Genomic DNA, 46,598 nt, shown 5'->3' on the forward strand with positions numbered 1-46,598 from the left:
AGATATAAATACCCCTAAACGAGTAGAGATATTTTTTTTATAAAATGATAATTATTGAATGGTATACTTTCAAATCGCAACAAACTATTGCCGTTGTACTCACTAAAGTAATTGATAAGTCTGAGACCTTATTTACTTAAAAACATGTATCCATGATGAAGAATAAGTGTGGTTAATAAAGGCAGTGCACTATTAGGACGGTTATAATGCTTGAGGATATATTCCCTTGTCTTTTTTATAGCTATCGACATTTGAGCCTCAACTGTTTTCACAGAAAGGTCTTTTTCTTCGGCTATTTCCTTATATGTTTTATTGAGTTCGCGGCTCAACAGAAATATTTCCTGACATTTGGGTGGTAAATCTTTAATGGCTTGTTGATAGACCAAACTAAATTCTTCCATATTCACACAGTCTTCCGACTTTTGTTTCTCAATCTCTCTATTTGCCCATTCCTCTATCAATACCGATCTGTTTTGCTCATCCCTCAGATGATTCAACATTCTGTTTCTTGCAGCATTATAGAGGTATGTTTTGATGAAGAATATATTTACGTTTTCTCTGTCTTCCCATAGTTTTATGAAAATATCCTGAATAATGTCTTCTATCAAAAACTGATCATGAGTATAATAATTCAAAAATGTACAAACATCCTTGAAGTATAAATCGAAGAACTCTTTTAGTGTAGTTTCATCAATTACAATTTTATTATGCTCTAATGATTTTACCATTAATTCACATCTTGCGATTTTGTTTAGAAATATTTAAGATTTCCCAAATCTAGTAATTATATTAGAAAAAAGTCAATCTTTATGAGAATATTGGGATCAGGCAGCTCTAACCTTAGAGAAAAAGGTCATCCTGAAAAGAAGAAGATAAGAGTATATTATTTTATAATTTCACAACAAGTAGCCTGTCACAGACAAACTTACTCAACACATCTGCTTTCGTATCTTGATAACTGATAGTCATACTTCCATCAAAATTTTCCACAGAGTTAATATTTAACTGAGTGCCTAGTACTAAACTGCGTTTGCTTAAGTAGTTCAGAAAATCTTCGGATGAATCGATTACTGCCGAAAAAGTAACGACTTCGCCAATCTTGCAATCGCTCAATCTATGATAATCTATTTGGGGAATATTTCCTTTTTTATCAGGAATAGGAGAACCGTGAGGGTCTATGTGCGGATGATTTAATAATTCGTCCATTCGATCAAAGAATACAACTGAATTGATATGCTCTATCTGTTCGGCTATTGAATGAACTTCTTCCCAACCCAAACCCATCTTTTCGTATAGAAACATTTCGGTCAGACGGTGTTTACGAAGAATTAAAGCTGCCTCTTGCCTGCCCTTTTCGGTCAACTTTAAAGGCTTGTAGCTTTCGTAATGAACTAAACCTTTCTCCGCAAACTTTTTCATCATGCTGTTTACGGTAGACATCTTTATGTCTAATGACTTGCTTAATTCATTAACAGTAGCTTCACCCAGTTTATTTTCCAGATAAAACAGATTTTTAAGATAGTTTTCTTCGGTTGGAGACATTGTACTACAAATATATATAAAAACAAAAGAATAATGAAAATAAGAATCGAATAAATTTGTTTTATTAATCTAACTTTCTAATTTTACAATTCTAATTACAATAGAAAGAGAACAAGAAGAATATTTTTTTGTTTCATAATTACTAAAAGTAATAAAAGGTCTGCGACCTAAAAAACGGAAACGATGGAAAATGAAGCTCTACAAATAGAAACTAAATTATCGGAACTCACCTACGGGGAAGAAGCCGAAATACTCGGTATTTCTGATAATTGCAAAGGCGAAATAAGAAGACGCTTGCTTGATTTAGGATTTGTGAGAGGCACCCGAATTACGGTTCAGAACATAAGTCCATTGAGTAATCCTGTTGCTTATAGTTTACGCAATACACTGATTGCTTTACGAAACGAACAAGCAAAGCTTATATTAATAAAAAAACTTTCTGACAATGACAAACGCTTGTAGTACATGCAAATATAATACTGTCTCTGATCTGAAAAAGATGGGAGAGCAAACTACTTCTTTTGACTATACGATAGCTCTTGCCGGAAATCCTAATACCGGAAAGAGTACTGTCTTTAATACCCTTACGGGGCTTAGACAACATACAGGAAATTGGCCGGGTAAAACAGTTACCACAGCTCAAGGGAGTTTTTCCTTTTTAGATAAGAAGTTTAAATTGGTTGATCTACCGGGAACTTACTCTCTATTATCTACCTCAGAGGACGAAGAGGTTGCTCGTGACTTTATTCTTTTCGGAAAACCCGATGTTACTATCGTGGTAGTAGATGCCAGCAGATTGGAACGAAACTTGAATCTGGCATTACAGATTCTGGAAATTACCAACAAAGTTGTTTTGTGCGTCAACTTAATGGATGAAGCTAAAAGACATAATATAGAAATAGATGACAGAACTCTTGCCCGAGATTTAGGTATTCCGGTTGTAACAACAAGTGCAAGATCGAATGAAGGCATAACTGATCTCTTGCATGCCGTACACGATTTAGCAATAGGTGAAATAGTTACAAAACCGTATCACTTCGAAGATATACCGAGAACAACCAATAAAGCAATTGAGAAATTAAATGACGAATTGCTAAAGTTATACCCTCAATTAGCAAACAGCCGATGGATTGCCATGCGTTTGCTGGAGGGTGACGAGAGTATAATAAAGGCTCTTAAAGAAGGGAGGTTGCATTGATGACAGAGGATAGAAACGAACTTGATAAGTTACTCGAACTAGCAGAGGATTTACGGAAAGATGTGGGAGATAACTACCACGATAATCTAACCGAGAGTTTTTATGCCGATGCTTCTAAAATTGTAAAGAACTCAGTTAAATCTGACGATCAACACCGTACATTTCGGGTTGATAGAGCTATTGATAATATTGTTACCAGCAAAATATGGGGTTTTCCTATTATGCTGCTTTTATTAGGCGTAGTACTTTGGCTGACTATAATAGGTGCAAATTATCCGTCTCAGCTATTATCGTCACTGTTTCTGGAAACAATTTACCCATTCTTGAAAAGTGGTGCAGAAAGCCTTAGTATTCCCGCATGGATTAGTGGATTACTTATCGACGGGGTTTATCTTTCTACTGCTTGGGTTGTAGCTGTAATGCTTCCACCAATGGCAATATTCTTTCCGTTATTTACATTAATGGAAGATTTTGGATATTTACCACGTATAGCTTTCAACTTAGACAATATATTTCGCAAAGCAGGGGCACATGGTAAGCAAGCCTTAACTATGAGTATGGGCTTTGGCTGCAACGCAGCAGGAGTAGTTGCAACACGTATAATAGACAGCCCTAGGGAAAGGCTTATTGCTATAATCACCAATAACTTTTCGCTGTGTAATGGACGATGGCCTACTCAAATTCTGATAGCTACCATCTTTATCGGAGCAGTTGTGCCAACAGGTTTGTCTCAATTGGTATCTACGGGATCGGTTATAGCTATTGCCGTATTAGGTATTGGTTTTACATTTCTGGTGTCTTGGTTTTTATCCAAAACCATGCTAAAAGGCGAAGCTTCATTCTTCATCTTGGAGTTACCTCCCTATCGCCCGCCAAGAATATGGCAAACAATATATACGTCTTTAATTGACAGAACATTGATAGTTCTAGGACGAGCTGTTGCATTTGCTGCACCTGCAGGAGCAATTATCTGGTTGATCAGCAATATTAATATTCAAGATCAAAGCATTGCCTTATGGTTAATAGAGGGGTTATCTCCTTTTGGGATCATACTTGGCTTAAATGGAGTTATCTTATTAGCATACATTCTGGCTATTCCTGCTAATGAAATTGTTATACCTACTATACTAATGCTTACCACGCTTACTTTCAGCAGCATGGGGGTTGGCAATGGTGCAGGTGTACTTTTCGACGGTTCAGAAAATGAGGTAGCTAATATTCTGCATGCCGGGGGATGGACATTACTCACCGGAATCAATTTAATGCTATTTAGCTTACTGCACAATCCATGTAGTACTACCATATACACTATCTACAAAGAAACACGCAGTATTAAATGGACTGCTGTTGCTTCGCTATTGCCTCTTTTATTAGGTATTTTTGTCTGCTTTATGGTAGCTCAAATCTGGCGATTATTTTAACATCTACACTTTTCTTACTCCTATAAATAAAATGCTTGCAGTTGGTCTAAAAAACAACTGCTTTTTTTGCAATAGTGTCCAAACAACACGATAATATACTTTTTTTATAAAAAAAAAGATTAATGCCATCAGATGCGCCTATCAAAATGATTAAATAATCATATCTTATTTTGACGAATGCACTACTTTTTAGATATTTATACATAACAACACGCCTTAGGAGCTTACTTATAGATAAGATTTAAGGTTATCAAAAACAAAGTAAAATGAAAAATAAAGCTTTCAAATTAACATTTCAGTATTGGTTTATTGGAATTCTTTTGAGTCCGATATTTTACTCTTGCGATGATAATTCGTCTGACATAGAAACTGAAGTAAACAACAAAATAGCTATAAACGCTAAAATCCGATCTATTCAACAAGATACAAGATCGACTTCTATGCAAGAATTTATCGAGAAAGATAAAATAGGCATCTATCTTGTAGATTACAAAGGATTGCAACCCGGTAATATCGGTGATATTAACGAGTATATGAATGTACTTCACACCTACGATGGTAATTTGTGGAATGCTGATATAGCGGGAGGGCTTTATTTCCGTAACGCTCAAACTGTATCCGATATATATGCCTATTATCCATACGATAATGAGATGGGAAGTATTGCAGGTAAAAAAGACCTCAACAAGTATTTATTTACAGTATCGCTAGATCAAACAGTATCTAATGGCACGAGTAGTGACTTCTTGTGGGGGAAAGTATCGGGTTTATCACCAGATAATAATACTGCCAATATAACATTCGAGCATATTTTGAGTAAATGTATTATCAATCTGAAATACAGTGATTCTTCTATAAATGAGAATAATGCTTCGTTTGAGATACATAACATCAAAGCTTCGGCACTTATTGATATGAGTATAGGAAAAGCAACCTCAGCAGGGAGTAATCAGATTATAGTACCCAATAACAGAACTGATATACCAACAGGTTACAAGCTAGCATACGAAGCGATTGTAGTACCTCAGATTATAAAAGCGGGTACACCTCTGTTTGCTATAAGGTATAACTATACAGATCTTATGTTTGTCACACAACAAGATATAGAATTTTCACCTCAAAAGGTATATACTTTCAATATGACGATAAATACATTGGGACGTTCATCAGCAACTGTTTCTCTAGAAAATATAAGTATTGCAACATTCTAAATAAACATGTATGATTATAAAAAATAAAATTAAACAGCATATATCTTTTTCATTATCAATGCTACTCACTCTAATGGGAGTTTTCTTCTTAGGAGCATGCAGCCATGATAACGAAGATTTTATCGAGCAGGATAATTTCATTAGAATAGCTCCGTCTATTTTGGAAACTAGAACCAAAATAGTTGGAAGCAACTTTGAAACAAATGATCAGATAGGCTTATACATTGTACCATTTACAAATAGCAATAATACTGCCGGTAGTATCGGTACAAACAATTATGCATCAAATCTTAAGCATGTGTTCAATGGTAAGGCATGGAGTTTAGATAATGGGTCTAAAATTTCATGGCCTAATCCGACTTCTAAAATTGATATATATGCCTATTCCCCATACGATTCGAACCTCTCGGGAAGTAATCCGACAGCATATTCGTTTACTGTAAAAACCGATCAGCAAACCAAATTGGGATACAATGCAAGTGATTTTTTATGGGCTAAATCGGTTTCAACAGCACCAACAACAAGTGCCATAGACTTATCGTTTTCGCATCGATTGAGCAAAGTGAAGGTAAATATCAAATCTGAAATAGACTTATCTGCCGACGAGATAAAGAATGCTATCGTAAAAATCAGAAATACGAAGGGAACGGGTATCGTAAACCTCCAAAACGGGCAAGTAACACCTCAAGAAGGAAGTTTAGTAGACATACTTCCTCTTAGATATGCTACTCCCGTAACAGGATATGACATTAGTGTAGAAGGTATTATTATACCCCAAACTCTGTCAATAGGTTCTAGATTGGTAGATATAAATTTTGACACCAACAGAATAGGCTATGTGTACGATATGGATGCAGCATTAACTTTTGAAAGCGGCAAAGAGCGTACTATTAATCTAACGATTACACAAACCGGTATGACGGTTACAGTAGGCGAGATTAAAGATTGGCAGCCTGCACCAGTAGTTGAAGGGAATATAGATCAGTCGATAGGAAAAGCTATGGATCTTAGTAAAATAGATTGGAATAAATCGCTGGTACATAACGTATATGATGCCAGTGGATACAAAGTAGCGATAGTCGTCAAAGAGTATTTGTCGTTAAAAACAGCAACCCCTCAAACAATAGATAATCAGGCAATAGTAATATATCCCGTAGATGCCAATGAAAATCCTCTTTTAAACAGAGGCTTTGTAGCTCAGGTTATGAGTAATACAATAAATAATACTACTTACGAATATGACCCGCTTCAAACAAATGTGCATGGCGGAGCCGTAAGCTGGAATACCAGTACCAATGCAGTTGCAAGTTATACAGCAGGGAATTTACCCTTGATCAATAAGGTCGAACTTACTTCGGGTAGCATATTAAGAGCTACTGCTGATAATTATATCTGCCGATTGACAATCTCTCCCGATCTCGTTACTGACATTGACAACAATACGTACAGAGTAGTAAAAACGGGAACACAGTATTGGACATTAGACAACCTAAAAGTTGAAAGATATAGAAACGGGGTAAATATACCTCATTACTACTACAGCAATAACCCTATTTATAAAGATGTATATGGGACAATGTATAATTGGAATGCAGTTGCAGATGCAAATGAAATTGCACCTGAGGGCTGGCATCTGCCAACAAAAGCCGAACTCGAAACTTTAAATAAGTTTGGAGGGAGCGCTGCAACCAATTTAAAACATGTGGGCAGTTGGTCTATCATGTCTACAAACAATACAGGGTATGGTATGCTACCCGGAGGCTTAATGCAGATAGTAAACACATTTGAATCTTTTTCGGGGATTGCACTTGTTGCCTATGTATGGACATCAACGCCCGTCTCAACAACAAGTACCAGTGCTTATGCAATGAGAATATATAATTCGGGAACGGTTGATTTCCCTAGTTTTCCTAAAGTTTCGGCATTTTACGTACGTCTTATAAAAAACAACTAAACAAATATATTTCATGATTCGACATGTAAGAAAAATTAGTTTTACAAGCAATATATATACCTCTTTTTTCATAATTGTTACTACAATGATGGGGCTTCTTTTCGCAGGCTGCTCGCATGAGGACGATTTCGAGAATGAAAGCAGTGGTGAGTATCTGCAACTAGCTTCGCACATAGGTCTTAGACAAACACGTATAACTGATAATAATTTTGAAAAAGACGATCATATAGGTGTTTATGTTGTAGAATATAATGAAGACAATATAACTCCGGGACAAATTGGTGTATCAAACTTTGCATCCAATAAAAGACATACATTCAACGGAACTGAGTGGTTGATGGATGCCGGCAATAAGATGTCTTGGCCAAACAGACCTAAAGTAGATATCTATGCATATGCCCCTTACAGCGAAGCATTGCCTAATCCAAAGAACTATACGTTTATGGTACAAGGCAATCAAAAAATAGAGGAAAGATATCGGGCTAGCGATTTTCTATGGGCTAAAACCTCAGACTTATCACCAACAAAAGAGGATGTTCACCTTACTTTTACTCATAGAATGAGTAAAATAAAACTAAATATAAAATCTGAAAATGGATTTCTGGCAGACCGATTGCCAAATTCCTTTGTAAGAATTACAAATACAAAAGTGGAAGGCTCTATCGATTTATCAAATGGAAATGTAATTCCTTCTGAAACATCACTAATAGCAAATATTTCTCCCGGACAATCTACTGTTACAGAATCGGGATATGAAATTAGTCTGACAGGCATTATAGTACCTCAAACTCTTAGTGCTAAAACGGGCATTTTTGCTATAGTATTCGTAGAGGATGGGGCACGATATAATTATAAGTTAGAGGAATCTATTACTTTCGAATCGGGAAAAGAATATACATTTGATATTACACTTAGCCCGATGAAAATAACGGTAACAACAGGTGCCATTGCAGACTGGATTTTAGATGATCCGATAAAGGATGACATGGAAGAATTAAGTACGAAGGTTCTAAACTTAAATGACATCGATTGGACAACATCTCTTGTACAGAAAGTATTCGACAACAATGTACAAGTAGCCCAAGTTTGCAAAGAATACCTTTTTAAATCGGGGTCGATAGATGCTCAGGCAATTGTTGTATATCCTATGGCGAAAGGTAAACCTGATCTGACAAATGGCTTTGTGGCTCAAGTTATGATTCGGAAGATGAATGCTGCAACCAACAGCTTTGATCCTCTCCAAACATCGGTACATGGTGGCAAGGTCTCTTGGAGTGACAAGGCAATAGCTACATATACTGAGGGGAAACAAGCTCTTTTCTCAAAAGTTGAGATAAGCAACAAAGGGATAATAGGGGTTACTGACAATATTGTATATGGTTTAAAAGCTGAACCCGAATTACAAAAAGATATTGATGGTAACAATTATAAACTTGTAAAAATAGGAACTCAATATTGGATGACCGAAAATTTACGAGTTGAGCATTACAGAAACGGAAATCCAATCAATTATGCTTACTATAACGATGATAGAGCTTATAAAATTCAATATGGAGCAATGTATGATTGGAATGCCATAATGGATTCGCAGGGAATAGCTCCCGAGGGTTGGCATGTACCTTCAACTGAAGAAATAAATACTCTAGTTACTTATTTGGGTACAACTTCTGTTGCAAATAAATTATCAATGCAAGGCGACAGCTCCACGGATAATATTACGGGGTTTTCGGGGCAGTTAGGCGGAGTAAGAACGCAAGATTTTAAATTCTCTCAAAAAGATATATATGGTTATTATTGGACAACAACACTTTATTCGGATGTATTGTATGCCAACCGATATTTTATATACAAAAATAATGTGAATCTAAATTTCCAATTAAATTCTCTTAGAACCATAAGTAATTCGGTAAGACTTATCAGAAACTAAGCAAAGAGTTTTATCTATTATGATGAACTATTTCTCAAGAATACGGTTCATTAGATAGTATCTTATCTAATGAACCTAATGAAGAGAACGTTTATAACGATTCAACTGACAATAGTATTTATCTTGGCTGCATTCACGATAAAGGCTCAAGAGAAAAAAGTAAATATCATCCCATTTCCCGTTCTTGCAACCAATCCAACCGTAGGTTTCGCATTCGGCGTATCTCCCGGATTTACATGGTACATGGGCGATCAGCAAAACACCAGCATGTCGTCTGTTGTGGCATCATTGGTCTATACTACAAATCAGCAATTTTTATTCAGTACCAGAGGAAATACTTTTTTGGAAGGTGACAAATGGAATATCATGGCAGACCTCAGGTATCAGATAACTTCGCAACCTACCTATGGACTAGGTACAGGAAGCGGCTCTATACATCCTTTGGTAAATAACGATTACGGATATTCGGAAAGACATTATCTAAAAAAACATCAGATGATGGAATATGATCTCATAAGAGCTTATATGACAACTCTGAGGAAGCATGAAGACACTCGTTTCTTTTATGGTTTAGGATACCATCTGGATGTAATATATAATATAGACGACAATTTACTCGATCTGGATACTGTACCTCAACAAGTAACCCAGCATTACCGCTACAACAAACTCAAAGGTTTCAGCACAAAAGGCAATACGGTATCGGGTGTATCTCTCAATTTGATGTACGACAGCAGAGACAATGTGGCGAACCCTTATTCGGGACGCTATGCCTTTGCTAGTTGGAGGTTGAACCCTAAATTGATTGGAAGTACACAAAATTCGAGTACACTTTGGCTGGAATATCGCGACTACTTTAATTTATCTAAAGAACGCCCCCGTCACCTCATTGGTATATGGACATACGGATGGTTTGTTACAAGTGGTAACTTACCCTATATGAATCTGCCCGCCATTGGCTGGGATATGTTCAGCAGATCGGGAAGAGCTTACACTTCGGGACGTTTCAGAGGTGAAGATTTGATATATACCGAGGTTGAATACCGTTTTCCCTTACAAGCAAATAGCGACCTCTTGGGTGGTGTAATTTTTGCCAATACCACCACAGCGAGTAGCCGTACAGAGAATATAGATCTTTTTCAGAATGTAAACCTAGCTTACGGTTTAGGCTTGCGCGTTATGATTAACAAGAAGAGCCGTTCTAATGTCAATCTCGATTACGGATGGGCAACCAACGGCTCACAAGGGTTCTTTATATCACTAAATGAGGTATTCTAAAAAAGCTTTCTGTTGCCATCAAGAAACCATCATTCGGGATATGCACTTAGATATTCGAAGCAATAATTGTTATCTTTTAATTTAGTAATCAATTCTCTAAGATCGTTTTTCTCACCTACCTTTGCAAACATTTGGTCGTGCATTAACAGTACAACATGGTTCGCTGTAAACGTTCTGGAAGAGTTATAAGAGGCTTCAATCTCTTCAACCAATTCGTCAATGGTTTGTTTAGGCATATAATCTTTTGCATCGTAATTCCACTCTACATCCCAACCAAATACTTTATAACCATTCTTTACCAATAAATCGGCAGAGGTAGCTCCTGTTTGATTATAGTTCTTTTTTCTTTCCCCTATCTGCCACAAATTACGTCCGGGTAGGCGTGTAATCTTATGAGTGATATCAAAGTCTGACTGATTTTTATCAAAGTCTTCTAAAACCAATTCGGGGTTCTTATAAAAATCAACATATCTATTATTAGCATGCGAATAACTGTGGTTATAAATCTCAATATTGGGATTCTGTTGAAGCATCTTATAATATCTCGAAAATCTACTGCTTCCATCTATGGCATTGCCTACAACAAACAGACTAGTCTTTATCTTTTCACTTGATATAATACTATCAATATACATACTTCCGTTGAGAGGAGCATCGTCAATTGTGAGGTAAATATATTTTCGGGTACTCAACGAGTCGCTCTTTTCAATAGTTGCAGTAGTTTCAATTATTGAATCCGAAACTAGATCAGGATAAGAAATAGAATCAGCAACCGAAACAGCATCAATTCCTATATCTTGACTATTATCAAACTCGGAACAACTTATATTCATAAGTAATAAGAGCGTAAAGAAGAGGAGTGTTTTTTTCTTTTTCATGACCTTTTAGAGTTAATGTTAGTTAGTATGTTATTATATAAGTGTCAGTTAGAGTGTTTCTATTAGGTATAAAATCTCCAGTAGGCAAGACTTACGCTTGTCAAAAAAGACATATGATTCTCTAGTCGAAGAAACTACTTCAACCTTAATCAGCTAATATTTAATGGATTATTTTATTTACTATGCCAAGTTATGTATGAGATATTTTCGGGAACATCCGATAACTCTTCCCCAAACTCTTGTAAAACTCCTTCTTTGTTGTGATACCATCCAAAGGCATTCCCTCCCACCAGATATATGGCATCGGATACACCTATATCAATCAATGCCTGCGAAAAGTCGTGAAACGATTCGTTATTTCGGCTCTCTATCATCATTACCTGCTCGTTACGAACAGCAAGGGCACGACGTATCGATTTGTTTTTAGGCTTATTCTCAACCAATTCTCCATTCTGCACCAGAGGGTACTGTCTGAAAAAAGAGCCTTTATTTGCAATCACTTGCTCCAATAAAGGGGTATACTCTCCCACCCCAATAGAAACCGTTTTATCTTGAATGGCACAAAATCCTTTTTTAGCAACTCCTTTTGATAGTTGCTCTCCTGAAAGAACAAAGTCTCCTACAATTTTCTGATTATCCTTACGTATATCGGCAGCCATTGCAGCATATAGAATAGAGGAATCCGATCTGTCGGGCATCCCTAACGATAGAGACATTGTAGCTCCATTAGGTATATATATTAATAGAGGTACATCATTTATAGTATCCGATAGAACTTCAATGTATCCTTCTTTACTCGGACTGCTAATAGTATCAATTGTTATAGATATACTTTCTGACGTTGTTTCTTCAGGTTCAAAGTAATATTCGGGAGCTTGTTCCTTTGTTAGGAAGAAAAACAAAAGGCTTGCTAAGATTATTAAAGAACAGATAGTCAGAATAAGCCACTTCACTCTGGTTGTAAGCCCTTTTCTTTTTTCCTTAATTTCAGAGCCAAGAATATATACTTCGTTATCTTGTTTATTCTTCTTTGTCATCATATTCCAATCCTCCTACTTTTTATACTATCCTCCAACACTGTCTTAAGAGCCTTCAATGCTTCTTTCGAAGCCGAAAGCGTAAATTTATTAGAGAAACTACCATCCGAAAGTACAATCTGTTGCTTTGAGACATTTACGTAGTAGATATACTTACCATTAATAATGAGGCTTTTTCCTAAACGAATAAATGTTTGCGCATCAGTACCCAATTGCTGCTCTATTATTTTTTCGAACGAAGCCAGATTGAAAGAAAACACATGCTCGTCTTTATCTACAAGTGTCATCGTAGAATAATTCCCCTCCGACAGTATGTACACAATCCGTTCGGGGGTAACCCTCACGACTTCATTGCTATTGGTTAATACTAAATACTTTGACATCCTTCATTTTTTAATAAGAACAAAGATATGTCTTTCCAAACATATAATAATACCTATTTATCCCCATTTCATAAAATAGCATACTGGTTGTATGAAATGATCGGAATTGATGATGAAATGATATTTGAGAATAAACTAATTCTGATACAATACAAGATTTACGTTACTTCTTAGTATAATCTTTAGGTAAAATTTCGAACTGCTTATAAAAACATTTTGTGAAATAGGATGGAGAATTAAACCCAACCATATAACATACTTCATTCACGTGTGCTACATCTTCTTTGAGTAATCGGGCAGCTTTTTTCAAACGTTCGAGACGCAAAAATTCATTGGGGCTAACTCCCACAATTCCTTTAATTTTTCGATAAAAACTCGATCGGCTCATAAAGAAAGTATCTGCCATATCATCAATACTAAAATTGGGATTACTTAAATTCGATTGGATTATTTCGTTCAATTTGGCTAGGAATTCCTCATCAGGTTTTGTGATTGCCATTGTATCGGCAGCCACAAAGGGCGATTTTGTAAATGCTTCGCGTACCTTTTCTCTGTTCTGCAATAAGTTTGCAACACTAGCCAAAAGATATTCATTCGAAAATGGCTTTTCGATATAAGCATCTGCTCCCGTATCCATTGCTTCTATTTTCGATTGCAAGTTGGTTTTGGCAGTAAGTAGTATAATGGGCACATGACTATAATTTAAATCCGATTTTATGGCTTTACATAATTCAAAGCCATCCATCTGTGGCATCATAATATCACTGATGATTAAATTGACAGAGGTGTTATCGAGAATTTCTAATGCCTGAACTCCATTTTCGGCAGTAAGAACGTCATAATCATCGGACAATACTCTACTGACAAATAGTAGCATCTCTTGATTATCCTCAACAAGTAAGATAGATGGTTGATTGCTCTTTTCTTTATCCATCTTATGAAGACTACTAATTGGCGAATGATGTGTAATAGTTGAGTTACCTACTATTTGAATAGTATTCTCTTGAAAAACAGGAAGCGTAAGATAAAAGCTGTTTACGGTTAACTCTTCATCCATATACAAATTACCATGATGCAACTCGGCAAGCGAGCGAGACAAGGCTAAACCGATTCCCGTACCCACAGTTGCTTTTTGCGATTCGTCTATATTATACCTTACAAATGGTTTGAAAATTTCATTCCTCATCTCTTTAGGTATAACAGGACCATCGTTTACTATACTGATATGAAAAACATTATCTTCACTATTACCAATTACTAACGAAACATGAACATAAGTTTCTGAATACTTGATGGCATTGTTAAACAGATTGCTGAGTATTTTGGTAAATGCCTCTTTATCTACATGAGCAAAAAAATCATGCTGAGACATATTCAGCTTAAAATCAAGCTCTTTTTGTTTTTCTAGGGGAATAAAACGTATTGATGTCTCTCGTAGGATTTCAGAGACATTACACTCTATAAAATTCATGGTAATGCCTTGTATTTCTGTCTTTCTAAAATCGAGAAGCTGGTTTGTCAGATTAAGCAAGCGCGATGTATTTTTACTCATTATATCCAGATCGAGACTTGTTTCATCATCTACGTTTCCTTTCTTTATTATATTGTCAAGAGGTCCTTTTATAAGAGTCAAAGGTGTGCGTATCTCGTGGGCAACATTCGTGAAGAACTCTATCTTAGTATTATATAATTCCCGCTCCTTCTTTTGATTAAATAAGCTTAGCAAACGACGCTGCTTCCGCTCATTGCGTATTTTGATGTATCTGAAGAATAAGAATACAGACCCAACAATAATCAAAAAATAAAGTATATATGCCCAAACTGACAAATAAAACGGTGGCAGTATCTTTATATACAATTGAGTTTCTTTCTCATTCCATACACCATCGCTATTTGATCCCCGTACTTTAAATACATACTCTCCATGCCCTATATTAGAATATGTAATCAATGAACTTTCTGTTACAGGAAGCCAATCTTTATCGAAACCTTCGAGTTTATACATCAGCTTATTCATTTCGGGAGCTTGATAACTCATGGCTGCAATACGCAGAGAAAAAGAATTTTGCTTCGAGCTAAGTTCTATTGAATCCAAAAATGTTATACTTTTTGTCAGTGGAGAATTAGAGCCTCCCACTTCTACCTTTTGATTGAACAGTAAAAAATCGGTAATCACAACCGGTGGAATATATTTATTCTCGGAGAAAGAGTTCGGATTAAAAGATATAAGCCCATCAATACTTCCGAATAAAATTGTACCATCGTCTGACTTAAAGCCCGATTTGTAATTAAACTGATTACTTAACAGCCCATTTGCTACCGTAAAAACTCGTATTGATTTATCTTCGGGATTAAATTTCACAAGCCCATTATTTGTAGTTATCCAAAAGAAGCCATTATCATCTTCTACTATCTGAAAAACGACATCGTTAGGCATTCCATTAGACGAATTGTATTGTACAAATGTTTCTTTCTCTGCATCAAATCGGCAAAAACCTCGCCCTTGTGTTGTCAGCCATATTCGCTTTTTACTATCTTCGAAAATACTTAGCACCTTATTATAAGGCAGACTATTTTCTACTTTCTCATTATGTGTGTAGTGTGTCCACTTATCTTTATTTATGTCGTATCTGAAAGCTCCATTTACATAAGTAGCCAACCATAGATTACCTTTCGAATCTTCTTTTATATCATAAACGAAGATATTTTTCAATTCAGGAATCTCTGTAAAGTCATTCGTAGCTTTGTTATAACGCAAAAGACCAAATAGTGTACCTAAATATATATCACCCGTACGTGTTTTGCATATTGTAAATACACTGTTATCATTCAACGAATTACTATGATCTCCTTTTATATATGATTTTATAATCTGCTTCTTCGAATCAATCACTTTTACTCCTTTCGAAAAAGTACCAACCCATAGATTATCTCCGTCCATACATAAACCATGTACATTGGTAAAATCTTTACTGGGAGCAAAAAAATCAAAAGTATTTGTTTTTGTATTGAAATTATACAATCCGTTATCTTCTGTTCCAATCCATAAAGAGCCATCGGTACTCTCACATATTTCTCTAACTCTGCGTCCTTGCAGATCGGTGTTTCTACCAGTAGGATAGTATTTCTTGAAATAGGTGTACTGTTTAGGTAGATAGTTAATACCATCAAAATAGGTTCCTATCCACAACCCATCTTCTCTATCTACAAAAAGGCTGTACACCGCATTGTCTGATAAGGAATAAGGATCGTAAGCCGAACTACGAAGATGAGTACTCTTATCTGTCTTAAAATTGTAAATATAGATTCCCGATTCAGTTCCTATCCACAGTTCATTATCCTGATAGGGAATAAAATCCCTAACAAATACAAACTCTCCCAACTTATCGGAAAGAGATAAGTTTCTTATTTTATGAGTCGATAGATCGACCTCTTTCATCCCACTTTTTTCAGAACCAACATATAAGCAATTATAAGGTCCAAGATAGGTTTTAGATATAACTTCATCTTTAAAAAGCTCCTTGCCATCCTCAGCTTTCAAAGGATTCAATGTCTTCAAATTATCCTTAGAGAAGAACAAACCGCCTTCATAGAAAGATACCCATACTGTTCCCGTTTTATCAATATTAAAGCTTCTTATATTACTCTTCTTCAATTGATAATTAGTGAAGCTTTGTGTCTGCGAGTTATAGCAATACAAGCCTTGCATTTCTGCAACAATCCAAATATTACCTTCTTTGTCTCCTGTGATTATTGTTACTGTTTTTTCGACAACACTTCCATCGGTTGCTTTCAAGGTAAAAGGTCTGAAAATTTCTTCTTCCGGATAGTAAATATAGATTCCGGCATCTGTACCTACCCATATATTACCCTCATTATCTTCGAACAAAGTTGTGACAAAACTATTCCCCAAACTATGTTCTTTTTGTGGCGTATACTTAAATATCTGGAAAGATTGCCCGTCGAACCGGTTGAGACCATCTTTAGTTCCAAACCACATAAAGCCATTACGATCCTGTATAATCGTATTAACCGTATTTTGAGATAAGCCATGTGTAATATTTAGCCTTTTAAAATAGTAGTTATCCTTATTTTGGAACGGATAAGTTTTGGAATAAAAACTTCCCAACAAAATAAGGATAAGGATAGCAACTGTTTTTTTCATATTATCTATTCGAAAAATTCTGAGATTAGTTTAAAGATTTTAGGATCAAACCTTTTCCTTACTTACTTTAGCGTTGGTACACTATACTGAGAATTGATTCTCATTCTATCAATACCATTCTCATTCTGAAAATACACATCACTTATATACATTGCCCTTGGGTGAATATGGGTTGTATCGTGATGTGCGTGAAATACAATACGCAAATTACCTTCTTTATCGGTAAATGTTGCACTATGCCCCACTCCAACTAAATTGCCGGGCTTTTGAAGGATTGGATTCTCCGAATATTTAGTCCATTCGCCCATAATGTTATCGGTAGTAGCATAACCAATGCCATAGAAAGGACTTTCGTAGCTATTAGCCGAATAAGTCATGTAATACAATCCATTTCTTTTGATTACAAACGGTCCCTCGTTTACTCTTGGCCAAACTTCTTCCCATGCTTGAGAAACATGAATACAAGGGTGCATTGTTTCTGCTTTAATGGACAATAGATCGTCATTTAACTCTACAACCCAGATATTCAGACCATCATTAAAACGATCGAAAAACAGATAGGCTTTGCCATCATCATCAATAAATAAAGAGTTATCTATTGCTTTCTCACTATCCAACATCGGTTTCTTATCCTCTTGCTTAAAAGGACCTAGAGGAGAGTCGGAGACGGCGGCACCAATATGCTCATCGCCCGAAAAGTACATATAGAACTTCCCGTTTACATGATATACTTCGGGAGCCCAAAACCAACGGCTTGCCCAAGTGCCGTTTTTATGTAGAGCTAATTTAGCTTCTTTTTTCCATTTATTCAGATCATTTGAAGTATAAACTTCAATACCATCCTCAGCATTAGTTCCATATGCGTAGTACGTATTATCATACAGCATTATAAAAGGATCACCCAGAGGAACCAGTGATATTTTAGGCTCTTCGGTTATAGTGGGCTGATTATTTTGGCAGCCAGATACAACGAGAGAGATAATACAAAGCAATAAAAGATTATATCTTTTCATTTGAGTACATTTTTAGGATGAAATAGAAGAGAGGCTGTATTTTTATAGGCAACCTCTCTTAATTATAGTTTTATTATTCAGGGATATGATATCTCATAATTCCATTATATATGGGAAGACCTCCTTCCGAAAACAAACCTACCTGAGCAGGAGTTGCAGAAGTTTTTAACCGACAGATTTCTTTTCCATCCACATAAATGAGTAATGAGTCTTTTAACTTTACACACCTCAGATTGTATGAATCTTTAAGCAATTCCTTTACCCGTATCTTATACAAATAAGGGTTTTCATCTGTTGCCTCCTTATTGATAAAACGCAAAGCCTCAGCTTTTACCTTATCGAAAGTCATCTCATTATATGCTGGATGCTCGGCTACTCCATTTTTTGCATTTGCGAATGAATGCCACTCTCCGTTTACTGAATATTCGGCTGAAACTTTATCAAACATATTATCTACAAAAAGATCGTCATTATTAAAAGCTTGCCTGCTTAACCTAATTGCATCTATCCAGGTAGGTGTAGCAAATGAATATCCTTTCTCTATGAAATCAGTATATTTTATGTCGGCATAATGGGTTTGCCATTTATAAAGAGGGTAATCGTTTTCTGCTATTAGTTTACCTTTTGTCATAATAACTTCAACTAACTTTTTACGCTCATAATCGAACACTACTTTCACGTAATTATCCTTATCAATAAAGATGGCATATACACCCACAGTTCCAGAACCTGAAGAATTTGTTATTTGTGTAGAAAACTCATATTGAGAAAGGAAGTCTCCTTTAAAAACTTGAAAATTATCGTTCAACACTTCCAATCCTTTTTCTGCAACATTGTATTTACCTATTGTCTGCTCTCCTGATTGTGAATTTCCCCAACCATAGATATTTGCATCAGATTCGTCCCAACCAATTGTATAGATTAACCCCTCGAAAGACGATTTTCCTTTTTCCGAAAACAAACCAGGAACTCCTTTTTCTGATACAGTAGTTCTAAGAATAGATAACTCAGGTGCAGGAATTTCATCAATGCTTATTGAGAACACTCCACTATTTCGTTGTACTGTTATTGTATGATATACACCAAACTTAAAATCGGCTGATAATGAATACGATTTTGTATCTATCGATCCTCCTGTATTCGTTTGGTAATACCAACTCTTGTTAGACGAATCGAGTCCTATTTTCAGCCAATTATTCTGATCTTTATACCATGCAATTACGCCCGCTTTATCAGTTGTATTTATACCTGCTTCGAAATAATAATCCGTGGACTCGAAACTCTTTTCTAATATTGCTGTTTGGGATGCTTGGCTATTAGATATGAATTCTCCATTTGCTACAACCCATTCTTTAGCAGAAAACACCCATTTATTTTTAGATAGTTTGCTATCATCAAAAGTATCGCCATAAGTAGGTTTAGTCGGTTCAGGGAAATAGCCTTTGGTATTTGCACTGGTTATACCATCAGAATGCATAGTCTTATCAAAAAAATGTATTCGATTGACGTATTGACTACGAAGCTCTTTATTCTTATTTGCCATATAAATCAACCACCATTCAAAACCATTGGGTCCCCGTAGTATATTAGGTTGTCCGGGTGAGAAAAGAATATCGTCTGCTTTATCGTTCTGCATATTAAAGAGCGAAACATTTATATAACTATGTTTTCCAGCTTTACTTTCAATCGCTAAACAGTTCTCTCCGTTTAGTAAGGCTGCTTTTTCTTTCTCTGTCAGATTAATTATACGATAATCGGAGCCCGACTTATCATATATAAGATTACCATTCAGATATACTTTTGTATCTCCATCGTGAGTTACACGCAATGCTAGATTTCCTATATCCCATTTGTTGACTGTAAATATTTTTCTCAGATAAATTTCTTTATCATTCCATTTTGTTCCTTGTTTACGGACTGTTGATCCTTTTATATTCTCAGAAGCAAAACCACCTTTTCCTCTTTGCCATGAAGAATCATCAAAAGAAACAGTTTTCCAATCTTGTTGAGGTGCGTTGATTGTATACGTAAAAAGAGGGTTATAAGTTTTACCAAATTGCAACAAGTCTACATACTCTTCCTCCACATTTGTCTGATTAGACAGTAGTAAAGGATACGAATATTTTGTTCCGTGATTAAATGTAGTCGGCGAATCGGCTTCTGCCACCCCCAATTGATAATTGCCCCATTCGGTAGCTGTATGATTGGCATTATACATCATATAATAGCGATTCCTGTATTTCATCACCCAAGGACCTTCGGCGACACGATTATCCATCGTTTCCCATGTCTGAGGCAAGGATGCAAACTGGTAAAGCGGATGACCACTAAATGTGTATGGATCTTTCATCGGGCGAACCCAAATTGTATTGCCATCCGTAAACCGAACCATATACATATAGAGTTTACCATCATCGTCTTTAAATACTTTCGGGTCTATTCTATTGTCCATCCAAGTACTTTTTACGGGTTCGGTATAAGGTCCGAGAATATTATCAGCATCGGCATGTGCAATGTGTACTATATGCTTATCTTTTCCCCAATAATTGACCGACCAATACAGATGAAATTTTCCGTTTAAATAAATCATATCATTGGCGTGAATCTGATCGTTTCCTGCTCCCGTTCCTGCTGTCCATTCATTATTCATATCCAACACATGAACAGGTCCTGTCCACGTCGCCAAATCGTTGGATACATAGTAACTACCATCGGTAAACACACCGCCTATATAATATTTGCCATTGTACTTTATAACACCTGCATCGGCAACATGTGGTAAAACCGGATTTTGAATATTCTGTGAGAAAAGCGAACTTATTTCAACAAAAAACAAGAGAGCAATTAATAGTATGTATCGTATATATATTTCATATTTATTCATAACTCTGCTTTTTTAAAGGTCAATAAACCTGATAACAGATAGCTATCAGGTTTATTGAATCTATTTTGAAAAGGATTAAGGTCTTAGACCTTTTTGTATTACTTAATAATTGGGGTTCTGCGTCAATTGACCTTCACTATTATCTACTTCTATTTGTGGAATAGGTAGTCTATTGTGTTTACCTATTATAAAATTATTGAAATCTTCGTCTCGGCTCTTCAGTTCTGCTAATCCAACCTGATTATCCAATAGTCCCCAACGCTTAAGATCGGCCCATCTCCATCCTTCGAAACAAAGTTCAAGAGACCTTTCCATTTGCAGACGTTTCATAAAGCTTTCTTTCGAATTAAGCGAACTAGCATATATACTGTTGGCTAGTTTAGCTAATCCAACTCTGTTTCTTACTTTGTCTACATAAACAGCTGCCTGAGTTGTGCTTCCCCCTGTTTCAACAATACATTCGGCATAATTAAGAAGAATATCAGCATAACGCATGATCCGATAGTTATTTGGTGCAAAGTAATCTTCTATGGTACGGAAATAAGCAGTATTATATTTGCGGATATAGCACGAAGATCCCCATCCTTTTTCGTCCCACTGGGTAGTTGCATTTACCGAATAATACATTGGATTACCGTTCGGGAAATCTTTTATAAAATCACGATAGAGAACGCTATTATATAAACGAAGGTCATTGGCTCCATCTGTTCTTTTTTCTTTCAGGAACTCATCAACCAACCATCTTCTGGCTTTTCCATCAGCCCAGCCAATACCCTCAGGTGCATAAAATTGGGTACGTTGAAAGCCGGTTGCCATACTTGCATTATTGCCGGTTCCTCCTTTATTGGTATCATCAAACTGAATCTCGAAAATGCCTTCTTTATTATTTTCATCCAAGTGAGTAAAGTTATTTACCCAATTATCTATCAAACCATATAGAGAGCCTTCTTTATTTATCAACCATTCAAACTCGGTCTTTGCCTGATCATACTTTTTTTGTTGTAAATAAGCCTTGCCTAGTAAAGCCTTTGCCGCACCCATTGTAGCTCTACCAGCATCGGCATCACCCCATTTTTCGGGTAAAGTATTTTCAGTTATTGCAGCTTTTAAATCAGTTTCTATTTGAGCCCAAATTTGTTCGCCGCTCGATTCTACAGGTACATAATTTGCATCTGTAGGTTCAAGAATAAGAGGTCCTTTTTCCCACAGAAGATTTACCTGAAAATACCACAATGCTCTCAAGAAATGTGCCTGCCCTAATATCTGAGCTTTTTTATCAGCATCCATGTCAATATTAGGTACATATTTCAATACTTGGTTACAACGGAAAATAGCCATATAGAAATGTTCCCAATGCATATTATTCCCATCATAAAAATTATAGTTGGTATATGAGAATCGAGTCCAATCGGCAAGCTCTATCCAAGGAGAAGAGCTCAGCCCCTCATCCGAAGTAAGATCGTATCTGAATGAAAGCCAACGCATCCACGTACCCTCTTTATAGAAAGCACTGTAACAAGCATTTATTCCTGCTTCTGCATCGGAAGCAGTCTTCCAAAAGGTTACCGTAGTACCTTGGTTGGGGTTATCTATATCTAAAAGGCTTGAGTCGCATGCGGTAAATCCCAGCATGGCTCCGATTAGTAGAATATATATTTTTTTCATCTTATTATTAATTTATAAGGTCTTAGACCTATTTATTGTTTTGATGTAGGATAAATCAGCAAGTATTCAATTATTTTTCTTAAAATGTAAGATCTAAACCAAACATAACCGATCCCATATTGGGGAATGCAAAATTGTCGGTTCCTCTATCCCATACATCATTGTTTATAAATTGAGGATCTAATCCGCTATATTTAGTAAAGGTTATCAGATTATTTCCTGTTGCATATACTCTAAGAGCTTCAATCCCCAAGTTCCTTATAAACTTCTTATCGAAAGTGTATCCAAATTGGATGTATTGCGAACGAAAAAACGAACCGTTTTCCAAATATCTATCGCTATCATAGGCATTACGAGCATCTCCATAAATAATGCGTGGAGTATTCGAATTTGGGTTTATTTGATAAGGTTCTTGTCCTTTTTTGAAATTCAAGTAGCTCGAATTATCTGCAAAATAAGTTCCCTGCCATTTGGTTACATTATATATATCATTTCCAAATTGACCATACCACATCATCGAAAAGTCGAAGTTTTTCCAGCTACCCGTAAAGGTCAGAGCCAATTGTGCTTTTGCCCATGGATTTCCAACTATCTGACGGTCATTAGCAGTGATAGAACCACTGTCATCGGTATCTATATAAATAACATCACCTAGTTGAGGTCTTTTGTCACCGATAAGAATAGGTGTTCCATTTGATGTTACATAATTATCTATTTGTTCTTGCGTTCTGAAAATACCCGCAGTTTTATACAAATAATACATAGATAAGGGCTGTCCTATCTCCGATTTAGTTTTTCCCGAATAGTATACATCTTTACCATAGCCCAAGTCTAATACCTTATTGTTAAGTGTAGTTAAGTTGGCTACTATTCCATAGTTGAAGTCTCCTATTTTATCTTTCCAGTTTGCAGTAAACTCAAAGCCTCTGTTTCTCAAACTTGCAGCATTAGCCAAAGGTGCACCTTCTTGATTACCTGTTGATATAGCAATAGGCATTGTAGTTAATACATCTCTCGATATAGCATTATAATACTCGGCACTTGCTGTTAAACGTTGATCTAAGAAAGCAGCATCAAAACCAACATTCACAGTTTCTTTGGTTTCCCATTTCAAGTTTGAGTTAACAATCTTAACCTGAGATGCTCCCGAAACCAATTGTCCGCCAATTACGGTAACCATACTTTGGTTGATTGTACCTAAATAATCCCAGCTACCAATAGCGGCATTACCCAGACGACCCCAGTTTCCACGAAGTTTCAAATCTTCAATCCATGACACATTGAAAAATTTCTCCTGAGATATTCTCCAAGCTCCCGATATAGATGGGAAATTTCCCCAACGATTTTCTTTCGACAAACGAGATGTACCATCTCTACGCATTGTTCCTGTTAGATAATACTTATTATCGTAATTGTAATTGAATCTTCCCAGATAGGAAATCATCGAATTTTGTTGAATACTGTTGAAATTCTGTTGATTACTTTGTCCTGCATCCAATACAGTTAAGTAACCCCCTCCCACCATTGGAAAGTTAAGACGCGAACCTCCTACTGTTTCCCATTTATAAGTTTGGTAAGTAAGACCTGCTAATGCATCAATATGGTGTTTTCCGAAATCCTTATTGAAGTTTAATGTATGCTCTAAAAGTCTGTTATAGGTATTAGCTCTTTCTTTAAGACCTTCTGGATCGCGGTGTTCCTGATTTCTCTGCCAGTTACCTTCTCCTCTGAACCATGATTTCTCCCAGAAATAATAGTCGATACCAGCATTCAACTTATAAGACAGGTAAGGTAATGGTTTAAATTCGAACCAAGCTGCACCATTAAGTCTATGTTGAATTTCTCTCTGACGCTCCAAAGTTTCGCGAGCTATCGGATTCACTCCAAATGTATTGGCATTTGCATCTCCATATCCAAATCCTCCGGGGTTGTTTGCATCATACACAGGAATGGTAGGAAGCATTCTCATCACATCGTTATAAGGATTGGTTTGCAAAGGGTCTTTATCTGTAGCCGAGAATGCAAGGCTTTGTCCGAAAGAGAAAACACCTTTCTTTCCATCGGTATTCACCCTGAAACTATATCTGTCGAAATCGTTTCCGAACGAAACTCCTTTATGATTAAAGTAACCTCCTGAAACAAAATAGCCTCCATGTTCACCACCTCCCGATAACGATACATTATAGTCTTGAATAACGCCCGTTCTGAACACTGCATCCTGCCAGTTGGTATCATAATCTGAATGTTGTTGTAAACCACCTTTCCAACTACCGTTAGCAATTCCTTCGGTATATGCCAAATCATTGTATTTTTTATAATTAGCAGCATCCATTAAGTCGTAACGAGGAGTCCATTCCATAGTTGCTTTAGCGTTCACGCTAACTTTCATCGGCCCCGATCTTCCTTTCTTTGTAGTTACTATAATTACACCATTGGCTGCACGCGAACCGTAAATGGCTGCCGAAGAAGCATCTTTCAAGACTTGAATAGTCTCAATATCCGATGGATTAAAGTCTATTCCCGGATTCATAATCATACCATCCACAATCCAAAGCGGACTACGATCGCTAAGTGTACCCACTCCTCGAATCTCTATTGAAGCATCTTCACCTGCTCTACCGCTACTACGGACATTTACCCCCGTAGCCAGTCCTTGCATCTGAGTAGCAATAGTTCCGGCTGCACTTTTTCTCATTTCCTTAGTATCTACTACGGAAACTGCTCCGGTGAGGTCTGCCTTTCGGATTGTTTGATATCCAATTACGACTACTTCATCTAAGTCTGCCGCATTTTCTTTGAGAGTAATATTGAGAGGCGTACCATTGTAAACTGCCTCTTGAGTAGTAAGACCTAGAAAAGAAAAGACCAAGGTTTGTCCTCTTTCTCCTGAGAGACTGAACTTTCCGTCGATGTCTGTAACCGTTCCGGTCGTGGTTCCTTTAATTTTCACATATACGCCGATGAGTGGATTGCTTTCTACGTCTACCACCTTTCCGGTAATGTTTACATTCTGAGCACAAACGGCTAGTGTAAACATACTTAGCATAAGAATTAATAATTTTTTCATCATCTGAATTAGATTTTATTAGATAAACAAAGGGTCTATACTGCCCAAATTACATGGGTAGTAAAGCATTATTAAAATATAGAGATTAAGATTAAGGTCTCAGACCTATTTATTGGTCCCACTGAACGTTATTTGTTCATTCTAGTTGTAATAACTTCGGACTGTTACAACTTTGAAATACCACATTACCAACTTTCAGCTACTTACTTGTTTAAAGAATTACATATTTCTTGGTTAACTTTTCGGGTGCGAGCTTCGTCTAATTTAATAACCTCACGGTCATAGGTCATCAGTCCGTTTACTTCACCTTCAACATCCGTAGTCTGAGTATAAACAGCAGCAGAAAATCCTGCTTTTATCAATTTTTTCAGTACTTCGGCATACTTTACATATTCGTCGGTAACTTCTTTCGAATTCTTGAATTGCACATATCCCCAGTTTTTGTCGGGCTGCCACAAGTGACCTTCGAGAGGAAGCCCAATACCACCATATTCACCTAACACCGTTGGTCTTTCGGCATCGTATAAATAAAGTTCGGGTCCCGGATAATTATGCAAATCAAGCATATCGCCTGTGCGGTAGTGATTACCTCCACTTGCAGGATTTACCAAACGCGATGGATCGTATTTTTTAGTCCATTCGGCAGTTTCAACTGTTTTGAATTGTCCCCAAGCTTCATTAAACGGAACCCATGTTACGATAGACGGATATGAAATAAGATAGTCTACAATGTCTTTCCATTCTTTATAGTAGTTTGCTTCTGATTCGCCCGAACGAATTAGTTCACTACCATTAAAGTACTGACGGTTTTGCCATTGTGGAGACTTATCTCCATTAGGCATATCCTGCCAAACGAGTATTCCTAATCGGTCGCAATGTGTGTACCAGCGAGCAGGTTCTACTTTCACGTGCTTACGAATCATATTGAACCCAAAGTCTTTGGTCTTTTGAATATCATATACCAAAGCCTCATCTGTGGGAGCGGTATATAATCCGTCGGGCCACCAACCTTGATCGAGAGGACCAAATTGAAAATAGTCTTTATTGTTCAACTGCATGCGTACAATTCCATGATCGTCTCTTTTACTCGAAATCTTACGCATAGCCGCATAGCTATTTACCTTATCTACCAGTTTACCATTGTTATACAAGTTAACTTCGAGGTTGTATAAGAAAGGAGATTCGGGCGACCATAATTTCATATCAGTAATAGGAATATTCAATTGCTGACCTACTGCTCCTTTTGCTTTTGCTACAATAGATGAACCGTCTTTTACTACAACCTCTATAATATCGGCAGATGTAGTTTTTTGGGTAGACACATCTATTGATAGTTTCTTAGTATCAATATTAGGAATCGTCTTTATTGAAGCTATATGTTGTGCATTAACCGGCTCTAACCAAACAGTTTGCCAAATGCCCGAAACGGGAGTGTACCAGATACCTTCGGGTTTGGAATTTTGTTTACCTACCGGCTGGAAACTATCGGTAGTAGGATCCCATACTTTCACTACTAATTTCTGATTTCCATCTGAAAGAAAAGGAGTTATATCAAACGAGAAAGGGGTATAACCACCGGTATGGCTACCTATTTTAATGTCATTGAGGTAAACTTCTGTTTTCCAATCTACTGCTCCAAAATGTAACAAGATGGTTTTGTTTTTCCAATTCGCAGGAACGTTAAACGAACGTTTATACCACAGTTCGTTATCTTTTCCAAGTTCTTTTTGAACTCCCGAAAGGCTTGATTCGACTGCAAATGGCACAAGTATTTTGCCATCGTATTTTTGAGGTTCATTCTGTCCATTGGGTAATATTGCATACTCCCACAATCCATTGAGGTTTGTCCATTCCGAACGTTCCATTATCGGACGAGGGTATTCAGGCAATACATTATTTACATCGATGGTCTGCGCCCACTTCGTCTTTATTTTATCTCCCATCGGTTTCCACTGTGCAAACAACCCGATGCAAGATATCATCATTGAGAATAATAAAAAGTTTCTTTTCATGGTTATCGTATTTCTGGTTAAGGATTCAGACCTATTTAATCTTTTGCGAAGCATAACAACCTAAAGCTGATATAACCATACAACAGATGATAAAGTCCTTTTTTACTCACTATTTATTTCACAGTTACTTTTGTACTGAGAATTTATAAATACATGTTTGGATATATGTTTCTCCCGGATTTAAACGTGTTGTTGGGAAATTAGCATGATTAGGACTATCAGGGAAATGTTGCGTTTCGAGAGCAAAGGCTTCTCTATATTTCAACGGCTTGTCAGTTTTTCCCGCGACTTTTCCATCAAAAAAGTTACCGCTATAAAATTGCAATCCGGGTTGATCTGTCCACACTTCCATCTTTCTTCCACTTGCAGGCTCATAAATAGAAGCTACTAGCTCTACATCCTTATCTGTTTTTCGGTCTATAACCCAATTATGATCGTAACCCGCACCGTTTTTCAATTGCTCATTCTCAACATCTATTCTTTCGCCAATAGAAGTCGGTTTTCTAAAGTCAAAAGGAGTACCCTCTACACTTGCTATTTCTCCTGATGGAATTAATACACTATCAACGGGAGTTGTATTACTTGCATTGATCGTTAGGATATGATCTGTAATAGCTCCGTTTCCTTCTCCTTTCAGATTGAAAAGTCCGTGATGCGACAAGTTTATTACCGTCGCTTTATCCGTAGTGGCAGCGTAGGTAATTTTGAATTCATTTTCGGGAGTAAGAGCATAAGTCAAATCTATTTTCATAGTTCCCGGAAAACCTTCTTCACCATCGGGCGAAACATACGACAGATGTATTTCGTTGTCAGTCACCTTATCAACATTCCAAACAACCATGTCAAGACCTTTTAAACCTCCATGTAATGTTTGACCATTGTTATTGATAGGTAGCTGATAGGTAGTTCCATCCAATTCGAATTGCCCCTTAGCTATACGATTTGCATAACGACCAACAATCGGTCCTAAAAAACGCTCGCCTTTATTATTGATATATCTGTCGATACTATCATAGCCCAGTACAATGTCTTCATATTTTCCATTTTTATCGGGAACCCAAAGCGCAACCACTCTAGCACCTAAATTGGTAACTTGCATAGTTAATCCGCTTGCCGATTTTAAGGTATATAGATCAACAGCTTTGCCATCTACCTCTGTTTTGAATGCAGATTCGTTCAATAGCGGTAGTTCTTTATTGGGGTGTTTATTACATGAGAATAAACATATTAATAAGCTTAGATAAATAAATGTTTTCATATTTTTCATTGTTGAATTTCAAACATAGGTTTCGGAGCAGATAATGAAGGACTTCCGTTTTCCACATAAGGCCAGTTATTATTATCCCACTTTATTTGGTCAAGCAACAATACCCTACCCTGCGGATTTTTCACATCCACCCCATGATAAAATATCCAATCGTTGCCAATCTCGTCTTGTACTATTTCGGAACAGTGACCGTTTCCTACAAAGCGGCTGTTACTATTGATTACTATATTATATCCGTTATCGACCATACTCTTTCCATCCTTATCTACATAAGGTCCCATAAGTGATTCCGATCGTCCAACAACCAATTTATAAGTGCTGTTAACGCCTTCGCAACAAGTACCGATGGATGCAAACAGATAATAGTAATTACCCTTTTTATATATATAAGTACCTTCAAAGGCCGTTCCTGCAATGTATTTCTTTTCAGCACCTTCTTTTACAGTAAGCCCATCATTGCTTAATTCTATACCATAGATACCTCTGAAACTACCCCAAAACAGGTATTTCTTTCCGCTATCTTCGATATAAAAAGGGTCGATTGAATTTGTCACCCCTATTTCATTACTTCTAAAAAGCTTTCCCTTATCGGTAAAATGTCCTGCGGGACTATCGGCAACTGCCACTCCAATTCCACAGGTTTCTTCGCCTCCCCAAACTGACATCGAATAATAAAGGACATACTTACCATCTATGTAATTAATATCGGGAGCCCAAAGTCCTCCTTTAGGTTCAAAATCGGGACGGCTACTGTCAGTGAAAACTGTTCCTACAAAACTCCACGCAATTAGATCCTTCGATTTATAAATTGGCATATTACGTACATCTTCTGTTGCATAGAGGTAGAAATAACCATCGGCAGCTTTAATTATTGTAGGATCGGGCAAACTCCTTGCAATCACTGGATTCGAATATGTAGTTATTTCGGGTGCAGGAGGCGAATCATTATTGTTCGATGAACACGCCGCCAAACAAACCAATGTAAACAGATATAAAAGAGTTTTTCTCATAATATTAAGGAATTGAACGTATTTAATAATATATTCTATAAATATAATCACCTCTAATACTCACTCTTACCAAGTGTAATAGATAGCTTTGCGATCTTAAACCTTATTTCTTCTTGTAATTAAAGTAATTTTCCACTCGATCAGGGCTTAGCATTTGCCATAGCGATGCAACTGTCCAGCCCGGAGCAAAAATATCATTGTAGAAGCCTTTTCCGTTTTTACCATAATCCCAATTTGTATGCTGTACAACTTCAGGATAATAACCAACTTTAGCTATATCGAACATATGTCCTTTAACGGGCATCAATTGAAGCATAGAACTTTTGATGATAGACGAAAATTCAGAAAAACGAGGTTCGTTACGTTCTTTAGCCAACCAATCAAGAACGGTTGCAAATTCAAAGATAAATACATCAATGTGGTTATTTTCGACTGAAACATTCCCCCAACCTCTCGATTTAAAGTTTACATCGCCCAACATTTGACCTTGTGCAAAAGGCACATCCCACATATAATACCACGAAAGGCTGAAATAAGCAGCTTGCTTGCTTAGGTCAATATAATGTTGCTGCTCTTTTCCTTTGGACACCATTGCCAGATAATACATAGCAGTAGAAGCATATAAAGAAGCTTCTTTATCTTCGCAGTTGGCATCTAGGGTTGATGAAAAATAATCGGCTTTAGAGACAAGTTCTTTCTCAAGATAAAGAGCTGTTTTTCTGGCACTTTCTAAATACAACTTATTATTAAAATAGGTATAAGCCATTGTTAATGGTAGAGTTGCCGAGGGTGTACTACCTCCCGATTCGTCTACTATTTTGAAATTGTCTTCGAATTTACGAGGAAAACTACCATTTACTTCTTGTAATTTGAGAAAATTATTCAGAAGAGTTTTTATTTTAGCCTCCCATTCTGCATGCTTGCGACCTTTTCTTTTTTCGTATTCAAGATAATTCAGTATTGCAAAGGCTCCTTCGGATTGACGGCGGATACTGTATATTTTAGTTTCATCATTATGATCATAATCAACAAACTCTCTAAAAAAGCCGGAAGGGGTAAACCCATACTGTAAATAACTATCGAATATCGAATTTGCTTTTTCTACTAAATCGGGTCTGTTATTTGCTTCACCATACTCTAGAGCATTAAACGCATTCAATAAAACACGACCAACAAAACCAACTTCTACCGAACCTGTATTTTTACAATCGTCGGTACGCATGTGTACTCCTGAGAAATATTTCAGATCATATTTATCAACATAACTTTCATGGAAAAAGTTCGAAAGTATTTCTTTTGCTTCCACTGTCGATAAGTGATCTTTTACTTCCTGAGGTTTTAATGTATCAAATGAATAATCCCAAACGGAAGCTACAAATGTAGAAAAATCGGATGCTTTACTTTTTTTGATCTCCCATACTAATTGACGGGTTTCTCCTTTTTCTAATTTATCGAATGCCTGCACAGCTGGAGCTAAAGTCAGTTTACGAATATATGTTTTAGGTGCTTCACTATACGGAAATCCAAAAACAAGAGACGATTTTCCGTCTTGATTACGAAACCCTGTAAATCCTAAAGAGGTTTTTCCTGATAGGATAACTTCCCCTTGACTGTGGCAGGCTAAACTTTCGTTCTTAAAATCATCTAAACGCAATACTGTATAATAAGCTCCCGTTTTTTCGTTGAATATCCCCGTAAGAGGTGTACTCAAACGATCTTCTCTCACCTGCCAGCTATCGCTTGTATAAAACGATGGTGCTTCCTTGGGTGATCTTAAGTTGCGTCTATACCAAAATCCGGGCATATAGAATTGACAATCATCATGATTCATCGTTGTATTATAGCTTTCTTCAAAATTATAATACACTAAATCGTGAGCTTTGATCGTAATTATCAGCTTCAATACAGAGTCATTTTCGACAGCTTGTTCTTTTATCTCAACTGGTATCTTTTCTGTTGATGTCAACATTCCATTTTGAATTTGCAATGGATAAGCTATTGCCGGGTTTCCGGGAGACTTTAATGTTATTTGTCGTACCAAATTATCAGCCATATCAGCTGCATCAATCAATCCGATAGAGGAGATAAATAGCGCAATTAGCAAGAGTTTCTTTTTCATGTGTGTATATCTTCTTTTATTGAGGTCTCAGACCTATTTATAATTTTGGTATAGAGATTATCCCATTTCGGACAGACAAATAGGTATACCCGAACTACCATTTAGTTGTTCTATTTGATATTTGTTTGCTGAGGTGCTATAATATTACCCCCAATTTTCATTACTGGGGTTTCATCTTCAGAAAAAGTAACATCTGCTATATACATTAATCGAGGATGCACATTTTCTTTATCGTGGTGAGCATGAAATACCATTCGCAGTTTGCCCTCTTTATCTCTAAATATTGCACTGTGTCCAACACCTACAAGATCATCAGGTTTCTGAAAGATGGGGTTTTTATCGTATTTCACCCACGGTCTCATTGGCGAAGTAGCAGTTGCATAACCTACTCCGTAATTTTGACTATTGAAGTCATTCGCAGAATAAATCATATAATAAATACCTTTATGCTTAACTATAAAAGAGCCTTCGGTTACACGTCCCAAATCCTTTTCCCATTCTTCTGTTACATGAATACAGGGCTTCATTGTTTCTTTTCTTATCGTTTTCAGATCTGATTCCATTTCGGCAACCCAAATATTATTTCCGTCCGTAAAACGAACAAATGAGAGGTACGCTTTGCCATCGTCATCTATGAAAAGTGAATTATCGATGCACTTTTCATCTTCTATGATCGGCTTTTTTAAGTATTGACGAAAAGGTCCTGTTGGTGAGTCGGAAATAGCAACACTTATATGCTCATCAACTGAGTAATACATATAGAATTTTTTCTTTTGTGGAATATAATACACTTCGGGTGCCCAAAACCATTTGTCTCCCCACGAATCATCTTTGTGTAGAGCCAATCTGGATTCTTTTTCCCAGTTAATAAGATCATTTGATATATATACAGCAATACCATCCTTATCATTAGTTCCATAAGCATAGTAGGTATTCTCATGTAATATTATAAATGGGTCAGCTAAAGCAATAGGTTGCTTTAAGTTACTAGTGATTTCATCTTTTGGGGTTGCAGAATTCTTATTAAAAGGAATTATGAGCAGACTCAATAGAATAAAAATTGTGCTCTTAGATATTCTCATGATTTCAGGTTTATTTTTCAGGTTCGATTTCTTTGGTCAATCAAACATATAAAAAAAATAAACTAAAAAACACTGTCACACGTATTCTGAATAGTATGTGCTATCCTTTGACATAATTGTGCTATTTTCTCTCTACTAAGGCTATTCTATTGGGTTTTGAGGCTTTGAGATATATTCTGCAACAATTTGATCATTCAGTGATATTTCTTTAAAATGATTCAGCCGTATTTCCGAACAAAAAAGGGAATGGACTGAGCTTATCCATAATTTATCAGATTTGTAAATTTCATGGTTGGGAAGTCAATTATAACTCTGAAGATAATATGCATCAGTTTAAAGTTATAGTTTAATCGTACCATCTTATAATAACAGTACTTTAAAAGAATAAACACCTACTTTATTCTTTAATCTCTTACCCAATTTCTCGGCATAATGCTATGCTTGAACTCTATATAGTATCAGCGAATCTCTCCTTCTTCAATAATATCTATCTTATAAAAAACATATGTACTAGAACAATAGAGTCTAACACTCTGTTATAACAAAGCAGTGGTATTAGGGAGTTTGCAGAATAGGCATCGCCACTACCCTTATTGAGTAATACCTTCGCTTAAATCCTCATACAAAACACATAATAAATAAAGAAAATCAGTTCGATCAGAATTGACAGATCTGTTAGGTCTGAAATTTACATGTTTGCAAAAGCAGAAATACAGAATCAGTTAACACGGTATGAGAACTTTACATTTAGAAAAAGGATCTTTCCTCCTCAACAATGGAGCAGGTGATGATCTTATTATAGAATATATAGAGCTGATAGAGAATAGTACATGGACTCTTTCAGATAAATACAGTACAATGATTTTTGTAATGAATGGAGAGTTATTGTTCTCCTTCAATGAATATAAAAATCAATTAATTGGTGAAGGGAAAGCCCTAATGATTCCTACTAGTTATAAATTTTCGGCTGTAACAAAACAAAACTGCACACTAATTACTATAAAGATTCCTGAGAGTATTCATTTTGATAGAAGCTTTGCTCTGGAATCCCTTCTCTCTACAAAAAGTAGTGAGTATACATATAATCTTTCTTATTTAGATATTAATGAAATGCTGTGGATGTATTTAAATAACTTGCAGTCATATTTGACGAAAGGGATACAATGTGCCCATTTATTGGAACTTAAGATCAAAGAATTATTTTTCATCTTTCAAGCTTTCTATTCTAAAGAGAAACTTCTCGACTTCTTCTATCTTCATTTATCAACAGATATATCTTTTAGAGACTTGGTTTATAAGAACTATGCAAAAGCAAAAACGGCTCAAGACTTGGCTTTTCTTATGAATTATAGCTCATCCGGATTCCACAAGCACTTTAAAAAAGTTTTTGGCATGCCTGCTTATCAATGGATACTCCAAAAACGATCTAAAATTATTTTATACGAAATAAGCGAAAGTAAAAAATCGTTTAAGGAAATAAGTGAAGAATATGGCTTTAATTCTCCTGCCCACTTTAATGATTTCTGCAAAAACAAATTAGGTTCTTCCCCAGGAACTATCAGAAAAGAATCTTTGAAATGAATTAAGGTAAAAATATAGTAAGAAAATACAAAAATCTATAACAGAAGAGGAGTGTTTTTAGAATAAATTTGCCAATGTTCAAGAAGAAGGTAGTAAAATTAGTTTTATAAAAGGTTACAGAAACTAAAGTAGTTGAACAAATTAGATATAGCACAAAGTTCTGTCATATTCTAAAATATGTTATCTGATATAGAATAAAAAAGGGTTATCTATATCCTCACTCAAATCCAACAAATTTTCAAGATACACAAAAGTATAAATAGATCAGAATTAAATGGTCTGACAAGCACGTTATGGGTATATCTCTAAGAGAAAGGAACTCTTAATAGATTAATAAAGGTATTACAAAACTTAATGCATCATGGCTAAACGATTAGGTATAATCTGGGTTCTGTGCTTTTTAATGATAAATCAAACTTTACAAGCACAAGAAATTTCTATAAGCGATAAACAATACGCCACTCCTTCTTTTGCGATAAAATCAAATCTGCTCTATCTCGCAACTACCAGCATCAATTTGGGTGGCGAATTTAAAGTTTCCCCTCAATATACCCTAGACCTTTCGATCAATTATAACCCTTGGTCTTTCTCTAATAATAAAAAGTTTAAACATATATTGATTCAACCTGAATTGCGTTATTGGTTGAGCTCGCCTTACAGCGAACATTTTTTCGGATTTCACACTCTATATGCCCATTACAATGTGGGTGGTGTAAAATTGCCATTTGGTATTTTTCCCTCTTTACGAAACAATCGTTACCAAGGTAATCTATATGGTGCAGGGCTAGCTTACGGCTATCAATGGAACTTAGCAAAACAATGGAATCTCGAAACTTCTATTGGCTTAGGATATGTGTACATGGACTATAAACGCTATAGTTGCCAAACGTGTGGCGACCTTATAGAAAGTAGTCACAGCCACTATTTTGGGGTTACAAAAGCAGGAATTTCTATTATCTATTTATTAAAATAAAGAGAGAATATTTTCTATAAGATCCATATTTATGAACATCTAATTTTAAATTACAATGAAAAAAAATTTCAACTTTTTAATGATTATCGTCATATTGATTACAGGCTTTATAAGCTGTAATAATGACAATGAGGCCTCTCCCAATGAGTCGATCAATCCTAAAAGTGTAACTGTAAAAGTTAAGATAGGAGAAACAACAACTTACTCGGAAGGAGCAACTGCAGTAGGTGTTACTCCTGATCTAACTGATTTGAAGCTATTCTTTACTGATGGCACAAATATCTTAGACACAAGAACTGCAACCGTGGGTTCTATTACTACTATTTCGGGCCAAACGTTTACTAATGTTCCCGGAGCTGCAACAAAAATTATAGTTGTAGGTAATGCCACAGTTCTAGCCTCTCCTACTCTACCCACAACTGGTACCGAAGCGGCACTAAAAGCGGCTATGATAGAAATTTCAAAACAAACTCATCCTAGAACTGCCGTAAATCTACAAGGAGAAGGTCTTATATCTGTTACAGCAGGAGTCTATACTGCTGCTTTGGATATATATCCAGCTGTATCGCATATTGAAATTGCTCAGGTTATAGCCAAAACAAGTGGAAATGGAGCACAATATCCCTTAACAGCATTTAAACTTACCGCAATTTATATTAATAACACTTATACAAAGCTAGGAATGGATAGGTCAACTCTTCCTACAGGTGTTGATATTTTAAATTATGGACAAAATGCTACACAATGGACTGCTTCGTATCCTGCCAGATTCTGTGACTTACCTGTAGGTCCAGCTACAGAATTAGGAGGTACTACAACAACAAAAGCTCCTACAACTGCCGGTCAGAAATGGGGATATTTTGTAGTATCGCCTCTTGCTAACAAGGGAACTACAATTGATGCAGCAGTACAGAGCTCCGTTCCTCATATTATATTGAAAATAGAAAACGCAGTAACTTCTGTATCGGGTGTTGTTCTACCTTCTCCTGCCTATATTACAGTACGAAGTTTGAAAAATGGAGCCACAGCTCTTACCGCATTAGATCCGGGTAAAGTATATAGCATTGCATCAATAGATATAGCAGGCGAAAACTTATCAGCGAAACCCGAGACTGCAGCAAAAGCAGATATAAATGTTACCGTAACAGTACACCCTTGGACTGATGTAACTGTTACACCTGATCTGTAATAGATAAAGATTCAAAAAAATCGGTTATTCAAAAATGCACATATCAAGCAGTATTTGAGGCTTAATAGTCTCAATACTGCGAAATATGCCAAAAGACAAATCTTTAAATATAGATACAATGAAACTGCTTAAAACTCTGTTTGTATTTCTGATAGCAGTATTATTTGGTGGATGTATTGACGAGGATACTAGTGATTGCCCACCAACTGAAAACTTCTCTTTAAGGTTTAATTATATAAATTTTGGGGAATATATAAACCGTGTCAATATAGGGATATTCGACCGTAGCGGTAGATGCATACAAGTAAGGCAGTTAGAAAAATCTGATTTGAATAATTCTCAAGGTATCACACTCTCACTAGATACAGGAAAATATACAGCTATATGCTGGGCCAATTCATTTGACAAAACCCGTATAAAAGGCTTAACCGTGGGATCTCTTATGTCAGATGGAGAAGTTTATCATACTAACTATGGAACCAATATTCCTATTAACAATAACGATTCGCTATATTATGGTTCACTCAATTTCTCTGTATTACCAGGAAATAATATTACCGACACACTTTACTTTAAACCTGCACATATAAGACTTAATGTGTATATAAAAGGATTAGAAATGCTTTCTCTGAAATCTTATGCAGCTAATGATCCCGCTATACGCATCAATAACCTATTGCCTCTCTATGATTTTAAGAGGCAACCAAAAGGAGCACCCGTAAGTTATTATCCATCGATAAGTGACTATACTGCAGAGATAATACATATTAAATGCGATGTATTGTACTTTAGTCTGAACGATAAAATAACAGTAGATATTCTGGAGAATACTATCTCGAATAAAGTATTATGGACTGTAGACCTTATTAAATTCACTCGTGACAATGGTATATCTATCGATGATAACCATCAGATCGATATTCCTCTGCAAGTTACTTTTTTAGACGGAAAGATTACCGTTTCATTGGCTCCATGGGGCAACAACCCTGTAGATCCTGACCTCTAACATTCTTGATTAAATATAATCCGCAGAAAGACAAATAAATTTTGAAACAATCAATATATAAGTAGCAAAATGAAAATATATAGATTATACATTTACCCGATTTTTATTTTGAGCTTCATCCCGATGCTGTTTTTCAGTTCATGTGTAGTTGACGAGCAAGATAATGAAATAATAGATACAACAGGTAATGCCAATGTCACCTTTACGCTTCAAATGCCAGGACAAGTTGAAGGAGGAAAAACCTATGCTTTGAATGAATCTAACGAAAATGAAGTAAAAACTATCGAAATATTGGCTTTTGACACCAATGGTGCTTATCAGTACATAGCTTATAGTGATGTGATTACAAACAATGGAGCATCGGATAAGAAAAAATTCACGGTTAAACTAGTAAAAGGCACATCCGATCTTGTAATATTGGCTAATGCCCGATCTATTATTACCAGCAGCTATCCCACAGGTATTCCATTAAATACACCCAAAGCAACCGTATTGAGTAGTCTAAAGATGGATAACGCCAGTAAATGGATTACCAATACATCCTTACCAACCTACAAAGCTATTCCGATGTGGGGAAAGACCGGAAATCTCACTATTAATGAGAGTACTACAATTAACGATATTAAAATGATACGTATGCTAGCTAAAGTAGACGTAGCTCTATCAACTGGTGTTGCTAAAGCCAACTTTCAATTAAAAAGTGTTAGCCTTTACAACTATAACAGCAAAGGCTCCTTGATACCAACAGGAGTCGGAACCTGGGACGATACCAATAATAAAGCATTATTACCCAATGTGCCAATTGATGCTACTAAGACTTTAGGCCCATTAGTGTATGAAAATGCCGAAATTACGACTGTCAATGTCTCATCTATAAGTGAAATATATACTTTTGAAGCAATTAAAGGCACTTCTGCAAATTCGTCACAAAACACCTGCTTGGTAATAGGAGGTGTTTACATTCCAGATAACACAACATACTATTATCGTATTGATTTCTCAAATACTGTAAGCAATGTTACAACCTATCTCGATTTACTACGTAATTATAGTTACAAAGTTAATATAACTAACATAAGTGGCCCCGGCTTTACCAGTGCTACAAGTGCCTTCAATGCAGGACCTGTAAATATAACAGCCAATATATCTGCTTGGAACGATGGAGGGTTATCAGATATAAGCTTCAATGGGCAATATGCACTTGGTGTAAGCGAAAGCAACATTACATTATCTAAAGAGCAAACCTACTCAGGTATAACTGTGAGTACTAGCTACACAGGAGCAACTCCACGATGGACAGCAGTTAGCTCAGATAGTTGGTTGACCTTATCATCAGCATCCTCAGCAATCGAAAAATCAGTTCTTCTATATACAGCTTCAGAAAATACGACAGGATTAAGCCGTTCGGCAACCATAACTATCACAGCTGGCTTAATCGTGAAAACCATTTATGTAGTTCAAGGGACGGATAGTTATCCTCTTTCCGTTGCTAGTGAGTCTAATTCTTATATTGTCGCCCCACATAGTCTGGGAGTAATGCTACCGGTTAGTCGTGCCAATGCCGACCTAACAACACGCATAGGAGCAAGCGATGCCTTTACCGGTAACTTAATCTGGACCGACAATATAAACGGTCTTAGTCTAAACTCTCCAATCCATCGAATTCTTCGGGTAGGCACAGGTAATTCAGGCAAAATAATTGCGGTACCAGGAACTGTTGAAGGTAATGCTCTTATTAGCGCAGAAGTAGGAACAGATGCCACTAAAATAAAATGGACCTGGCATATCTGGGTTACCAATTACACAACACCTACAGGTATTGCAATAGGCACCTTTTTAAATCGAAATATGGGAGCTTTGAGCGGTACACAAACAACTCTTAGAAGTGAATGGGAAAAAACAGTAGGATTAGTATATCAGTTTGGACGTAGCAACCCTATGCCTTCAACCTTAGGAAATGTATATGGAGCAAGTGGAATAACCCCTCTTTCTGTTTCGACTACAACTACCAATACCCTAGCTTCTGCAATACAGAACCCATTAAATATGATGACATCGGGATGGACAGGATCAGCGGCTGGTAACTCATGGAACACTTTATTAGGGGCAAAAACAGTATATGATCCTTGTCCTGTAGGATGGCGAGTACCGAAAGTTTTAGCTTGGGCATCACTCCTACTTTCAAACTTCCCCGTAAGTGGTACATGGACCGATCCGAATGCCACAGGAGGAAGATCTAACGCTTCTATTGGAGGTTTCTACCCTGGAGCCGGATACCGCATAGATACCTCTATTAATTTAGTAGGAGCTGCCGGATTCTATTGGGGTGCTCTCGCTTCAGCTACTGTGGGTTATTCCTCTGGTCTCGTTTTTGGACCTGCAACTCTTGAAACCAATTATAATCTCAATTATAATGTTGCAATCCCAGTTCGATGTGTCTCTGAAACATCATTATAACAAATATGAGGATAAAGTTGAACATAAAAATAAGTTTTATAATACTTTTAGGCTTGGTAATGCTAAGCTGTGAAAAAGATGCAGCAACAGAGCCTATCAAGAATATTAGTCATGTTCTTCTTGTATATATGGGAGGTGATAATAGTTTATCAGAAGAAACATATCAGAAGATTGAAGCATTGAAAAAAGCATACCAACCTAATGAAACCAATAGGTTGGTTATCTATAGTGATCCTTCTGACGATACGCCCAGATTAATTGAGATAGTTAAAGAAAATACTCTGAACGTAGAGAAAAGCATAAGAGTATATCCCGAAGAGAATTCTGCCAGCGCAATTGTTTTTTCTAACATTCTGAAAGAGGTAAAAGAATTATATCCAACAACTTCATATGGTCTCATATTATTTTCTCATGCCTCGGGCTGGTTACCTTACAAGACATTATTACGACCCCGATCAATAGTATCTGATCAACAAGACGAAATGGATCTAATAGATTTTGCGACAGCTTTACCCGATTACAGTTTTGATTATATCATTTTCGAAGCATGCTTTATGTCAGGAATAGAAGTTGCCTACGAACTACGTGATAAAACAGATTATATACTTGCTTCTTCTGCTGAAATATTATCGCCTGGGTTTACAAACACTTATTCCGAAAATATTAATTATTTGTTCGAATCGCCAGCTAATCTGTCCAAATTTGCAGATAAAGCATTTACATACTTTAACAATCAATCGAACTCTGATAGATCGGCTACTTTCTCGATCATTAACACCAATAAATTGAATAGTTTAGCTGAATGGATAAAACTCAATTGTGATTTTCAGAAAACAATAGATCTTACCACAATTCAACATTTTGATCGCTATAAGTATCATCTTTTTTTCGACTTTGAAGATTATTACTCTCAATTATTAAATACTAAGGAACAGAAAGAAGAGCTCAAGCACCTTATAGAAGAATGTGTTATATGGAAACAGGCTACACCTAATTTTATGCTCGAATATCAGGGCTTTCCAATCAAGAAACATTCTGGTTTAACTACATATATACCTCAAGCAGATTTCCCATATCTAAATGAATCCTATAAAAAGACTAAATGGGGACATACAATATTTAATAAATAAACTAATTCGACCTGCAACTGGACTAGCTATATATTTATTTTTTGGTATACCAAACTTACAAGAGGTTACTCTAATTTTGTCATTCAATTCACTAAACCAGTTATATTACTTATGAAACAAATTGAAATCGCAACATTAGAACACTTAAATGTGTTTGCAGAATTATTCGACAGTTATCGTGTATTCTACGAACAACCATCCGATTTAGAAAGAGGTAAATCTTTTCTAAAAGAACGTATTACGAACAAAGAAACAGTTACCTTCTTGATAAAGAAGGATAATAAATATGTAGGCTTCGCTCAGTTATATTCCTTATATCACTACAAAACGTTGAAGCGTCAATGGCTTTTGAGTGATTTATTCGTTGACCCTGCTTATCGAGGATCGGGTCTCGCAATAAATCTCATCGACCAATGCAAACAGTATTGCATCGAAACTGATGCTTGTGGACTATTGCTGGAAACTCAAAAGACAAACAAAATAGGTAACAGCTTATATCCTAAATGTGGTTTTGAATTAGATAGCGAGCACAATTACTACAATTGGTGGAAGTAATTATAAAGAAAAGAAAGCGGTAGGAAGACATCTTATCGCCTTCTTTTAATGCGAATAGGTTCAATATTATTTACCTATCTGTTCATTCCAATAAAAGCTATCGGGATATATACGCGATCCAAAAACGGATGTTCCTACACGAAGCATTGTAGAACCTTCTTCTATAGCAGCTTCAAAATCGCCACTCATACCCATCGATAATACACCCATATCAACTCTATCGATGTTTTGAGAGATCGTTTGTTGCTGTATTGCTTTTAGTAAGCGAAAGCATTTTCTTACAGATTCATTATCAGAACTTAGAATGCCGATAGTCATCAAGCCTTTTATATTTAGTGTGTTATATTGAGCTATATTTTTAATTAAAGCTATTGCCTCATCAGGTGCAACACCAAATTTACTATCTTCAAAAGAAGTGTTTACTTGTATCAGAATATCCATCGATCGACCTTCATATTGTAGACGTTGATCAAGCTTTTGAGCTAAATCGAGTCTATCAACAGATTGAATGCAGGAAGCATATTTCAGAACATCTTTTATTTTATTGGTTTGTAGATGACCTATAAAATGGCGTTCTACGGAACAGTCTCTTAGCTCAGGATCTTTATCTCGGAGCTCCTGAATTTTATTTTCGCCGATTAACGATTCTCCACAGTCCAAAGCAATCTTTATTTTATCTGGAGTAACGGTTTTAGTGGCTAGTAACAACCTTACATCACTTTCGTCTCTGCCTGAAGACTTACATACGGCTTTTATACGGCTATGCATATATGCTAGATTTTCTACTATAGTATTCATAATTATTCTTTTTCTACAAAAATACATACAAGATGGTCTATATTTGTATACCACTTGTAATTAAATAAGATATACCAGATGCTTCGACCTTGGACTTTTCAAATACAATTCGAAAGAGATTCGAAGAAAGCAATTTACCTGCAAATTACAGATTATATTATTGATCTGATAAAAAATGGAACACTTAAATCGGGAGATACCTTACCTAGCAGCAGGTTACTCGCATTAGATTTAGGAATAAACCGAAACACAGTAATCAAAGCTTTAGACATCTTGATTTCGGAAGGATGGCTATATAGCGAAGAACGCAAAGGCTTGTTTGTCTCTGCCAATCTCCCAGCGAAAGAGAGGTCTAGATACAAAAAAGATATACAAAAATCGATTTTACAAAATCAAGAGAAAGAATCGGTCATAATATTCGACAGTGGACTACCCGATACACAGATAGCTCCTATGCGCGAATTAGCTAGTGCTTATAGACAGATATTCAACCGCAAGGCTCGAATAAATCCAATGCTCAACAGAAGCGAGTTTGGAGCACTTCGTTTTAGAGAGTCTGTCTCTAGAATGCTGAATCAAACAAGAGGAATGCATACTGACTATTCGGAGATATGCATTACCCGAGGTAGTCAAATGGCGTTGTTCTTGATAGCACATGCTTTATTGAATAAAGGTGATTTAATTCTGGTCGAGAATCCGGGTTATGGACCTGCATGGGAAACTTTTCGACATGCAGGAGCAGAGCTTATTCCAATTTCGGTAGATGAGAAAGGGATTGATGTAGAAGAAATTGAGAGAACTGCATCTACTCAACAAATAAAAGCTGTATATATAACTCCTCATCATCAATATCCGACTACTGTTATTATGAGTTTAGATAGGCGTCTGCGATTGATAGAGCTATCTAACTTATACGGCTTCACAATTATAGAAGATGATTACGACTGCGATTTTCATTTCGGTCTTCGTCCCATAGCACCCCTATCCTCTTTAGACGGTGCTAATGATACAATATATATAGGAACCTTTAGTAAAATGATATCTGAAAGCCTAAGGGTAGGATATCTTGTTGCGAATAATGATATTATACAAAAAGTAGGCAACCTCAGGCGCATAATCGATTTGCAAGGTGACAACATTATGGAACAGGCTATTTTAGAACTAATAGAGTCGGGTGTTATCAAAAAGCATATTCGAAAAGCATCTAAATATTACTTGCATAAACGTAACTACTTTATTTCTTTAATTAGCAAATACCTCTCCGATAAAGTTACCTATAAAGAACCAGAGGGAGGTTTAGCATTTTGGTTGAAACTGAGAAACAAGCAGGACATAAATAAACTTAATCAAGCCCTCAAGCTTAGAGGTGTCAGTATAATTCCTTGGACAAATTATTCTTTCGATAATAAAATAGATGGAATCCGTTTAGGTTATGCATCACTATCAGAGAGTCAGTTAGAAAAGGGTATTGAAATATTAAGTAAGGTGATTAGATAAACTGATCCATCGTAAATACTTTATCATAAAATAATAATACCCTCTCCTATCATGAGGCACTCATAAAAGAGGATTGAAAACTCTTCCGATATTGAGCTGGTGAAACCTCTAAGAGACTTATAAACTGGCGACGCAGATTTTCAGCCGTTTTTAATCCACAATAAAAAGCTATTTCATCTAACGAAAATTCCGTCTCTATCAGATGCTGACAAGCATTATCAAGCCTCAACTTATTTATATACTTTGCAGGGGTAACCCTCAATTCGCGAACAAAAACCCGTGCAAAATTACGAGGACTCATCGCAACATGTTCAGCAAGCTTTTCTACAGTAAGATCTTCTTTGAGATGTCCGAGTATCCATTCACACACTTTTCTTATAGTTGGATTTCCTATACTTTTACAATCTAAATATGTACTAAACTGCGACTGATTTCCGGGACGACTCAAATAAAAAACCATCCATCGAGCAACATTCAAAGCAAAGGACTGTCCAAAATCTTCTTCTATCAAAGCCAAAGCTAAATCCATACCCGAAGTAATCCCCGCAGCTGTGTATATATTGCCATCTTTTATAAAGATGCGTGCTATCTGAACATCTACTGAAGGATACATTTGTGCAAATTCTTCGTTTTTAGACCAGTGAGCAGTAGCTTTTTTTCCATCAAGAAATCCTGCTTCTGCCAAGATAAAGGCACCTGAACATACCGAACATATCCGACGAATAACTTTTTCTTGTTCCTTCAACCATTCCACCATCTTATTTTTAAGATTCGGGTCAAGGTGTCGGGCTAATCCTGTAATTATTAAGGTATCTATAGGATAGTCTATTTCAGTATAGCAACCCTCGGTCAATATAGATAATCCGGAGGATGTAGTAATTAATTTTTCCGTCTCCATAGATACAACATGCGTCTTATAAATGAAATCCACTTTATTTCGGACGAGATCAAACTGTTCAATAGCTTTAGAGAATACATCCAAAGGACCTGCTGTAGTGAGCAATGTAGAATTGGGAGGAACGAGCAACACTACATGTCTTATTTTTAATTGCTTACTCATACTTTCTTTATTTTGATATTTAAAAGTAGATATTATTTATCAGAACAAGCCCGAAATGGCAGGAATTGTGCATTTTTTGTCATTTCAGACAACAGTATTATAATGTACCTTTGTAATACAAAAGATATCAAAAATATTTTATCACTTAAAACCAATTCATTATGAAAGCAATTAAAGTAGGTATTAATGGTTTTGGACGTATTGGACGTTTAGTTTTTAGAGCCGCACAAAGCAGAAGCGATATACAAATAGTTGGAATAAATGACTTACTAGATGTTGAGTACATTGCTTATATGCTCAAATACGACACTATTCATGGACAATTTGACGGAACCATTGAAACAAAAGACGGAAAGCTTATTGTAAATGGCAATACAATTCGCATTACAGCGGAGAAAGATCCAGCTAATTTGAAATGGAATGAGGTAGAAGCCGAATATATAGTAGAATCAACAGGATTATTCTTAACAAAAGAGAAAGCACAAGCACATATTACCGCAGGAGCTAAATACGTGGTTCTATCCGGTCCCTCTAAAGACGATACCCCGATGTTTGTTCCAGGTGTGAATGATGATAAATATACAAAAGGAACACAAATTATATCGAATGCATCATGCACAACAAACTGCTTGGCATTGATTGCAAAGGTATTGAATGATAACTTTGGCATAGCTGAAGCATTAATGACCACTGTGCATTCTACAACAGCTACTCAAAAGACAGTAGATGGCCCATCAATGAAAGATTGGAGAGGTGGAAGAGCTGCTTCGGGCAATATTATTCCTTCTACAACGGGTGCTGCAAAGGCAGTAGGAAAAGTAATTCCCGAATTAAATGGAAAAGTAACAGGTATGTCTTTCCGAGTTCCTACTCTTGATGTCTCTGTTGTAGATTTAACTGCTCGATTAGCTAAAGAAACAACCTATGAAGAAATATGTAAGGTTATGAAAAAAGCTTCCGAAGGTTCATTAAAAGGTTATCTCGCGTATACTGATGAGGATGTAGTATCGTCAGATATGATAGGCAACTCTAACATTGCTATTTTTGACGAAAAAGCAGGAATACAGTTAAGCCCAACCTTTGTAAAAGTAGTTGCATGGTATGATAATGAGTGGGGATTTTCTTGTAAGGTACTCGATTCTATTGCTACAATGAAGAAAGTTAACGGATAAAGAATAATCTCTAAATTCAATAATTAAAACAGGCTGCTTTCCTAAATGAAAGCAGCCTGTTTTTTAT

General features: G+C 36.3%; 31 protein-coding genes and 1 pseudogene. 15 read left to right on the forward strand and 17 right to left on the reverse strand.

The genetic code is table 11. The annotated features are described in order from the left end of the window. Nucleotides 1–128 precede the first annotated feature (128 nt). Nucleotides 129–728: an RNA polymerase sigma-70 factor gene (locus tag HGC4_RS17355; RefSeq protein WP_082204230.1), complete on the reverse strand. Its 600-nt coding sequence runs from the start codon at nucleotides 726–728 to the stop codon at nucleotides 129–131. A gap of 160 nt (nucleotides 729–888) precedes the next feature. Next, entirely contained in the window at nucleotides 889–1,542 is a 654-nt protein-coding gene (locus tag HGC4_RS17360; RefSeq protein WP_050711404.1) for a metal-dependent transcriptional regulator, read from the reverse strand. Nucleotides 1,543–1,725: 183 nt separating this feature from the next. Between HGC4_RS17360 and HGC4_RS17365 the strand changes: the two genes are divergently transcribed. The 6 genes and pseudogenes from HGC4_RS17365 to HGC4_RS17390 all read left to right on the forward strand — a co-directional run bounded on the left by HGC4_RS17365 (nucleotide 1,726) and on the right by HGC4_RS17390 (nucleotide 10,531). Next, on the forward strand, nucleotides 1,726–2,004 hold the full coding sequence (locus HGC4_RS17365; RefSeq protein WP_050711405.1) for a FeoA family protein: 279 nt from the start codon (nucleotides 1,726–1,728) through the stop codon (nucleotides 2,002–2,004). Beyond that, nucleotides 1,988–4,161 (forward strand): annotated as a pseudogene (gene feoB / locus HGC4_RS17370) (ferrous iron transport protein B). Before HGC4_RS17365 ends, feoB begins: the two are co-directional and overlap by 17 nt. A gap of 266 nt (nucleotides 4,162–4,427) precedes the next feature. After that, complete coding sequence (locus tag HGC4_RS17375; protein ID WP_050711406.1) at nucleotides 4,428–5,372, forward strand: fimbrillin family protein; 945 nt, start codon at nucleotides 4,428–4,430, stop codon at nucleotides 5,370–5,372. A gap of 10 nt (nucleotides 5,373–5,382) precedes the next feature. Then, the gene (locus HGC4_RS17380; RefSeq protein ID WP_050711407.1) at nucleotides 5,383–7,326 is read left to right on the forward strand and encodes a fimbrillin family protein; all 1,944 of its coding nucleotides are present in this window, start codon (nucleotides 5,383–5,385) and stop codon (nucleotides 7,324–7,326) included. Between the two features lie 13 nt (nucleotides 7,327–7,339). After that, on the forward strand, nucleotides 7,340–9,253 hold the full coding sequence (locus tag HGC4_RS17385) for a fimbrillin family protein (RefSeq protein ID WP_050711408.1): 1,914 nt from the start codon (nucleotides 7,340–7,342) through the stop codon (nucleotides 9,251–9,253). Nucleotides 9,254–9,331: 78 nt separating this feature from the next. Beyond that, a complete protein-coding gene (locus HGC4_RS17390; RefSeq protein WP_050711409.1) occupies nucleotides 9,332–10,531 on the forward strand; it encodes a BamA/TamA family outer membrane protein in 1,200 nt (399 codons plus the stop codon). A 29-nt stretch (nucleotides 10,532–10,560) separates the two neighbouring features. Here the strand turns inward: HGC4_RS17390 and HGC4_RS17395 are convergent, their stop codons facing one another. From HGC4_RS17395 to HGC4_RS17455, 13 genes are all read right to left on the reverse strand, one after another. Further along, nucleotides 10,561–11,409 carry a polysaccharide deacetylase family protein gene (locus tag HGC4_RS17395; protein ID WP_082204231.1) on the reverse strand — a complete coding sequence of 283 codons (849 nt, stop codon included), beginning with the start codon at nucleotides 11,407–11,409 and terminating at the stop codon, nucleotides 10,561–10,563. Nucleotides 11,410–11,582: 173 nt separating this feature from the next. After that, the gene (locus HGC4_RS17400) at nucleotides 11,583–12,449 is read right to left on the reverse strand and encodes a phosphodiester glycosidase family protein (RefSeq protein ID WP_050711411.1); all 867 of its coding nucleotides are present in this window, start codon (nucleotides 12,447–12,449) and stop codon (nucleotides 11,583–11,585) included. After that, on the reverse strand, nucleotides 12,446–12,829 hold the full coding sequence (locus HGC4_RS17405; protein ID WP_050711412.1) for a LytTR family transcriptional regulator DNA-binding domain-containing protein: 384 nt from the start codon (nucleotides 12,827–12,829) through the stop codon (nucleotides 12,446–12,448). The genes HGC4_RS17400 and HGC4_RS17405 overlap by 4 nt, the downstream gene beginning before the upstream one ends. Nucleotides 12,830–12,992: 163 nt before the next feature. Then, nucleotides 12,993–16,994: a hybrid sensor histidine kinase/response regulator transcription factor gene (locus HGC4_RS17410; protein WP_050711413.1), complete on the reverse strand. Its 4,002-nt coding sequence runs from the start codon at nucleotides 16,992–16,994 to the stop codon at nucleotides 12,993–12,995. Nucleotides 16,995–17,056: 62 nt separating this feature from the next. After that, a complete protein-coding gene (locus HGC4_RS17415; RefSeq protein ID WP_050711414.1) occupies nucleotides 17,057–18,007 on the reverse strand; it encodes a glycoside hydrolase family 43 protein in 951 nt (316 codons plus the stop codon). A gap of 73 nt (nucleotides 18,008–18,080) precedes the next feature. Beyond that, a complete protein-coding gene (locus HGC4_RS17420) occupies nucleotides 18,081–20,891 on the reverse strand; it encodes a family 43 glycosylhydrolase (RefSeq protein WP_082204232.1) in 2,811 nt (936 codons plus the stop codon). Nucleotides 20,892–20,993: 102 nt separating this feature from the next. Continuing rightward, nucleotides 20,994–22,556 (reverse strand): RagB/SusD family nutrient uptake outer membrane protein, encoded by a 1,563-nt coding sequence (locus tag HGC4_RS17425; protein WP_050711415.1) that lies wholly within the window; start codon nucleotides 22,554–22,556, stop codon nucleotides 20,994–20,996. A 79-nt stretch (nucleotides 22,557–22,635) separates the two neighbouring features. Beyond that, entirely contained in the window at nucleotides 22,636–25,626 is a 2,991-nt protein-coding gene (locus tag HGC4_RS17430; RefSeq protein ID WP_050711416.1) for a SusC/RagA family TonB-linked outer membrane protein, read from the reverse strand. 200 nt (nucleotides 25,627–25,826) lie between these two features. Further along, the gene (locus HGC4_RS17435; protein ID WP_050711417.1) at nucleotides 25,827–27,635 is read right to left on the reverse strand and encodes a glycoside hydrolase family 2 protein; all 1,809 of its coding nucleotides are present in this window, start codon (nucleotides 27,633–27,635) and stop codon (nucleotides 25,827–25,829) included. A 124-nt stretch (nucleotides 27,636–27,759) separates the two neighbouring features. After that, entirely contained in the window at nucleotides 27,760–28,893 is a 1,134-nt protein-coding gene (locus HGC4_RS17440) for an aldose epimerase family protein (protein ID WP_050711433.1), read from the reverse strand. A 5-nt stretch (nucleotides 28,894–28,898) separates the two neighbouring features. Beyond that, nucleotides 28,899–29,912 (reverse strand): family 43 glycosylhydrolase, encoded by a 1,014-nt coding sequence (locus HGC4_RS17445; RefSeq protein ID WP_050711418.1) that lies wholly within the window; start codon nucleotides 29,910–29,912, stop codon nucleotides 28,899–28,901. Nucleotides 29,913–30,015: 103 nt separating this feature from the next. Next, a complete protein-coding gene (locus tag HGC4_RS17450; protein WP_050711419.1) occupies nucleotides 30,016–32,031 on the reverse strand; it encodes a hypothetical protein in 2,016 nt (671 codons plus the stop codon). Between the two features lie 110 nt (nucleotides 32,032–32,141). Continuing rightward, nucleotides 32,142–33,107 (reverse strand): glycoside hydrolase family 43 protein, encoded by a 966-nt coding sequence (locus HGC4_RS17455; RefSeq protein ID WP_373419319.1) that lies wholly within the window; start codon nucleotides 33,105–33,107, stop codon nucleotides 32,142–32,144. 738 nt (nucleotides 33,108–33,845) lie between these two features. Here HGC4_RS17455 and HGC4_RS17460 point away from each other — a divergent pair. The 7 genes from HGC4_RS17460 to HGC4_RS17490 all read left to right on the forward strand — a co-directional run bounded on the left by HGC4_RS17460 (nucleotide 33,846) and on the right by HGC4_RS17490 (nucleotide 42,004). After that, nucleotides 33,846–34,694 (forward strand): helix-turn-helix domain-containing protein, encoded by an 849-nt coding sequence (locus HGC4_RS17460; protein WP_050711421.1) that lies wholly within the window; start codon nucleotides 33,846–33,848, stop codon nucleotides 34,692–34,694. Between the two features lie 361 nt (nucleotides 34,695–35,055). Next, nucleotides 35,056–35,667 carry a DUF3575 domain-containing protein gene (locus tag HGC4_RS17465; protein ID WP_050711422.1) on the forward strand — a complete coding sequence of 204 codons (612 nt, stop codon included), beginning with the start codon at nucleotides 35,056–35,058 and terminating at the stop codon, nucleotides 35,665–35,667. Between the two features lie 55 nt (nucleotides 35,668–35,722). Beyond that, on the forward strand, nucleotides 35,723–36,856 hold the full coding sequence (locus HGC4_RS17470; protein ID WP_157258377.1) for a hypothetical protein: 1,134 nt from the start codon (nucleotides 35,723–35,725) through the stop codon (nucleotides 36,854–36,856). 85 nt (nucleotides 36,857–36,941) lie between these two features. Beyond that, a complete protein-coding gene (locus HGC4_RS17475; protein ID WP_050711424.1) occupies nucleotides 36,942–37,862 on the forward strand; it encodes a FimB/Mfa2 family fimbrial subunit in 921 nt (306 codons plus the stop codon). Nucleotides 37,863–37,931: 69 nt separating this feature from the next. Then, nucleotides 37,932–40,319, forward strand: a complete 2,388-nt coding sequence (locus HGC4_RS17480) for a BACON domain-containing protein (RefSeq protein ID WP_082204233.1) — start codon at nucleotides 37,932–37,934, stop codon at nucleotides 40,317–40,319. Nucleotides 40,320–40,378: 59 nt separating this feature from the next. Further along, nucleotides 40,379–41,449 carry a clostripain-related cysteine peptidase gene (locus tag HGC4_RS17485; protein ID WP_255349840.1) on the forward strand — a complete coding sequence of 357 codons (1,071 nt, stop codon included), beginning with the start codon at nucleotides 40,379–40,381 and terminating at the stop codon, nucleotides 41,447–41,449. A gap of 111 nt (nucleotides 41,450–41,560) precedes the next feature. Beyond that, complete coding sequence (locus HGC4_RS17490) at nucleotides 41,561–42,004, forward strand: GNAT family N-acetyltransferase (RefSeq protein WP_050711426.1); 444 nt, start codon at nucleotides 41,561–41,563, stop codon at nucleotides 42,002–42,004. Nucleotides 42,005–42,070: 66 nt separating this feature from the next. Here the strand turns inward: HGC4_RS17490 and HGC4_RS17495 are convergent, their stop codons facing one another. Beyond that, nucleotides 42,071–42,802 (reverse strand): YggS family pyridoxal phosphate-dependent enzyme, encoded by a 732-nt coding sequence (locus HGC4_RS17495; protein WP_050711427.1) that lies wholly within the window; start codon nucleotides 42,800–42,802, stop codon nucleotides 42,071–42,073. Between the two features lie 78 nt (nucleotides 42,803–42,880). Here HGC4_RS17495 and HGC4_RS17500 point away from each other — a divergent pair, with 78 nt between their 5' ends. Next, nucleotides 42,881–44,299 (forward strand): MocR-like pyridoxine biosynthesis transcription factor PdxR, encoded by a 1,419-nt coding sequence (locus HGC4_RS17500; protein WP_050711428.1) that lies wholly within the window; start codon nucleotides 42,881–42,883, stop codon nucleotides 44,297–44,299. 49 nt (nucleotides 44,300–44,348) lie between these two features. Here HGC4_RS17500 and HGC4_RS17505 read toward each other — a convergent pair whose 3' ends face one another. Beyond that, nucleotides 44,349–45,359, reverse strand: coding sequence for a GlxA family transcriptional regulator (locus tag HGC4_RS17505; RefSeq protein WP_050711429.1), 1,011 nt, complete (start codon nucleotides 45,357–45,359; stop codon nucleotides 44,349–44,351). Nucleotides 45,360–45,520: 161 nt separating this feature from the next. Between HGC4_RS17505 and gap the strand changes: the two genes are divergently transcribed. Further along, the gene (gap, locus tag HGC4_RS17510) at nucleotides 45,521–46,531 is read left to right on the forward strand and encodes a type I glyceraldehyde-3-phosphate dehydrogenase (RefSeq protein ID WP_050711430.1); all 1,011 of its coding nucleotides are present in this window, start codon (nucleotides 45,521–45,523) and stop codon (nucleotides 46,529–46,531) included. The last annotated feature ends 67 nt before the right edge of the window (nucleotides 46,532–46,598 follow it).

The sequence above is a fragment of the Dysgonomonas sp. HGC4 genome (assembly GCF_001261715.1).
Classification (GTDB): domain Bacteria; phylum Bacteroidota; class Bacteroidia; order Bacteroidales; family Dysgonomonadaceae; genus Dysgonomonas_A.

Excerpts from the sequence above, each read along its gene's own strand:
- HGC4_RS17445 (WP_050711418.1), bottom strand. The coding sequence starts at position 29,912 with ATGAGAAAAACTCTTTTATATCTGTTTACATTGGTTTGTTTGGCGGCG.
- HGC4_RS17430 (WP_050711416.1), bottom strand. The coding sequence starts at position 25,626 with ATGATGAAAAAATTATTAATTCTTATGCTAAGTATGTTTACACTAGCC.
- HGC4_RS17380 (WP_050711407.1), top strand. The coding sequence starts at position 5,383 with ATGATTATAAAAAATAAAATTAAACAGCATATATCTTTTTCATTATCA.
- HGC4_RS17365 (WP_050711405.1), top strand. The coding sequence starts at position 1,726 with ATGGAAAATGAAGCTCTACAAATAGAAACTAAATTATCGGAACTCACC.
- HGC4_RS17425 (WP_050711415.1), bottom strand. The coding sequence starts at position 22,556 with ATGAAAAAAATATATATTCTACTAATCGGAGCCATGCTGGGATTTACC.
- HGC4_RS17505 (WP_050711429.1), bottom strand. The coding sequence starts at position 45,359 with ATGAGTAAGCAATTAAAAATAAGACATGTAGTGTTGCTCGTTCCTCCC.
- HGC4_RS17375 (WP_050711406.1), top strand. The coding sequence starts at position 4,428 with ATGAAAAATAAAGCTTTCAAATTAACATTTCAGTATTGGTTTATTGGA.
- HGC4_RS17360 (WP_050711404.1), bottom strand. The coding sequence starts at position 1,542 with ATGTCTCCAACCGAAGAAAACTATCTTAAAAATCTGTTTTATCTGGAA.
- HGC4_RS17435 (WP_050711417.1), bottom strand. The coding sequence starts at position 27,635 with ATGAAAAGAAACTTTTTATTATTCTCAATGATGATATCTTGCATCGGG.
- HGC4_RS17450 (WP_050711419.1), bottom strand. The coding sequence starts at position 32,031 with ATGAAAAAGAAACTCTTGCTAATTGCGCTATTTATCTCCTCTATCGGA.
- HGC4_RS17485 (WP_255349840.1), top strand. The coding sequence starts at position 40,379 with ATGCTAAGCTGTGAAAAAGATGCAGCAACAGAGCCTATCAAGAATATT.
- HGC4_RS17415 (WP_050711414.1), bottom strand. The coding sequence starts at position 18,007 with ATGAAAAGATATAATCTTTTATTGCTTTGTATTATCTCTCTCGTTGTA.
- HGC4_RS17500 (WP_050711428.1), top strand. The coding sequence starts at position 42,881 with ATGCTTCGACCTTGGACTTTTCAAATACAATTCGAAAGAGATTCGAAG.
- gap (WP_050711430.1), top strand. The coding sequence starts at position 45,521 with ATGAAAGCAATTAAAGTAGGTATTAATGGTTTTGGACGTATTGGACGT.
- HGC4_RS17460 (WP_050711421.1), top strand. The coding sequence starts at position 33,846 with ATGAGAACTTTACATTTAGAAAAAGGATCTTTCCTCCTCAACAATGGA.
- HGC4_RS17390 (WP_050711409.1), top strand. The coding sequence starts at position 9,332 with ATGAAGAGAACGTTTATAACGATTCAACTGACAATAGTATTTATCTTG.
- HGC4_RS17395 (WP_082204231.1), bottom strand. The coding sequence starts at position 11,409 with ATGAAAAAGAAAAAAACACTCCTCTTCTTTACGCTCTTATTACTTATG.
- HGC4_RS17470 (WP_157258377.1), top strand. The coding sequence starts at position 35,723 with ATGAAAAAAAATTTCAACTTTTTAATGATTATCGTCATATTGATTACA.
- HGC4_RS17490 (WP_050711426.1), top strand. The coding sequence starts at position 41,561 with ATGAAACAAATTGAAATCGCAACATTAGAACACTTAAATGTGTTTGCA.
- HGC4_RS17400 (WP_050711411.1), bottom strand. The coding sequence starts at position 12,449 with ATGATGACAAAGAAGAATAAACAAGATAACGAAGTATATATTCTTGGC.
- HGC4_RS17440 (WP_050711433.1), bottom strand. The coding sequence starts at position 28,893 with ATGAAAACATTTATTTATCTAAGCTTATTAATATGTTTATTCTCATGT.
- HGC4_RS17420 (WP_082204232.1), bottom strand. The coding sequence starts at position 20,891 with ATGAATAAATATGAAATATATATACGATACATACTATTAATTGCTCTC.
- HGC4_RS17480 (WP_082204233.1), top strand. The coding sequence starts at position 37,932 with ATGAAAATATATAGATTATACATTTACCCGATTTTTATTTTGAGCTTC.
- HGC4_RS17475 (WP_050711424.1), top strand. The coding sequence starts at position 36,942 with ATGCCAAAAGACAAATCTTTAAATATAGATACAATGAAACTGCTTAAA.
- HGC4_RS17410 (WP_050711413.1), bottom strand. The coding sequence starts at position 16,994 with ATGAAAAAAACAGTTGCTATCCTTATCCTTATTTTGTTGGGAAGTTTT.
- HGC4_RS17355 (WP_082204230.1), bottom strand. The coding sequence starts at position 728 with ATGGTAAAATCATTAGAGCATAATAAAATTGTAATTGATGAAACTACA.
- HGC4_RS17405 (WP_050711412.1), bottom strand. The coding sequence starts at position 12,829 with ATGTCAAAGTATTTAGTATTAACCAATAGCAATGAAGTCGTGAGGGTT.
- HGC4_RS17385 (WP_050711408.1), top strand. The coding sequence starts at position 7,340 with ATGATTCGACATGTAAGAAAAATTAGTTTTACAAGCAATATATATACC.
- HGC4_RS17465 (WP_050711422.1), top strand. The coding sequence starts at position 35,056 with ATGGCTAAACGATTAGGTATAATCTGGGTTCTGTGCTTTTTAATGATA.
- HGC4_RS17495 (WP_050711427.1), bottom strand. The coding sequence starts at position 42,802 with ATGAATACTATAGTAGAAAATCTAGCATATATGCATAGCCGTATAAAA.